Annotated in this window: 60 protein-coding genes and 1 tRNA gene (1 of these 61 running past the window's edge); 40 read left to right on the top strand and 21 right to left on the bottom strand. The window is 36.5% G+C overall.

Annotated elements, in window-relative coordinates:
• The 12 genes from LVD51_RS15235 to LVD51_RS15180 form a co-directional block, all read left to right on the top strand.
• Nucleotides 1-763 carry the 3' portion of a type II toxin-antitoxin system HipA family toxin gene (locus LVD51_RS15235; RefSeq protein ID WP_236972217.1) on the top strand. Its footprint begins 500 nt before the window's first position, so only the last 763 of its 1263 coding nucleotides appear in the window; the start codon falls outside the window, past its left edge; its stop codon occupies nucleotides 761-763.
• 716 nt (nucleotides 764-1479) lie between these two features.
• Nucleotides 1480-2688 (top strand): site-specific integrase, encoded by a 1209-nt coding sequence (locus LVD51_RS15230; protein WP_236972216.1) that lies wholly within the window; start codon nucleotides 1480-1482, stop codon nucleotides 2686-2688.
• Between the two features lie 29 nt (nucleotides 2689-2717).
• Nucleotides 2718-3314: a sigma-70 family RNA polymerase sigma factor gene (locus LVD51_RS15225; protein ID WP_236972215.1), complete on the top strand. Its 597-nt coding sequence runs from the start codon at nucleotides 2718-2720 to the stop codon at nucleotides 3312-3314.
• Between the two features lie 124 nt (nucleotides 3315-3438).
• Nucleotides 3439-3684 (top strand): thioredoxin family protein, encoded by a 246-nt coding sequence (locus tag LVD51_RS15220; RefSeq protein ID WP_225573212.1) that lies wholly within the window; start codon nucleotides 3439-3441, stop codon nucleotides 3682-3684.
• 1 nt (nucleotide 3685) lies between these two features.
• Nucleotides 3686-4660: a permease gene (locus LVD51_RS15215; protein ID WP_236972214.1), complete on the top strand. Its 975-nt coding sequence runs from the start codon at nucleotides 3686-3688 to the stop codon at nucleotides 4658-4660.
• 3 nt (nucleotides 4661-4663) lie between these two features.
• The gene (locus LVD51_RS15210) at nucleotides 4664-4891 is read left to right on the top strand and encodes a hypothetical protein (protein ID WP_236972213.1); all 228 of its coding nucleotides are present in this window, start codon (nucleotides 4664-4666) and stop codon (nucleotides 4889-4891) included.
• A gap of 141 nt (nucleotides 4892-5032) precedes the next feature.
• Nucleotides 5033-5305 carry a hypothetical protein gene (locus LVD51_RS15205; protein ID WP_236972212.1) on the top strand — a complete coding sequence of 91 codons (273 nt, stop codon included), beginning with the start codon at nucleotides 5033-5035 and terminating at the stop codon, nucleotides 5303-5305.
• Between the two features lie 78 nt (nucleotides 5306-5383).
• A complete protein-coding gene (locus LVD51_RS15200; RefSeq protein ID WP_236972211.1) occupies nucleotides 5384-6439 on the top strand; it encodes an ArsO family NAD(P)H-dependent flavin-containing monooxygenase in 1056 nt (351 codons plus the stop codon).
• An 86-nt stretch (nucleotides 6440-6525) separates the two neighbouring features.
• The gene (locus LVD51_RS15195) at nucleotides 6526-7377 is read left to right on the top strand and encodes an RteC domain-containing protein (RefSeq protein WP_225573215.1); all 852 of its coding nucleotides are present in this window, start codon (nucleotides 6526-6528) and stop codon (nucleotides 7375-7377) included.
• A gap of 267 nt (nucleotides 7378-7644) precedes the next feature.
• The gene (locus LVD51_RS15190; RefSeq protein WP_225573216.1) at nucleotides 7645-7929 is read left to right on the top strand and encodes a helix-turn-helix domain-containing protein; all 285 of its coding nucleotides are present in this window, start codon (nucleotides 7645-7647) and stop codon (nucleotides 7927-7929) included.
• 4 nt (nucleotides 7930-7933) lie between these two features.
• Nucleotides 7934-8653, top strand: a complete 720-nt coding sequence (locus tag LVD51_RS15185) for a hypothetical protein (RefSeq protein WP_225573217.1) — start codon at nucleotides 7934-7936, stop codon at nucleotides 8651-8653.
• Entirely contained in the window at nucleotides 8637-9299 is a 663-nt protein-coding gene (locus tag LVD51_RS15180) for a P-loop NTPase family protein (RefSeq protein ID WP_225573218.1), read from the top strand. The genes LVD51_RS15185 and LVD51_RS15180 overlap by 17 nt, the downstream gene beginning before the upstream one ends.
• A 19-nt stretch (nucleotides 9300-9318) precedes the next feature.
• Here the strand turns inward: LVD51_RS15180 and arsB are convergent, their stop codons facing one another.
• The 6 genes from arsB to LVD51_RS15150 form a co-directional block, all read right to left on the bottom strand.
• Entirely contained in the window at nucleotides 9319-10371 is a 1053-nt protein-coding gene (gene arsB / locus LVD51_RS15175) for an ACR3 family arsenite efflux transporter (RefSeq protein ID WP_225573219.1), read from the bottom strand.
• 1 nt (nucleotide 10372) lies between these two features.
• The gene (gcvH, locus tag LVD51_RS15170; protein WP_225573220.1) at nucleotides 10373-10753 is read right to left on the bottom strand and encodes a glycine cleavage system protein GcvH; all 381 of its coding nucleotides are present in this window, start codon (nucleotides 10751-10753) and stop codon (nucleotides 10373-10375) included.
• Between the two features lie 11 nt (nucleotides 10754-10764).
• Nucleotides 10765-11538, bottom strand: a complete 774-nt coding sequence (locus LVD51_RS15165) for a metallophosphoesterase family protein (RefSeq protein WP_225573221.1) — start codon at nucleotides 11536-11538, stop codon at nucleotides 10765-10767.
• Nucleotides 11539-11558: 20 nt separating this feature from the next.
• On the bottom strand, nucleotides 11559-12026 hold the full coding sequence (locus LVD51_RS15160; protein ID WP_225573222.1) for a DUF6428 family protein: 468 nt from the start codon (nucleotides 12024-12026) through the stop codon (nucleotides 11559-11561).
• Nucleotides 12027-12072: 46 nt separating this feature from the next.
• A complete protein-coding gene (locus tag LVD51_RS15155; RefSeq protein ID WP_225573223.1) occupies nucleotides 12073-12402 on the bottom strand; it encodes an ArsR/SmtB family transcription factor in 330 nt (109 codons plus the stop codon).
• Between the two features lie 141 nt (nucleotides 12403-12543).
• A complete protein-coding gene (locus tag LVD51_RS15150) occupies nucleotides 12544-13191 on the bottom strand; it encodes an N-acetylmuramoyl-L-alanine amidase family protein (RefSeq protein ID WP_225573224.1) in 648 nt (215 codons plus the stop codon).
• 189 nt (nucleotides 13192-13380) lie between these two features.
• Between LVD51_RS15150 and LVD51_RS15145 the strand changes: the two genes are divergently transcribed.
• Genes LVD51_RS15145 through LVD51_RS15105 form a run of 9 tightly spaced genes read left to right on the top strand, consistent with a single transcriptional unit; the run spans nucleotide 13381 to nucleotide 20593 of the window.
• Nucleotides 13381-13668: a hypothetical protein gene (locus tag LVD51_RS15145; protein ID WP_225573225.1), complete on the top strand. Its 288-nt coding sequence runs from the start codon at nucleotides 13381-13383 to the stop codon at nucleotides 13666-13668.
• A 36-nt stretch (nucleotides 13669-13704) separates the two neighbouring features.
• The gene (locus LVD51_RS15140; protein ID WP_225573226.1) at nucleotides 13705-13989 is read left to right on the top strand and encodes a hypothetical protein; all 285 of its coding nucleotides are present in this window, start codon (nucleotides 13705-13707) and stop codon (nucleotides 13987-13989) included.
• On the top strand, nucleotides 13976-16378 hold the full coding sequence (locus tag LVD51_RS15135) for a TraG family conjugative transposon ATPase (protein WP_225573227.1): 2403 nt from the start codon (nucleotides 13976-13978) through the stop codon (nucleotides 16376-16378). The genes LVD51_RS15140 and LVD51_RS15135 overlap by 14 nt, the downstream gene beginning before the upstream one ends.
• A 4-nt stretch (nucleotides 16379-16382) precedes the next feature.
• Nucleotides 16383-16958 (top strand): conjugal transfer protein, encoded by a 576-nt coding sequence (locus LVD51_RS15130; RefSeq protein WP_225573228.1) that lies wholly within the window; start codon nucleotides 16383-16385, stop codon nucleotides 16956-16958.
• A gap of 2 nt (nucleotides 16959-16960) precedes the next feature.
• Nucleotides 16961-17803, top strand: a complete 843-nt coding sequence (locus LVD51_RS15125; RefSeq protein ID WP_225573229.1) for a hypothetical protein — start codon at nucleotides 16961-16963, stop codon at nucleotides 17801-17803.
• A gap of 10 nt (nucleotides 17804-17813) precedes the next feature.
• Nucleotides 17814-18437, top strand: a complete 624-nt coding sequence (locus LVD51_RS15120; RefSeq protein ID WP_225574128.1) for a conjugal transfer protein TraK — start codon at nucleotides 17814-17816, stop codon at nucleotides 18435-18437.
• On the top strand, nucleotides 18418-19347 hold the full coding sequence (gene traM, locus LVD51_RS15115; protein ID WP_225573230.1) for a conjugative transposon protein TraM: 930 nt from the start codon (nucleotides 18418-18420) through the stop codon (nucleotides 19345-19347). The genes LVD51_RS15120 and traM overlap by 20 nt, the downstream gene beginning before the upstream one ends.
• A gap of 30 nt (nucleotides 19348-19377) precedes the next feature.
• Nucleotides 19378-20211, top strand: a complete 834-nt coding sequence (locus LVD51_RS15110; protein ID WP_225573231.1) for a DUF4138 domain-containing protein — start codon at nucleotides 19378-19380, stop codon at nucleotides 20209-20211.
• Between the two features lie 7 nt (nucleotides 20212-20218).
• Nucleotides 20219-20593, top strand: coding sequence for a hypothetical protein (locus LVD51_RS15105; protein ID WP_225573232.1), 375 nt, complete (start codon nucleotides 20219-20221; stop codon nucleotides 20591-20593).
• A gap of 73 nt (nucleotides 20594-20666) precedes the next feature.
• Here LVD51_RS15105 and LVD51_RS15100 read toward each other — a convergent pair whose 3' ends face one another.
• The 10 genes from LVD51_RS15100 to LVD51_RS15055 form a co-directional block, all read right to left on the bottom strand.
• Entirely contained in the window at nucleotides 20667-21764 is a 1098-nt protein-coding gene (locus LVD51_RS15100; protein WP_225573233.1) for a hypothetical protein, read from the bottom strand.
• 4 nt (nucleotides 21765-21768) lie between these two features.
• Nucleotides 21769-23049 carry a BREX system ATP-binding domain-containing protein gene (locus LVD51_RS15095; protein WP_225573234.1) on the bottom strand — a complete coding sequence of 427 codons (1281 nt, stop codon included), beginning with the start codon at nucleotides 23047-23049 and terminating at the stop codon, nucleotides 21769-21771.
• Nucleotides 23046-24062, bottom strand: a complete 1017-nt coding sequence (locus tag LVD51_RS15090) for a hypothetical protein (protein WP_225573235.1) — start codon at nucleotides 24060-24062, stop codon at nucleotides 23046-23048. The genes LVD51_RS15095 and LVD51_RS15090 overlap by 4 nt, the downstream gene beginning before the upstream one ends.
• Entirely contained in the window at nucleotides 24055-25314 is a 1260-nt protein-coding gene (locus tag LVD51_RS15085) for a methyltransferase (RefSeq protein WP_225573236.1), read from the bottom strand. Before LVD51_RS15085 ends, LVD51_RS15090 begins: the two co-directional genes overlap by 8 nt.
• Before the next feature lie 154 nt (nucleotides 25315-25468).
• Nucleotides 25469-27052 (bottom strand): type IV secretory system conjugative DNA transfer family protein, encoded by a 1584-nt coding sequence (locus LVD51_RS15080; protein WP_225573237.1) that lies wholly within the window; start codon nucleotides 27050-27052, stop codon nucleotides 25469-25471.
• 15 nt (nucleotides 27053-27067) lie between these two features.
• Entirely contained in the window at nucleotides 27068-28099 is a 1032-nt protein-coding gene (mobB, locus tag LVD51_RS15075; RefSeq protein ID WP_225573238.1) for a MobB family relaxase, read from the bottom strand.
• An 11-nt stretch (nucleotides 28100-28110) separates the two neighbouring features.
• Nucleotides 28111-28491, bottom strand: coding sequence for a BfmA/BtgA family mobilization protein (locus LVD51_RS15070; RefSeq protein WP_225573239.1), 381 nt, complete (start codon nucleotides 28489-28491; stop codon nucleotides 28111-28113).
• Between the two features lie 429 nt (nucleotides 28492-28920).
• Nucleotides 28921-29118, bottom strand: coding sequence for a hypothetical protein (locus tag LVD51_RS15065; RefSeq protein ID WP_225573240.1), 198 nt, complete (start codon nucleotides 29116-29118; stop codon nucleotides 28921-28923).
• Nucleotides 29119-29128: 10 nt separating this feature from the next.
• Nucleotides 29129-29578 (bottom strand): JAB domain-containing protein, encoded by a 450-nt coding sequence (locus tag LVD51_RS15060; protein WP_225573241.1) that lies wholly within the window; start codon nucleotides 29576-29578, stop codon nucleotides 29129-29131.
• 76 nt (nucleotides 29579-29654) lie between these two features.
• Complete coding sequence (locus LVD51_RS15055; RefSeq protein WP_225573242.1) at nucleotides 29655-29999, bottom strand: single-stranded DNA-binding protein; 345 nt, start codon at nucleotides 29997-29999, stop codon at nucleotides 29655-29657.
• A 400-nt stretch (nucleotides 30000-30399) separates the two neighbouring features.
• Here LVD51_RS15055 and LVD51_RS15050 point away from each other — a divergent pair, with 400 nt between their 5' ends.
• Nucleotides 30400-30597: a hypothetical protein gene (locus LVD51_RS15050; RefSeq protein WP_228249455.1), complete on the top strand. Its 198-nt coding sequence runs from the start codon at nucleotides 30400-30402 to the stop codon at nucleotides 30595-30597.
• 62 nt (nucleotides 30598-30659) lie between these two features.
• On the opposite strand, the gene LVD51_RS15045 is transcribed toward LVD51_RS15050, so the two are convergent.
• The 3 genes from LVD51_RS15045 to LVD51_RS15035 form a co-directional block, all read right to left on the bottom strand.
• Complete coding sequence (locus LVD51_RS15045) at nucleotides 30660-31856, bottom strand: hypothetical protein (protein WP_225573243.1); 1197 nt, start codon at nucleotides 31854-31856, stop codon at nucleotides 30660-30662.
• A gap of 61 nt (nucleotides 31857-31917) precedes the next feature.
• Complete coding sequence (locus tag LVD51_RS15040; protein ID WP_225573244.1) at nucleotides 31918-32910, bottom strand: nucleotidyl transferase AbiEii/AbiGii toxin family protein; 993 nt, start codon at nucleotides 32908-32910, stop codon at nucleotides 31918-31920.
• Entirely contained in the window at nucleotides 32903-33583 is a 681-nt protein-coding gene (locus LVD51_RS15035; protein ID WP_225573245.1) for a DUF6088 family protein, read from the bottom strand. The genes LVD51_RS15040 and LVD51_RS15035 overlap by 8 nt, the downstream gene beginning before the upstream one ends.
• Before the next feature lie 91 nt (nucleotides 33584-33674).
• Here LVD51_RS15035 and LVD51_RS15030 point away from each other — a divergent pair, with 91 nt between their 5' ends.
• The 3 genes from LVD51_RS15030 (at nucleotide 33675) to LVD51_RS15020 (ending at nucleotide 35584) form a co-directional block, all read left to right on the top strand.
• Nucleotides 33675-34778 carry a helix-turn-helix domain-containing protein gene (locus tag LVD51_RS15030; protein ID WP_225573246.1) on the top strand — a complete coding sequence of 368 codons (1104 nt, stop codon included), beginning with the start codon at nucleotides 33675-33677 and terminating at the stop codon, nucleotides 34776-34778.
• 90 nt (nucleotides 34779-34868) lie between these two features.
• Nucleotides 34869-35192: a hypothetical protein gene (locus LVD51_RS15025; protein ID WP_143159172.1), complete on the top strand. Its 324-nt coding sequence runs from the start codon at nucleotides 34869-34871 to the stop codon at nucleotides 35190-35192.
• A gap of 215 nt (nucleotides 35193-35407) precedes the next feature.
• Complete coding sequence (locus LVD51_RS15020) at nucleotides 35408-35584, top strand: hypothetical protein (RefSeq protein ID WP_200799133.1); 177 nt, start codon at nucleotides 35408-35410, stop codon at nucleotides 35582-35584.
• Between the two features lie 82 nt (nucleotides 35585-35666).
• On the opposite strand, the gene LVD51_RS15015 is transcribed toward LVD51_RS15020, so the two are convergent.
• Nucleotides 35667-36635 (bottom strand): IS110 family RNA-guided transposase, encoded by a 969-nt coding sequence (locus tag LVD51_RS15015; protein ID WP_236972210.1) that lies wholly within the window; start codon nucleotides 36633-36635, stop codon nucleotides 35667-35669.
• A 423-nt stretch (nucleotides 36636-37058) separates the two neighbouring features.
• Here LVD51_RS15015 and LVD51_RS15010 point away from each other — a divergent pair, with 423 nt between their 5' ends.
• From LVD51_RS15010 to LVD51_RS15000, 3 genes are read left to right on the top strand one after another with little or no spacing between them, the layout of a single operon-like run.
• The gene (locus LVD51_RS15010) at nucleotides 37059-37553 is read left to right on the top strand and encodes a Pycsar system effector family protein (RefSeq protein WP_225573247.1); all 495 of its coding nucleotides are present in this window, start codon (nucleotides 37059-37061) and stop codon (nucleotides 37551-37553) included.
• Nucleotides 37554-38540: a hypothetical protein gene (locus LVD51_RS15005; protein WP_225573248.1), complete on the top strand. Its 987-nt coding sequence runs from the start codon at nucleotides 37554-37556 to the stop codon at nucleotides 38538-38540.
• Nucleotides 38533-39213: a hypothetical protein gene (locus tag LVD51_RS15000; RefSeq protein ID WP_225573249.1), complete on the top strand. Its 681-nt coding sequence runs from the start codon at nucleotides 38533-38535 to the stop codon at nucleotides 39211-39213. Before LVD51_RS15005 ends, LVD51_RS15000 begins: the two co-directional genes overlap by 8 nt.
• Nucleotides 39214-39362: 149 nt before the next feature.
• Here the strand turns inward: LVD51_RS15000 and LVD51_RS14995 are convergent.
• Nucleotides 39363-39435, bottom strand: a tRNA-Met gene (locus LVD51_RS14995).
• A 612-nt stretch (nucleotides 39436-40047) separates the two neighbouring features.
• Between LVD51_RS14995 and LVD51_RS14990 the strand changes: the two genes are divergently transcribed.
• The 12 genes from LVD51_RS14990 (at nucleotide 40048) to LVD51_RS14935 (ending at nucleotide 57211) form a co-directional block, all read left to right on the top strand.
• Entirely contained in the window at nucleotides 40048-40752 is a 705-nt protein-coding gene (locus tag LVD51_RS14990) for a FadR/GntR family transcriptional regulator (protein ID WP_236972209.1), read from the top strand.
• Between the two features lie 169 nt (nucleotides 40753-40921).
• Nucleotides 40922-44053, top strand: coding sequence for a SusC/RagA family TonB-linked outer membrane protein (locus tag LVD51_RS14985; protein WP_236972208.1), 3132 nt, complete (start codon nucleotides 40922-40924; stop codon nucleotides 44051-44053).
• Between the two features lie 18 nt (nucleotides 44054-44071).
• On the top strand, nucleotides 44072-45523 hold the full coding sequence (locus LVD51_RS14980; protein ID WP_236972207.1) for a RagB/SusD family nutrient uptake outer membrane protein: 1452 nt from the start codon (nucleotides 44072-44074) through the stop codon (nucleotides 45521-45523).
• Between the two features lie 18 nt (nucleotides 45524-45541).
• Complete coding sequence (locus LVD51_RS14975; RefSeq protein ID WP_236972206.1) at nucleotides 45542-46474, top strand: PKD domain-containing protein; 933 nt, start codon at nucleotides 45542-45544, stop codon at nucleotides 46472-46474.
• Between the two features lie 17 nt (nucleotides 46475-46491).
• Nucleotides 46492-47400: a polysaccharide lyase family 7 protein gene (locus tag LVD51_RS14970; protein ID WP_236972205.1), complete on the top strand. Its 909-nt coding sequence runs from the start codon at nucleotides 46492-46494 to the stop codon at nucleotides 47398-47400.
• A 31-nt stretch (nucleotides 47401-47431) separates the two neighbouring features.
• Nucleotides 47432-49648 carry a chondroitinase-B domain-containing protein gene (locus tag LVD51_RS14965; protein ID WP_236972204.1) on the top strand — a complete coding sequence of 739 codons (2217 nt, stop codon included), beginning with the start codon at nucleotides 47432-47434 and terminating at the stop codon, nucleotides 49646-49648.
• Entirely contained in the window at nucleotides 49645-51894 is a 2250-nt protein-coding gene (locus LVD51_RS14960; RefSeq protein WP_236972203.1) for a heparinase II/III domain-containing protein, read from the top strand. Before LVD51_RS14965 ends, LVD51_RS14960 begins: the two co-directional genes overlap by 4 nt.
• 5 nt (nucleotides 51895-51899) lie before the next feature.
• Nucleotides 51900-52262: a cupin domain-containing protein gene (locus LVD51_RS14955; RefSeq protein ID WP_236972202.1), complete on the top strand. Its 363-nt coding sequence runs from the start codon at nucleotides 51900-51902 to the stop codon at nucleotides 52260-52262.
• Between the two features lie 2 nt (nucleotides 52263-52264).
• Nucleotides 52265-53563 (top strand): MFS transporter, encoded by a 1299-nt coding sequence (locus tag LVD51_RS14950; protein ID WP_236972201.1) that lies wholly within the window; start codon nucleotides 52265-52267, stop codon nucleotides 53561-53563.
• An 89-nt stretch (nucleotides 53564-53652) separates the two neighbouring features.
• Nucleotides 53653-54411, top strand: coding sequence for an SDR family NAD(P)-dependent oxidoreductase (locus LVD51_RS14945; protein ID WP_236972200.1), 759 nt, complete (start codon nucleotides 53653-53655; stop codon nucleotides 54409-54411).
• 152 nt (nucleotides 54412-54563) lie between these two features.
• The gene (locus LVD51_RS14940; protein ID WP_236972199.1) at nucleotides 54564-55604 is read left to right on the top strand and encodes a sugar kinase; all 1041 of its coding nucleotides are present in this window, start codon (nucleotides 54564-54566) and stop codon (nucleotides 55602-55604) included.
• A 389-nt stretch (nucleotides 55605-55993) separates the two neighbouring features.
• Entirely contained in the window at nucleotides 55994-57211 is a 1218-nt protein-coding gene (locus tag LVD51_RS14935; protein ID WP_236972198.1) for a 6-phosphofructokinase, read from the top strand.
• Nucleotides 57212-57671 lie beyond the last annotated feature (460 nt).

The raw sequence follows: 57671 nt of genomic DNA, 5'->3' as shown, positions 1-57671 counted from the left end.
AGATAAACCGGAATACCTAAAATGGCTCAATATACTAATGGCACCTGGATCTTCCTTAGGAGGCGCAAGACCTAAGGCTAATATACAGGACACTGATGGTAGTCTATGGATTGCTAAATTTCCAAGCAAAAATGACCAGCAGGATATGGGTGCTTGGGAGATGTTGGCATATCGACTAGCCATTCAATCCGGCATTGAGATGGCACCATCAAGGATACAAAAATTCTCACACCATCAGAATACCTTTTTAACTCAACGCTTTGATAGAAAGATTGACGGTACTCGCATCCATTTTGCCTCTGCAATGACTTTATTGGGATATACTGACGGAACGGACTATCAAGATGGGGTAAGTTATTTAGAGCTTGTAGAATTTTTAATGCGAAATGGTGCTGATGTTGATAATGATCTTAAGAAATTATGGGAACGTATTGCATTTAATGTTTGTATTTCCAATACGGATGACCACCTTCGCAATCACGGATTTCTGTTAACGAATTCAGGTTGGATACTTTCGCCGGCTTATGATATCAATCCAACTCCGAACAGTAATGGTTTAAAACTTAACATTTCAGAAAATGACAATGCTCTGGACTTAGACCTGGTACGAGAAGTCGCTCCTTATTTTCGGTTAAAAGAAAATGAAGCCAATGTTATTATCAAAACAATTGAACAGAATGTAAGTCAGTGGCAACAAATTGCGATTGACATAGGTATTCCAAGAAATGAAATCGAATTAATGGAAAATGCGTTTAATCATTAAAATATTTTTCCACTCATCATTTAATAATAACCACGAAAAATCTTTTCCTAATCACTATGCTATTTGTTATTTCCAACCATTGATATTTCAAATTTTGCGTACTCCTTTTATTTAACGAGTACGAGCTGAAAATTATAATAAATGAATCTTATAAGGACTGGGCATAGTTGTAATTTAGAGGCATCAACCGTCCATCAAATGGTCACAATGGACACTTGGCAGTCTTTCAAACTACTTGCCCCTCGTCTCTCTACATAATGAAATCGAAATATAACCGACAATCATGTAGGCATTAATGGTCAATCACGACTCAACCGGCAGGCCTCGATTCCTATAACCGATGAATCGCTCAACATTGACAAATCCACGATTCTTTAGAAAAGATGGAAGACTATCGATCTTCAGAGTGACTGAGTAAAATAAATACTTTGGAAAAATTTAAACTTTACCGAATAAGGGATATAGAGGGCATAAAAAAAGGCTATACATCAATGTACAGCCTTTCTTTCTTAGTAGCGGGGGCAGGACTTGAACCTACGACCTTCGGGTTATGAGTGTTTTACCATACTGCACCAACAACAAAAAAAAATATTGATTTTCAATGTTTTAATTAAATTTAAATATTATTTACAATCAAATAATATCAATTAAATACACAAAATGTTGTACCTATGTTGTACCTGTTTTTATTATCTTTATAGTCTAAAACATTTATTATGGCCACCGTTAAAGCAGTACTCAGAAAAAAAAGAAATCCTGAAGGTCAATATCCAATCGCTGTCAGGATTACCAAAGATAGAAAAAGCTCTTATTTAGGAACTGGTCAATATATCGAAGAAAAGTATTGGGATGAGAAGAATAGATGCGTTAGAAAATCTCACCCTAACGCCAATATCATTAATAACTTTTTACTTACTAAAGTTGCCGAAGCAAATAAAAAAGTCCTAGAAGCTGAAAATAATTCTGATTACCAGACCGTAACAACAATTAAAAAAAATATTAGACAAAAGAAAAAAGTGGATTTTTTTGTAGTAGCAGAAATGCATCTTAAAAATTTAAAGGACAGAGAAAAACATCATCAATATGACACTGAACTTGGTCGCCTTAAAAAATTTAAGAGTTTTCTCAGAAAAAATGAGTTATTCTTTAATGAACTTAATGTTTCACTTCTCAGGAAATTTGAAACATATTTACTCCATCATAAAAAACGCTCACCAAGAACAGTTGTAAATTATCTGATCTTAATAAGAACCATTTACAATTTCGCAATATCTGAATCTTTAGTGGACAGAGGAAGATATCCATTTGGAAAAGGCAAAATTCAGATACGTATTCCCGAATCACAAAAAATTGGACTGAACCGGAAAGAAATTATGAAATTAGAGAGCAGTATAGATTTGACAGAGGCTCAGCAAAAAGCAGTTGATGTATGGCTCATTAGTTTTTATTTTGCTGGTATAAGAGTAGGTGATGTTTTAAAGCTAAAATGGTCCGATTTCTATGATGGTAGATTAAGATACCGGATGAATAAAAACAGTAAGCTGGTAACGTTAAAAACACCTGATAAGGCTATTTCAATTTTTAAAAAATATCGACAAAACAGTCCATTGAATAATGATTTAATTTTCGATTATTTAACAGGTACGGATTTGAATGACACTCAAAAGGTTTCTATACGAACACAAACTGTAACTCGAAACCTGAATAGACATTTGAAAAAAGTTGCTAATAAACTAGGCATTACCAAAAGAATGAGTATGCATATTGCTAGACATAGTTTTGGAAATATTTCAGGTGATAAAATTCCAATTCAGATGCTTCAGAAACTTTATCGCCATTCTTCGGTTACCACTACGATAAATTATCAAGCTAACTTTATTCACAAAGATGCGGATGAGGCACTAGATAGTGTAATTAATTTTTAACTCATCAACTGTATGAAAAAAAGAATTCTATGAAAAACGAATGCTGTAATATAAACGAAATTGTACGAGATTTTTATCTTTATCTAAAGGCATATATACTCAAGAAAACGGCTAATGAAGAAATTGCTGAAGATATTGTTCAAGAGGTGATGCTCAAATTGGTAGAGTCTCATAAAAAATCCATCAAAGTTAATAATATTAAAGCTTGGTTGTTTCAAGTAACTCGCAATACCATTGCGGACTATTATAATGACTATTATAATAAAAACAAAATTGAATTTAATTTTAATGAAGATTGGAAAGAAAATAGTATTTCTAGTGATACAGTTTCTTCCATTTTAGAGTCTGATTTTATCATCCCTATGATTGGTTTGCTACCCGAAAAATATGCGAAGCCATTACTTCTAAGCGATATTGAAAATATTGCTCAAAAAGAGATTGCTATACAACTTAACCTTGGTTTATCCGCAACAAAAATGAGAATCCAGCGAGGTAGAGAAAAATTAAAGACCCTATTTATAGAATGTTGTGATATTCAATATGACAAATCAGGTAATTTTTCGTCGTGCACAATAAAACCTCACTGTACACCATTACAAGAAATAGAAAAAAAAATAACTAATTAACCATTGATACATAGTTGGTTATAAGTAACCTCTCAAAAAAATACTTTTTTTTGTTCCTAAAAATGTGTCTTTTTTAAAAGATTTCAGACTTCGTAATAAAGTTTAATCATTAAAAACATTTATTATGAACACTGAAGTTAAAATTTTACACTCTTCTTGTTGTGCAAAAGGTTCCCCTATTAAGGAACAATTAGAAAAATTAGCACAAGAAAACAATCTGTCAATTACTATTGAGGAACTGTCAGAAATGCAAGACACTATGGTCTATGGTACAATGTCTTTTCCTTCATTAGTAATTAACGGTAAGGTTCACGCTTATAAATCATTTAATTCTGATGCAGAACTTCTTGCAGCACTAAAAGCAGCATAATATGGAGAAGTTGACAGAATTATTATCTAGTTTTTCAGACTATATAGTGTTTGAATTATTAGGTTTAGACCAATCAGGGCTGTTTGCAACAGCCCTTCAATACTTTATTGCCACGTTTATTTTAATAGCTTTTTTGGTTGTGATAGTAACCTACGTTATGGGTATCATCACCAGTTATTTACCAATGGATAAAATACGTGACTATTTAGAACGCAATAAAAAATCAGGTTTAGGAAACATATTAGCCTCTTTGTTGGGAGCTATTACCCCTTTTTGTTCGTGCTCATCAATTCCATTATTTGTAGGAATGATGCAAGCTAGAATTCCATTGGGTATTGCATTATCTTTCTTAATAACCTCACCTTTAGTAAACGAAATAGCTATTGTATTATTTTGGGTGTCTTATGGTTGGAAGGTTACTGTAATTTATATTTTATCTGGTATTGTTTTAGGTGTTATAGGTGGGATTATTCTTGATAAAATGGGAATGTCAGCTCATATTGCAGAATGGTTAAAACAATTGCATTCTAAAACTGAAAAAACTATTGAAGATAAAAGGTCTTTAAAACAGAAGTTTCCAGAAATACATAAAGAAGCCTTAAGTACATTAAAAAAATTAGTGCCATACATCTTTATTGGTATTGGAATAGGTTCTTTTATTCACGGTTATGTGCCTCAATCCTTTTTTGAGACATACATTTCTAAATCCAATCCTTTTGCTGTTCCTATTGCTGTTATTATGGGAATACCACTTTATATTGATGCTGTAGGTGTCTTACCAGTCGTAGAAACCTTGGTTGACAAAGGAGTACCATTAGGTACGGCTATTGCCTTTATGATGGGGTCTATTGGCTTATCACTTCCTGAAGCTTTACTCTTGAAAAAAGTGATGCAAAAAAAACTAATCATTGCTTTCTTTTCAGTCATCGGAATAGGAATGATTATCTCAGGTTATGTTTTTAATTTAATATTTTAATTTATGAAATCAATTTTATCATCCATAAGTGCTGTATTTGTAGCATTAGTCGCTTGCACTTGTTGTGTTGGTCCATTAATGGCTTTTGCAGGAATGTTAGGAGCAATTGTTTCTCAATTGGTATGGCTAGCAACAATAAAACCGTATCTTATAGCATTCAGTTTAATAGCAGTTTCTTACAATTTATATAGAGCAATTTTCCTAAAAAAGAACAAGCTTGCTGCACCATAGAAAGTCAAGAGACAATAAGTAAACTAGATACTAAACAAAAGAAATCATTATCATTTCTACAATCAAAAACGTTTTTATGGTGCGTTGCCATTATAACATTAATCATATTAATTCTACCATATATTTAAAAATTTAATAATTATGAAATCAATAACATCTCTTATATTAACACTAGTATTTGCTACAAATATTTTAGCTTTTACCCATAATAACGATACAAATATTCATCAGAAAATTGAAGGAAACATTGTTATCTCTGATACTGTTAAAAAAACGTATCAATTAGAAAAATTCACCCAATCTTGTTGTACAGGAATTGTAGAATATTCATTAAAGAAAAACGTTAAAGGTTTTATTAAAGCTGTTTCTAACACTAAAAAAGGTCAAATAACCGTTTGGTACGATAGTACATAATCTACCGATAAAGAAGTAAAAGAAGCCATTAACAAAACCCCTTATAAAGTAATTAAAGAAATTAAGTAAGGGCTTATTATGGCAATACCTAATAAAATATTTGATTGTATAATAATAGGTGGCGGGCAGGCAGGCTTGTCCGTTGCTTATTTTTTAAAAAGAAGTAAACTAAATTATTTAATTCTAGATGCAGAAGGTAATTCCGGTGGTTCTTGGTTACATACTTGGGATAGTTTAAAATTATTTTCACCTTCTCAATATAGCTCACTTTCTGGTTGGCAAATGCCTACAACTAAACAAGAATATCCTACAAAGGAAGAATATTTGAGTTATTTGTCCAATTACGAAAAACGATATAATTTCCCAATACAACGAAGTACATTTGTTGAAGAAGTTGTTAAAGAAGGAGAATTATTTAAATTAAAAACCAATCAAGGAGTATTTATTAGTAAAACTGTTGTAAGTGCTACAGGTACAGCTCGTTCACCTTTTATTCCTATATATCCTAAAATTGATGAATTTTTAGGTATGCAAATACACTCTAGTGCTTATAAAAATAGTTCACCTTTCAGAAACAAAAGAGTAGTTGTTGTTGGTGGGGGTAATTCTGGTGCTCAAATTTTAGCAGAAGTTTCTAAAGTAGCTTATACAAAGTGGGTAACATTAGAAGAACCTACTTTTCTTCCAGAAGAAATAGATGGTCGCTATTTATTTCAGCAAGCTAACTCTAGTTACTTTAATGAAAAGAAACAAACTGAAGAAAAGGAGGTTTCATTAAGTGACATTGTTCAAGTGGAAATTGTCAAAAATGGTCTAAAAAGAAATATTTACGATGCATTAAGACCGTTTGACTCTTTTTACAAAGATGGTGTTATTTGGCAAGATGGAGAAAAGGAAACTTTTGATGCTGTAATATGGTGTACAGGTTTTAATGCTAATCTCAAACATTTAAATCCATTAGGCATTATTAAGAACGGACATATCGAAACCAAAAATACCCGCTCGATAAAATATCCGAAGTTATGGTTAGTGGGCTATGGTAATTGGACGGGTTTTGCATCTGCCACAATATATGGTGTTGGAAAGACTGCAAGAAATACGGCTAAGGAAATAAAAGCGCATTTTGATGTTTAAGTTTTTTAAAACACTTAAATAGCATTTCACGTAGTGCATAATTAAAGCTAGTTGGAAAAATACTAACCATAAAATCAATACTCTTTTTGCAAAAATCGATTAAGAATATACTCAAATCATATCAAGAAGATATCAACGAGATCGGAAATTTAGATCTCGATGATTTTAAAAATGTTGAAAAAGGTCTGCAATCCTCCCGATATTTCTTACAAAAATTAAGAATTGTTGTTAGAACTGGAGAATTTAAAAACAAAGAGGAGGAGATAAAGTTCTTCAAAAAACAAAAGCCTTTTATTTATGGAAATTTGAAATTCTTTGTAAAGCTATATAAACACCTTTTGTTAAAACCCAAGGGTTCAAATAAAATAAAGAAGATCTTTATTGAAGAAGAGATTCACAAACTTCAAACCTATTATACTCAAAATATAGATTTTATACGATACTATCGACAAAATTCTAGCAGTTTGGATGAGTATTATTTTTTGAGAGGCAATGATAATATAGGGCTAATTTCAGACACGTCCCATTTCTACACAGATGCCGAATTTTCGACTAGTCACGATAATTCAGTTGCCAAAATTATAGCCTATGATCTACTATTTACGCACTATCTAAATGAATTAAAGAAATTGGAGTGTCAAAAAAGCAATATCAATATTCCAGTTAAAAGGCGCTTTAAGCGATTAGATCTGGGATGGACGGCAAATAAAATTGATCTGGTCGAGCTAATTTACGCTCTTCAAGCATCCGGAGCAATTACAGGAGGGAAAGCCGGAATCAAAGATATGGCAATAGCCTGTGAAGAGATTTTTGACTTGGATTTGGGTAACTACTATAGAAAATTTCTAGAAATAAGAGCTCGAAAAATTGAACCTACCAAGTTTATAGATAGAATGAAATCAAGTCTTTTAAAACGGATGCAGGACGCAGATGAATAGACTAGTGAGTCACACAACTTGTGCTGACGTTTTTATGTTTCATTTTTCATTTTAATTGTATCGAAGTGGTACTCCCTAAAACTTCAATAAAGTCTATTTTCACACAATTTAACTCATTGAAAATTAGTATATAAAAACACACAACTTGGGTGTTTCTTGTGAATAAAATCCAATAAACCTATTCAAATTTGTAGAACGAAAGTCAAATCAGGTTAAGGGCTATCAATTAAAAATTCCCGATAGCCCTTTTCCATAAATCGTTCTATTATGCCAACAAGTATTATTACCACCGACGATCTTCGAGAATTCAAAATGGAATTACTCGATGATATCAAAAACCTTCTAGCCAAACAAGCTTCTGGAAAAATCAAGAAATATCTTAAATCTTCCGAAGTGATGGAATTGCTCCAGGTCAGTCCGGGAACACTTCAAAACCTTCGCGTCAATGGCACGTTGCCGTACACCAAAGTGGGAGGTATCATTTACTACGATGCCGAAGAAATCCAGAACGTGATGACAGAAAACCGTGTTCATCACAAATTTGATTCGTAAGGCAATGAATTATATAAAGCTACTCAATGCGGCTTTTGAAAAATTCTTCTTCGACGACCGCTTGAATCCGACCCATATTAGTCTATATATGGCGCTGTTCCAAGAATGGAACAGCAGCCGCTTCGCCTATGAATTTTATGTGAACCGTAGAGATTTGATGCGCGCAGCCAAGATTGGTTCTAAATCTACTTATCATCGTTGCATAACTGACCTTGACTGGTGGAATTATCTCACCTACTTTCCATCGAATAATCCCTACAAAGGCAGTAAAATCAAGATGTCCATTATCAGGACAAGTGATGAACCGGTTACGGGACACTACGATCCCAAATTAGAACAACTTGCGGAACAGTACCATCCCGTACGTGAACCGGTAGTGAACCAGCACCGTCCCTCCAGTGGACAAGCATTGGTATCTACTATAAACAATAACAAACAAGTAAACAATACTAAACAGCCAAAGGCCAGGCAGGCCGTCTTAGATTTTTTTATTAAAAAAAATTTTAATGCGGATGAAGGAAAAAAATTCTTTGCCCATTATCAAACCAATGATTGGAAAACGAGCGACGGAGAACCGATACGTGACTGGCAAGCATTGGCCGTTAACTGGATGGATCGAGCTGAATTGTTTGATCAGGAAAACAAACCAAGCAAAAAACAAGCGTCCCTTAAAGAGGACAACTTGCGAACCACTAAAACCAAAGACTATGGACAACCCCTCTAAAATAACCGAAGGTGGCGTGGAATATTCGCTAGGTGAATTTGACGGTAAAAACGTAACATACGATTTTCCGAAAATCTTGATTTACCTGGATGCAAAGGGGAAACTAATTTTCGGAAAAAGATTCAGGATTTATGAAGAGGATAAAAAGATAATTTTGAAATTATGCTCTTATTTTATCAAAGACCGTGAGTCTTGCGACAAATTTAATATAGATTTAGAAAAAGGGATTCTCCTTTCCGGTCCGGTAGGATGTGGCAAAACCAGTTTAATGAAACTTCTTCGTCATATAGTTCCTTTTCGACGCCCCTATGAAATGATCCCTTGCCGTAATGTAAGTTTTAGCTTTAATCATTTAGGTTTTAAAACTATTGAAGAATATGGCAATACTAAGTTCTTCTGCTTTGACGATTTGGGGGTAGAACCAGCCGGTAGGTTTTACGGAAAAGATTTAAACGTTATGGGCGAAGTGCTTTTATCGCGTTATGATCTGTACTTGCAAACCAAACATAAAATTAAGACTCACGCTACCACCAACCTAAATGCTGAAGAATTGGAAGAACGCTATGGCAACCGTGTCCGTAGCAGAATGCGGGAACTTTTTAACTTGATTGCTTTTGATGAGCGAGCTGGGGATAAACGGAAGTGAATTATGCTCTGGATTTTTGTCAATTTAGAACTTCGGTTTTGCCATAATATTTTTTTCGCAACCAAAAGGAAACCCTAACCAATAAGATCAATGCAGGAACTTCTACCAAAGGGCCAATTACCCCTGTAAAGGCCTGTCCCGAATTCAACCCAAAAACAGCAATAGCTACCGCAATGGCCAATTCAAAATTGTTTCCAGCTGCCGTAAAGGCTACAGAAGCCGTTTTATCGTATTCAATTCCCATCGCTTTAGAGAAAAAGAAACCTATAATAAACATTACGGTAAAGTATAAAAGTAATGGTAAGGCAATAATCAGTACATCCATTGGGATTTCCACGATTAATTCACCTTTTAACGAGAACATCACCACGATGGTAAACAAAAGTGCAATCAAAGTCATCGGTGAAATCTTAGGTATAAATACGTTCTCATACCAGTCTTTCCCCTTTAGTTCAACTAAAATCAAGCGGCTTAAAATCCCCATTAAAAACGGAATCCCCAAATATATTGCTACACTTTCCGCAATCGTACCTATAGAAATATCTATAATAGCACTTTCAAAACCAAAGTAAGGAGGGAGCACCGTAATAAAAATCCAAGCATAAAAACTATACGCAAAAACCTGAAATATACTGTTCAGAGCTACCAGCCCCGCACCGTATTCGCTACTTCCCTCGGCCAGGTCGTTCCAGACCAATACCATAGCCACACAGCGGGCCAGGCCAATGAGAATGAGGCCAACCATATATTCCGGGTAATCTCGTAAAAAAGTAATTGCAAGGACAAACATCAAAGCGGGACCGATTATCCAGTTTAATAAAAGGGAAATACCCAGAATTCTTGTGTCTTTAAAAACCTTTGGCAACAACGAATAATTTACTTTTGCCAGTGGTGGGTACATCATTAATATCAGGCCGATTGCTATCGGGATATTGGTTGTTCCGCTACTGAACGAATTTATGATATTTGGAAAGGTAGGAATGAAATATCCAGTTCCAACTCCTATTGCCATTGCAATAAATATCCAAAGTGTCAGATTTTTATCAAGAAAACTTAGTTTTTTATTAGTCATCTTATTTTTCGATTTTTTTTTGATATTCGGCTTCGCTCAAAAGGTTTGATAGTTCTTCCAAATCCTTAATTTCTATTTTAACCATCCAACCTTCCACAAAAGGTTTTTCGTTTACAAGTGTGGGGCTGTCAAGCAAATCCTCGTTGATAGCCGTCACTTCCCCCGTCAGGGGCATAAACAAATCGCTAACTGTCTTTAACGCCTCAACGGAGCCAAAGACTTCGTCTTGGTTGAACTCGTCGCCAACGCTGGGCAGGTCAACATAAACTATTTCGCCGAGCTCGCTTTGAGCGAAAGTGGTAATCCCCACAGTTCCTGTTTTATTTTCTATTCTAATCCACGTGTGTTCTTTGGAAAAATAGATATCATTAGTGTTTTTCATTCCTTCTAATTTTAAAATCCATTTCTTAAATTTTCGGCATAGTCGTTTGGTAGGATACTCTCTTCAATTGCCTTGGCAGCTTTTTCAATATCATATTCAAATTTTACAAATTGTACCGAAATACTGTCTTTGTCCAAAACAGAAGCATTTTCGTTGATTTCCAGAATCACGTAACTACCCCGATTATCGTTGTCTTTTGGTTTACCTACTGAACCTATATTGATAGCGTGTCTAAAATATGGTGTGTTTTCATCTGCTGAATTGAAAGTTCTGTGATATGGCTTGTGTGTATGACCAAAACACATAATGTCCGCATCGGCTTGTTCCATAATGCGTATCATACTCTTTTCGGCCCTGTCCTCAAAAAGGTATTCGTTTATTTTCCTTGGGCTGCCGTGAACCAACAACACATTCAATTGATCGTCATTCAGTTTAAATTCAATCTTGATATGTGCAGGAAGGGTTCTCAAATAAACTCTATTGTCATCATTTATCAATTCATTGGTCAACGAAATAGAAACCGCTCCATTGGCTTTTTCTTCGTCTGTTTTGTAGGCACAACCACAATCATCACTACTTCTTCCGATACCAAAATCGTAGTTTCCAGCTATGGTCGGTATTTTTCGTTTCTTGATTTCTTCGATGACCTCGTTTGGCCAAATATTGTAGCCCACTAAATCGCCGAGACAATAGATGGCGTCTGCATCCCTTTCCTCCACATCGTTAAAAAAGGCCTGCAACGCAGGTAAGTTTGAGTGAATATCACTAAACAGGATAATTTTCATAATTAGTATTATTTTTAAGTTTAACAGCAACCGCTTCCCGGTGCGCAAGAAGTTTCGGTTTGAATTTCGGATAATTTCATTTTAGGTTTTTCTGAAGGAATGCCACATTGCTCTTTAGCCAAACAGTCGGTTTGTTTGGATGTCAGCAAGAAATTCTTTCCGTCAAAGTCAAGTCCGAATTTCCCAATCGTATCTGCTTGATATTCCACTTCGATTTCCAAATCGCCTAATTCCAGTACTTTTTCGGAAAGCTCGATGATGCTCAACAGTTTTTCGGGATGCAATCTGTGATCATAATCGTTGGCATTCCAAAGTTGGAAGTTTACTACTTCTTCAGTTCTTTCGGTTCCGCCACAGTCAATAAAATGCTTTGTGATCTTACCGACTTCGGTAACGTGGAAATGGTTGGGAACCAGTTCCCCATTTGGTAGTTGGAAGGCGATTTCTTCCAATTGGTTCAGTTTGTTCTTTACTTCTAGGAGTTTCATATTTATTGTTTTATTGCGATTATACGATTAATATGTTTAAATTTTTTTAACAACAATCTGGTTTTGGAATGTCCTGATCTAAAAAACGAATCATAACTTCTTTCATTTTGACCCAATTTTCAGTGTTGATACAATAGCATACACTTGTCCCTTCCACATTCCCTTTAATTAAGCCTAAATGCTTCAATTCTTTTAGGTGTTGTGAAATGGTCGGCTGGGCAAGTCCAATTTCGTTGACCAAATCACCACAGACACAATGGTCGATTTTAAAAAGGTATTCTAAGATCGCTATCCTTGCCGGATGTCCAAAGACTTTTGCGAACAAAGAAATTTCGTTTTGTTCGTCGGTAAACATTTCTGTTTTGGCTAATCCCATTTTTTTTATTGCTTATTTGTTAATTGCAATATTACGATTAATATATAAACAACCAAAATATTTCATCGTATTAAATTCCAAAACTCTTTAAAGTATATAGTTGTGAGTTGTTGAATGCTATTGATAATTTCGATAAACAGTTCAATCATAACCTAATTTTTTAATTTCTAAACCTTTTAAAATAGTCAGCACAATGGCGAGGACATTTTTTTCTTTCATCAGATATCGTGCTTCATCCCAATTACTCAAAAATCCCAATTCAACCAGTACCGAAGGAAAATCATTAATCGTTTCCCGCAATACCTGAAAATCTGCAAACTTCACGCCCCTACTTTCAAAACCAAGTTTCTTGTTAAGGTCTGCCTGTAGTTGAAAAGCTAACCAAATGGCTTCTTCGGAAAACCCAGAACTTTGATTAGCCACGTAAGCTTCCACTCCTCTTGCGTTGGGATTATCGGAATGATTACAATGCAATGACAAAAACAAATCCGCCTTTATGGCTTTTGCCAACGTGATCCTATCGCATAATGAAATAAGCGTATCAGTATATCGAGTTAAGTAGATATCCAGAGGTTCATCCAACTTCTTATTCAGTTTTAAAATAACTTCAGCAATGTCCAATACCACATCCTTTTCCTGGATGCCATTTATTCCGATAGCACCTGATTCTTTTCCACCGTGCCCAGGGTCAATTACAATTACCTTTTTTGCATCCAAATCCTGACTCAAAAACAAGCAACTTTTGAGTAGAAAAATCATAAAACTGACGTTTTTGAGCACTTTTTTCATTTTCAATTTTCGAGTTATTAACAACCTCTCTTCCAAATTCCATAGAATTTGATATTAAATAACAGCATCGAAATCCAAATCAATCCGAATAATATTTTATTCACAATTATTTGATTTACAGGTATTTAAATAAGTAAATTATTACTTTTCTCATAACGAAAACGAATCAAAAATTTAAACCGTTCCGTTATGAAAAAATCATATTATTTGGCCAGCGTTCTTTCGCTGCTATCCACTTCTCTTTTCGCACAAATTGGTGGTATTGAAGATTCCGTTGATGATGTATCCAATACCATTAGAACAATTTTCCCCATCATCCTGGGGGTCATTTTCTTAATCGGCTTTCTTTTTAATGCCGGCCATTTCTTCGGGGAAAATGCCGACCTTAAAAAAGGGATTACCCGTGTGCTGGTCTTTGTCCTTATTGCCGGCGCCGTAGTAGGCATTTTCACCTACCTCATTGGAATCGTAGTCTAAGTCGCCAAGCGACATTTGGAAGTTAATAAATCTGTTATGAAGAAGTTCGAGGTCTATAAAAACATCAGAAAAAGGGCAGTCATTTTTGGATTGCCCCTTTCCCTCTTTGCGGTGATGATGATATCCATCATAGCTTCTTTGCTCATTATTATTTTCTCGTTCAGTTTTGGAGTGATCATCAGCGTAATGGTTTTTAATGCAGTCCTATATGTCGCTCTGATACGAATCATCAACAATCCTCAGATTTTTCAGCTGACAAGAATCTTCCCCAAAAGCATCAGTAACAAACGAAATTCCGGTCTTGATTATGAACACGATTAATCTTTCTACTTATCAGCCCATTGCGGATATCCGTAACAACATACTATTTGCCAATAATGGCAATGTAGTAGTATGCTATAAAGGAAACCTACCTGAAATTTATTCCTTATCGGAAAAGGACTTTGAGGATATGCACGGGGCCTGGTTTCAGGCATTGAAATCATTGCCTGTTGGTACTGTAGTCCACAAGCAAGATGTCTACCTCAAAAAGCATTATACTGCTGACGAGCTTCCCAATACCACATTTTTGGAAAAAGCTACTAGCGATCATTTTAAAGGTCGCGAATTTATGGATCACAACTGCTATCTCTTTTTTACACTAACCAAAAATAAAGCGCTGAACAACACTAAATATGTCAATCCTTTCCGCAAGGTTTCAAAAACGATAATACAGGAATTGGATGACAATGTTCAACATTTTATAAATGCCGTAAATGATTCCGTCTCCTTTATCAATAACAGTCGGAAAATTGAATTTATTCCACTTGATGCTAAGGAGATTGAGATCATAACTAAACAGTATTTCAATGGCTTCAATGAGGGTTTTGACACCGATATCATACTGGACAAGAAAAACGTCAACATCGGCGAAAACTATTTTGATGCCCTGGCCATCAACAGCGAACTGTGCTTTGGCGAAAGTGTACAGACTAGCAAAACCAATGATAAATTCACTTCTGACGATTTTGTATTTCATCAAGGGTTTATTGATGGTTTAGGGCTTACGCTAAACGAAAACCATATCGTTAACCAAATCCTATACCTGGACGACAAGCACAAGTGGCGCAAGTTGCTTGATAAGAAAGTGGAAGAGCTTAACAAAAGCTCCAATTTCGGTTCGCAAAACAAAGTGATACTGGGTAAAATCCAGCACATCCTGGATCAGATCAATGCCGATGATAATGCCCGGATTATACGCGGACACTTAAACATCATTTTCTGGGACCGGGAAGCCCGGAACCTGGATAGAATTGCTTCCAAAATAAAAACGGAATTTAAAGAGCTTGATATTATTCCCTACTATCCACGGGGCGAAGAGCGGAAAAATTATATCCTGAACAGCTACTGCGGTTTTTCTTCTAATTTCTCCAATAATGATTTGTATGTAACGGATCTGAAACACGCACTTTGCCTGCTTATCAATAACAGCAATTACAAATCAGATTCTACTGGAATCATCTTCAATGACCGGGAACATAATATACCTGTGCTCAAAGATGTCTGGGACGAGGAAAAAAAACGCATCAAAGCACGAAACTTTGCCATTTTTGCACCAACCGGTGAAGGGAAATCCTTTTTGGCCAATAACATTCTGCGCCAGTATTTTGAAAGCGGAGTTCGCCTGGTCATTATTGATTTGGGTGGTTCCTATACCAAATTTGCTAAGCTTTATCCTGAGAAGTACACCTTACTCCGTTATGAAAGTGGAAAAAACTTGGGCATCAATCCATTTTACATCAGCGACACCAATGACCTAAGCCCGGAACGCCTGGAGGATTTATCTGTATTTCTCTTTGAACTATTTGCTTCTGATTTAAAGGTAACCAAGGCACAATCGGTTTCCGTAAAAAAGATATTACGCCATTATTACCATAGTGTTTCTGAAAATCACTCACTGAATGGCTTTTACAATTTTATTGAGAGCAATCAAAAAGATCTCTTAAGGCAACTTAAAATCCATCCCGACTACTTCAACGTTACCAGCTTTTTACACGTAATGTCTGAATACGTCGGCGATGGTCTATATAGCTTCCTTTTTGAAGTCAGCGAAGACCAGACTTATAAAATCGAAGATAAGCGTCTTATTGTATTTGAACTGGACGAAGTAAAGGACAATAAAGAAATACTCTCCGTAATGCTCAAGCTGATTAAATCGGCCATTCAACGAACCATTTGGAAAAACCGTGCTGAAAAAGGCATCATCCTTTTTGATGAGTTCGCCAAGCAACTGAAGTTTGAAAACGTACTCGAAAGTGTGGAATTTTACTACCAAGCTATCCGAAAACAAAATGGTGCAATCGGCATCATTCTGCAATCCATTAATCAACTTCCCAACAATTCCACTTCAGCCAGTATTCTCGAAAACACTCAGGTCATTTATAGCCTGAACAATGAAAAAGGCTATGAAGAACTAGTCAAAAGGCTCAACCTCTCTAGCCACGATCTGAACCAGTTAAAATCTATAAAAAACAATCTTACCGGCCAAAGAAAGTATACCGAAATGTTTATCAAAATTGGAAAGGAAAGCAACATTTTCCGCTTGGAAGTTCCGAAAGAAGTATATGCCGCTTACCTCACCGATGGACAAGAAAATGAGACCATAATGTCCCTTTATAAAAAGACCCAGGATATGGAAAAAGCTATCAAGGAATTCATCGCTAAAACATAATACTATGAAGACAAAAATTTTAATCGTTGCAATAGCCCTGATTTTTATAGTGCACAGCCGTGCTACGGCCCAGGGAATGCCCGTTTATGACAATACCAATTTTGTAAGTCTGGTAAAACAACTTGTAGAATCCGGGAAGCAGACCGCTCAACTTATCAAGTCCGTGAAATTCCTCAAAGAGGCAAAAGAAAGGATTGAAAAAGTTTCTAACGTGGTACGGCAACTTAGGGCTGTACAAGAGATTGGGCAAAACAATCATAGGCTTATTAGCGTAATGCAAAATGATTTACAGGATATCTTAAACTCCCCGTATATCAAGCCGGCAGAAATTTCCCGTGTCACAGCATCTTTTGAAAACATTGTTCAAAATTCTTTGGATACAATGGATTTTATTGATCAAATCTTATCCAGCGATTACCTAAAAATGAGCGACGCTGAACGTGCTACCATATTAAAGCAGAAAGAAATGGAATCGAAGGAAATGGTCTCCGCTATTAGGGTAAAAACCAAACGCTACCGTGATATTATTTCCTTTCGAAAAATGCAGGATAAAATCAATAACAGGGAAACAGAATATTGATTATGAATGCAGTAATTATTTTAAGTTTTGGTCTTGAATATGTAGATACTGTTTTTCAGACCATTCAAGACAGTGATTTCTCCCAGTATACCATTGGCGGAATGAAAACCCTTGCAGTGCTTTTCTTCCTGATTAATATTCTAAAAAAATATAATGAGGGAGTGGCTGACAAAGACGGTTACACTTGGGGTTTAAGCCCGGGGGAACTCGTCAAGAATTTTGCGGTAGTTATCCTCGTTATATTCTCCACACAGGTATTGGGCTTTTTTGACAGTATTCTTGTTTCCATTGAAAGCCAATATCGGGACACCGCTCCTGCTTTGCTCCCCTTGCAGATGCAGGATATTCCTATCGAAGAAGAGGTCAACCTTATAGATGCTGCTAAAAATGCAATGACATTGCTTTATGAAGCTTTGGTTACCCCGCTTTACGGATTCAAGATACTTGCCTTTATTGGAGGGGTCATTTTGTGGATTCTAGATTTATTTATCTATCCGTTGTTCTTAGCGGAACGTTTTTTCCTTCTCGGTATAATGCAAGCGTTTTTTCCGCTGGTGATTAGCCTGTCCGTATTTGAAAAGTTCCGTTCCCTGGCCTATACCTTTTTCAAACTATATGCTGCCGTTTATATGTTGGTGCCGGCGTTCTTCTTGGTCAATGTTTTTGTTAATGCACTCTATACAGAGATCAATACCAACTTTTGGACAAATCTATTCGGTACCGATACGGGAAGCGGATTTTTTGCCCCGGTGGTACAGCTTGGAACCATAGGGTTTATTGTTTTTCTGAAGTTCAAACTGTACCGACGTGCCACCTCTTTCACTTTACGATTATTTACCGCCTAAAACAGCTATGATGAAAACACCTTACAAGAATATTTACGCCATCCTTAAAACAAATAGGTTCATTGTTTTAGCCGTTGTGATCTGCTGCTTACTCTCCAGCTTTTTTGCCATTTGGATGGTATTCAACATCAACAAAAAAGCCCTGAACAATGCTTTTGCCATTAATACCGATGGTAGTATCATTCCCTTAAAGCTCGTTAGCCAGAAAGAAAATTTTAAAGTGGAGACTTTGGCGCATTTAGAGCTTTTCCACAATTATTTCTACAATATTGATGCAAGTAATTATGAAAAGAATTTAGAAAAGGCACTGTGGCTGGGCAATAGCACAGTGGATGATTTATATCGTCAAAAAAAGGCAGATGGTGTTTACAATCGGCTATTACAATATTCCTTAGTTCAAAAAGTATTGAGTATCGATTCTCAAGTCGAAGAACAAAATGGAACTTATTCCTTCAAAACGATTACTGTTTTTGAGATCAACAGGGGTTCGATCATCGACACCTATCAATTAATTTCTACCGGAAACCTGATGACCGTCGACCGAAACTTTCCCAACAATCCGCACGGATTACTCATCACCGATTATTTCGAAAAATCTCTTAAAAAATTGAATAATGAAGATAGAAAAAAATAAAATAGTCTTTGCGTCAGTATTCGCTGTCGTGATCATTTTCCTGATTTCCTATTCTATTATGGTAATGGGTAATGATGAAAGTGAACCTACAAACCTTAAGGAAACTTCGGTTCCCGCACTGGAAGAAGACCAAAAAGAATATGATTCCAAACTGGATGCCATTAACGATCTAAAAGAAGTCCGAGAAACTAATGCGCCCAGCATCTATGACGAAAAACTGATCGATTCGCTTGGCTTTTATGATGAAAATCTACCCGAACGGGAAAAAGAACGTATCGTGGACAGTATCTACGCCACAGGTAGAATTAAATATTCCCAAAGAAATTATCAGCATATGAGTGCTAGCGAAGCTGAAACCAAAGTGGAAAGGGTAATTGATTCTCACGAAATAAAAATGGAACAAAAAATTGCGGCTAAAGAAATGGGGCTGGAACATCAATTGTTCTTTGCCTCAGATCCGAAAGAAAATGAAATTTCAGTTTCTGGTACTACCGATGACTTCATTTATGCCGTGGTGGATGGCGACCAAGTGGTCAAAGCCAATTCCCGTTTACGGATGCGCCTGTCCAAAGCCGCTACCATTAACAGGAAACACCTTCCAAAAAATACGCCTATTTACGGTTTTATCAGTTTTCAGCCCAACCGGGTATTGATCGAAATCGAAAATATTAAGCATCATCCAACGAATTTAAAAGCCTTTGACCTTCAGGATGGCAGTGAGGGTATCTATGTGGAAAACAACTTCCGTGCCCAGGTTTCCACCGAGGTCATTGGGGATATGGTGGATGATATCAATATCGCCGGTATACCACAGGTCAGTGGTTTCAAAAAGATATTTCAGCGTAATAACCGCAATATTAAGGTCACCGTGCTCAACAATTACAGGCTCATCCTGAAGCCTAAGTTATAGACTCAAAAACAAAACTTAAAACTTATTTTTATGAAGCATTTAATTTTTATCTCACTATCCCTGCTTGTTACTGTTATGATGACAGCACAAACATCTTTTCACCTTGATACCATTTATGCGAACGATCAAAAAAATGTAGCACTATTCTTCCCAGAACCGATCCGTCAGGGAATAACAGGCTCTGAAAATTTTGTCTTTACCTATAATCGTGAGAAAGGGCAATATTTCGGATTGCTTCAGGCAAAGCCCGGAAAAGAAAGCAATCTTTTGGTAGTCAACAAAAACGGTGCTGTTTTTTCGTATATTGTAAAGTATAGGAAAAAGCTGGATCGGCTGAATTACTTTATACCGTCATCTAAAAGCATCGGTAATGAAAAGCCTATTGTTGCTGATTCAACTACTATTGTCAAACGTGAAGACACAATAGATAACAAAACCTATTATTACAATAAATTTTGTTCTTATCTAATTGATCGAAAACAACGCATTGGCCGACTCAAAAAAAGGAATGAGGGTATCGTATTGCGTGTAGAGAATATTGTTTTTGACAAGAAGGAGCTGTATTTCGTGATTCAGATTGAAAATAAATCTTCGTTGGATTATGACCTCAATTTTCTGAAATTATCGGTAGAAACAAGAAAAAAGGGCAAAAAGAAATCTTTACAACGGCTTTATCAAGAACCGGTTTTTAAATATGATTTACCTTCAAAAGTAAAAGAAAACGAAACTGTGAGATTGATTTATGTACTGCCAAAATTTTCGATAAGCAATGACCGAAGAACGGTTTTTGAGCTCAATGAAAAGAACGGGGAACGAAACTTAAAATTAAAGATATCGCATAGATTCATCAATAACCCAGATTAACATCATTATGAAAAAAATAGCCGTTTTTTCGTTAGTAGTATTATTTCTCTCTTGTACCAGAAAACAAGATTTATTTCCTTCAGAAACCGCTAAAATCGTCGCTAAAAGTTTTTATCACGGTGATAAGACAACTTTAAAGGAATATACTACAGAATCCGGGTATGCAAATCTTTCCAGTATACAAGAAATGTTTACCGAGGATAAAAATTCCGAACCTCATTTTAAGGTCGTGGATGAACAAAAAGAAGGTACGGTAACCTGGATTAAATATTCAACATCCTACGACCCCAAACCCGGTATTTTTAAATTAGTCAAGGAAGATGGCGTATGGAAGGTTACACATAATGGGCCGAAAGATACAGGACCGTTTTTGAGAAAGTAGTCCTATGATAGGCTATCGCTAAAACTTGCAAAATTTTCACTATTACAATATAGTATCCTAACAAGCAGTATTATCAAATGTTATCTGGATGTATGAAGACTAAATTGTCTTTTTTAGTTATTTCATCCATTAAACTTTCTTTCAAATCACTTCCCTCTTCATTTGATAGTTTTAATGTTATTTGTTTAGATTTCGGGTCTTCTGTTGCCTTATATGGGAAGTCGTTAATCTTATCTCCTTGATGAAAATTAGTTAAAGCTGTATGATGAATATAAATATTTATAGCAGAATCGGTTCTATATAATATTACCGAATATATTTCTTCTGGAAGTTCAACATCATCAGCTAAATCAAAGCATAATAATTTTTTCTTAAGTACTTCACTACATTCACAACGTATCGTAGTACCTAGCAGTAATTTTTTATTCTTTTTTGCTATTTCATTAAAAATAAAATCTTGGGCAAAATCATCGATAACATCGTCTTCAATATCTCCTGTTAGATTATGTGTAGTAGCTCCACTTGGGCTTTTGATTTTTTTAATATTTGAAGTTTCTGGGAGTGTTAAATCATTATCTTGAAAGACATCATCAATTGAGGACATTCTATAATTTCCACCTCCACAAAAAGCTTTATAAAATTGGTCATCGTTAGTCAGAAAAATAGTATGTTCCTCTTTTAAAAATTCTTGTGGATAAACACTGGACAGTAGAACTAAGCTATCTTCTTTAGAAAGACGTGATGACAACACTAAATCTTGATGTGGAAGCCAAAGTGCTTGATGTAAAATGTTTTCATCATAAATAATCTCGAAATCATCATTGAGCTTTTTCAATTCTTCCTCAATAGTATTTTTGATATCAGAGTAGCATTCCGAATAGTCTAGTTCTGGAGCCTTAAATTCATTGCGATATTTAAGAGCAGAACTAAAATTCATATTCCCTTTTGTGGATTTATAGAGTGTTCTCAGATAGTGTTCTAACTTCCTAATTCCAATATATTCATAAGTGACAAATCTTGAACACACAATATCTACAAAAGGAGAGTTAGTAAGGTTTTTAAAAAATCTCGTAAAACTCGGATAACTATCATCTATTAGGTATGCTAATAATTGAGTATCTACCGCAATTTTAATTTTGAAAACTGGATCTACATAAGGTTGGTTTGACATAATATTACTGAAGATTAGCTTCTACAAATTTCACATCTATCTCGTTAATAGATTCAGAGTCAGCTGCTCTTTCTAATAAAAAGTAAAGTTTTCGAAGAGCTAATCTTGGCAATTCTCCTGTAATCTTATTCACCATTTGAATTGCTTCTTCAGTAAAAGGAGTGAGCGAATCACTATTTTCTCTACTTAAGTTAAGATAGTTTAATACTAAAATTTTCATTTGTGCAGTAGATAATCTTTCTATATTAATCTCCCGATCAGTAAGACGATCAGCAAGAGGAGGTGAAATTTTTTGGATATCCTCTAAGGCTGTACGGGTCAAAGCGATTAAAAGACACCACCTTCTTTCCTTATCAATTAAAGCTCTTAGATTGTATGCATAAGTATCACTCTCTTTTTTTGTTAAACGCCCTGAGGTAATATCTTCAAATTCATCAACTAATAAATAAAATCTTTCAAAACCCTGCTCCTGTACAATATCAATGATTGCATTAAGTAATTTAACTACTTTGTTGTTTAGGTATTTACCACTCCCTGATGTTATCGTTTCCCAAGTTTTACTTATACCGAAATCTTCAGAGATTAAATTATAGAAGTAATCGGCTATAACCGCATCTTGATTCCTTTCTTCTAGTATACTTAGAATTATATGTTTTAATGTATTATTCAATTCAGCCCTCTTCGACCTGCTATTTATTTGCTTGATAAATGCATCCAAAAAAGCTTTATGGTTAGCTTCATTTTCAATAGAAAATGGATCATTAGATTTTCCGAACATATCACCTTGAGGACTTGCGAGGAACTTTTCAAGATCAGCTTTATATGTATTCTTTGGTTTTTTAATTTCATCAAGAACCTGAGTCCAAAGATATTTTTTAAATTGCTCCTGCCCGATTTTTTCAATTATAGATCCTATAAGTTGCGGTAAATTTGTTCCAGGATTATTAATGTAAATAGCAAAAGCTTTTTTACTTTCGTTCTGAATTATTGATTTTGCATATAATAATAATTGAGTTTTCCCTGTACCATAATCTCCCGTTATCGTTCCAATTAATTTTTGATCTTTTTTAGAACTTGCATATAGCGAATCAGCAATATAATTAACAATTTCTTTATGTACTTTTTCATCTATTGGAGCAAGTGCGACTGTTTGATCAGATGATTCGTTGATATTTGCAGTTCCAGATTTAGGAAAGGGATTGGATTTAAGTCCGAACTTAGAATAACGGTCTTTTTGAGACTGTTGAGCTCTATCTTTCAAAATTTTATTTACGTCTATACTCATTTTCTTACTATAATATGTGACACATAACTATTATCTATTAATGGATATAGATATGTAGCCGATTTTATTTGTTCACTTTTATTCTTGCCTTTAACGATAAATACCGCTGACGTTCTTTCATAAGTAAATTTATCATTGAATTGAATTTCATTAATTAGAAAAGATTTTATCTCATCTACTGCATAGTGAAAATTTTGACATATACTAAAAATTAGTTCTGGTAAAGAAATTTGTCTTTGATACTGGAAATGCTTTTGAATAAACTTCATTAAATCGAAATTCTTGAAAGGCCTTATAAAGTAAGTACAAGTGATTTCTCTATTTTCAAAAGTTTTAATATTTACTGAATTTAGATTAAATTTTTCAATGAAGTTAAGTGTTGTACCCCATTTATAAAAAACTTCAATAAACCGCATTAGATGAGAGTCTTTTGGAGGAATCACATATACTTTCGACACATCCTCTAGAGAGAATAAGAATTTATTAAAAAATTTATCTTCCTTTATAGCATACATAAGACGGGACTTTTCTATTAAGTCCGGAATAGTTACCTCATTAATATCTAATTGTTTTTTAGAATCGGAAATTAGATACCAAGTGGCTATCTCTTTAAACCTAAAAAACTCAAAAAATATGTCTTTGAAATCTTGCAAATCTTCATCGGATAATTCATTTCCTAAAGCAGAATTAATGAAAATATTTTTCTGGACTTTATAATTTCCATCAATGAGTCCAAAATTTTTTATTGCATTGACATATTCTAATATTTTTCTTTCAGACCATTCTTTGCTTAGATCTTTAGTTATTTTAAGATATTCATACCTTATAAACTTATTATTTAAATCTTCAGTTTTATTTTTTTTTATTATAAGATAAATATCCCTTATGGGTTTTAAATAGTAGATATTTGAAAATGACCATCCTTTATTATAATACTGATATACTTCTTTATCAGTAAGAAATGGTAAAACTTCCTCGGGAAATAAGCTAATATTAGGTAATCTTTTAATCAAGTATCAATATGTTTTCTGACAATTTAATATTATGTCTATAAGTAAGTGACTGCCACTTAGTGCCTCTTTCTCTAATTTTAATTATTTCATAACCTTTAAAACCGCAATTCTTAGCAATTTCTCCCAAAATTTTAGTTGTATCTATAAAAATACCGTATGGTGCCGAATCTCCTAAAACCAAATATGCCTTACTACCTTCTTTCAAAACTCGTCGCATTTCTAAAAATACTTTGTACATATCTTGAAAGTAATACAAGGCAAGGATATGAAAACTTTTCCTTCCCTTTCTAGTTTTACTAATTTCTTCAATTTTTTTAATATCGGGTAATAGTTTATCAATGATACTTTTATTTTTAATATAAAAATCACTACTTTTCCACTGTTCCAAATCGAATTCGGATTCTTTGTAATGTGTTGTAGCGCCTGTCACCAATTCCTTTCTAACCTTTTCAGTAATTTCATTCCAGTCATTGGTATAACCGAAAAAATGAGAACAAACCTTAGAAACCTCTCCATAATCTAAATTATTTAAATACGGCGGAGAAGTAATTGATATTGAACAGCTATCAGTTTCAATTTTTTCATTTCTCTTGCGAGAGTCGTGTCTATAAATATTCGTACAATTACTCATCCCATCTACTGTTGCTAAATCCTCTATCATTTTAAAAACAGTATTTTTGAAAGTATCATAAGCAGTAAGATTACCACTTAACATTTTACTTCTTGATATATAAGGGATTGCAATAGGATGAATACTTACTTTATGTAATGTTTGGGTTAATGCTAAGTTTAAAAAAACTTTACAATTATTTTCCAGTTTACTATCAGTAATGAAATCTCTAATATAATATAATTGAAATAAGTTGCTATCTGTGTAAAGCGTTTTAAGCAGTTGGTGGTAAGGCTTTTCGTAGGTTCCATTTTCTATAGACAACTCTATTTTCAACATAAACTGCTTCAAGGAATTTATGTTTACAGACCAATCCAATTTTGCTTTTATTACATTGTATAATAATTCTTGACCTTCATTACCTACAGCAGGAATACCATTTTTCTGAGCAGAAACTAATGTTGTCCCACACCCTGCAAAACATTCATATATACAGTCTTTATCTCCTAGTTCTTCCAATTCTATTATTTTCTGAACTAATTTATATGAAAATCCTGCCGTAAATCTATACCAATCGTGTATTGGATTATTCCTATTATCCTTTGCAGTTCCAATATTTTTATGTAATTCTTTAAGATCCATCTAGTTAAATTAGTTTTCAAAGATAAAATCGCATATACAAATTTTATTTGAATTCACAAATATATTTAACTAATTCCACACTTTTTGCTTATTATCAGTTTATTTAATCAATTTTCAGATAGGTAAAGGTTTAATAATTTGGATTCTAGTAATATTAACAGTTGAAAATCGATCTTGCCTCCTCATAAATCCGCTCAAAATTAGTCTCCAGATCAGTTTGAGAAAACTGCTTTAAATTCTCTGGTAAACCCCTTTGAATCTTTGCTAATTTAAACTGCACTTTTTTGTCAGTCCCATCTGCATAAGTAATAAACTCCCCCTGCTTTAAACGAAAGAAAACATCCGCCCTGATTTTTGGAATTTCCTTTTCCCCTGTGGTTATACGGGTATCAAAATCGAGGTTATGGCCACGGCTTATACTTTTAGTCGGGTCTTTAATGATTTCAAAAAAACGTTCATAATATTTTGCGGTGTCCGGGTCGTTGACCTTTCCAAAAAACTGATAGGAAAGATTGCTCAATATCGCCTTGCTTGCCTTATCTCCATACATCATATCGTTCTGGATCTTATCCTGCATCACATAGACCGTAGAAATATTATAGCTCCGCAATGTTGCCGGAATACGATGCATATTCAATAATCGAATAGTCGGCGCTTCTTCCATTAACAGGAATGAAGGGTTGGAATTCCGTACGCTCATTTGTTTGGTAATGGTATGGACAATGGTAGCAATCACCGGAGAATACGAGCTTTCAAACTTGGGATTATTGACGATTGAAATTACCGCAGGATTTTCTTTACTATTGATATTAAGCGGCACTTCATCTGCCGACAACGCCATAAAGATCCGTTGCGTACTGATACGCTTGAGTGCATTGGCCAAGGTACTTTTTACCCCAGCGGTCTGCCGTTCCGAATCCTTACCACTAATAAATGCATCTGCCATAGCCCGTGAGGTGGTATTTGTTTCCAAAAACTGTATCAGGCTGTCGGTGTCCAGATATTGATAAATAGAAATTAAATGTGGAAGGGTACAGAATTGGGGATAGGTCGTTTTCAGTTTCCAAATGAGTCCACCAATTAATCCTTCCGCAGCATCATTGAAAAATTTAGTAGTTCCGGTGGTGCCAGCTTCCCTTTGCTCCAATAGGTTCTCGATAAGTACCCGTGAAACCTCATTCACACTTTCCTCATTCTCTAAATAGCGTGGAGCAATGGGATTAACCCGATGGATTATTTTATCAAAGGAAATCACCTTAAACGGAATATCCCCATCCTTAAAAAGTGGATACGCCATTTCCGTCAGTTCAAAATCCTTATAATCGTGAATAATTCCACAAAAACCTTCTTTTTGGAAATGTTTTAGGAATCCATAGACCACACTTTCGGTTTTTCCGCTTCCCGCAGAACCGATGATGGATGCCCCACGTTTAATATTGTCCAGTTTGAAATTTCCGTTGCTCGTGGCAAAATCCACTTGATACCTATGGTCACTATTTTTTGAGTTTTTCCTTTTATGTAAGAAAACGTACAATGCCGTATTGATTAGCAAAAGCGGACAGACAATTTTCAACAATACTAAAATCAAATTATTGGATGTTTGTAAAAAATAAGCCAATACAAACAATAACAGGTTGTTTATTAGGAATGCATAGTTGGAAAGTTGATACCCACCATAAAACAAAGCACTGGTTAGACCAATGATGGAAAGAACGGTAAAGAGATGATCTACATACATACTATTAGAATTAAATTAAATACCAATGGAACTTGATTTGATGGCTACTTCCACGCCCCGGTGTAGACGGTTAAAAACTTTCATTGCCAATTGCGCCTGAGAAACCGGAATGCTGGGCTGCATTGGAGCACCACTTTCTCTCATCATTTTAAAGGCAATCGCTTTTTCATTGGTTGGCAGTTTCATCAGCGATGCAAAATAGACTTTCGGGTTCTTGACGAAATCCTTTCTTGCTTTATAGGTCTCGGTAAAGTTTCGTTGGTAACCAAAAATCCTATCAAAGGTCTTTTCCGCACGCTCAAAAAATTGGTCACGGTCAAAGCCTCGTTTTACAGTCTTCCCGTGCATCTCGACTTCCGATGCCTTATGCTTGCTCCCCGGGGAAAGGCTAAAGGTATTGGAGGCATCCTTTCGGCTTACAATGATATGGATATGGCTTTGGTTTCCGGATTTTGGCATTCCCTGAACGATACGCTTTCCATCCTGCTGATGGGGCGCTTCCCTTTCCAATTTGGAGATCTTTCGTTGTAGGGATTTAATTTCCCCCTCCCTACCCTGTGTTTTCAAGTGCCGGATCTCATTTTTAAGCTGAAGGATTTGAGTGGCATAGGGCTGGTTTTCTTTAATCTGCCAATCTGTGCCTTTGAAGGTACGCTGGTGTTCTATTTTTGCGTAATACTTAATATCTTCAATACGAATAGGTAGTCCATTGATTTCACGGTTAAAGGAGGCTACATAATCCTTCATCAGCTCACGGGTGTATCTTTTTAAATCTTCGCTGCTGTTCTGTAACCGTTTTAATTCATATTTAGAAGGGCTGACCGTAATGGAATAAAATTTGGGTTCGGTCTTTTTGAGTTTCGCACCGTTACCATCGATATCCTTTAACACTTCTTCCGCGGAAATTTGATCATCATATTGATTAAAAAAATCTTCCATTTCAGAAGGCTCTAAGCCTTCGTTTTCTTTTTCCAGGTAACCCACAAAATCACCTGAACTTTGTGAATAATTCCCTCCCAGTTTTTGAGGTGTGATCGTGATGTACATAGCTCAAAAATTTAGTGTTCGTTATGATGATTTTGCTTTTCCTGAAACCTTACTTTAGGTTGTTCTTTGGCATATTTCTTTTCCACAATCAAGGGTTTCTTTTTGGGTTCTTCTATTTCAAACAGCGATTGAATCATTGCTACAGTGGGTTTGGTTTGTGTCTTTTCCACATCTCGCATTATGGCGATAACAGCATTAATCCTTTTTAAAAGTTTCGCTTCTATGGTTCTTCCGGTAGGCCCTAGTTTTTCTTTTGGGGAGATCTCGTTGTAGAAGAAAAAGTCGAGCATTGTCTCCAATGCTTCGGTGTGTGATTTGAAGTGTGTTCTTGAAAATTCCTGAAAACGTTTTGCCGTTTCTTTTTTAAACCTGATACCGATAAATGAGTCCATAATTCGCCGATTTGTCGCAAATTATTCCCTAAAAATAGGCGTTTGCAGGGCATTTGTCGCAAATTGTAGGAAGCAAGGAATTTTCCAATTTTTCAAAATACTGATTACCAATATCTTAAAAGCAAAAAGAAGTACTAAACATCGCATCGCGTGTTACCCTCTTGCTACTCCTTTTCGTTCGCCTGGGGCGAACAAAATTCCGTACAATTTGGATCAAAATCCAATTGCCATTTTGAGGAAAATAATTTCCTGTTATGTAATTTTTCGATGGGCAGGATTATCGGCGAAAGTCAAAAAAAGGATAACCCTACGTAAAATTGAATGCTGAATTTCAGCAAACTAAAGATAATAATTTTTATGGAACTAGAACTAATCCAACAAAAAAACACCGCTACAATATAGCGGTGTTTTATTCGTAATTTTTAAAATTCAAATGTTGAATACAAACGTATAAGAATATAAATTCCGTATGGCTTCTTCTTCAATCATCGTTTCAAAACTGGTATAATTTTCCTTTACGTATTTGCGGATGTCCTCCCCAAATTTTTGTTCTACATCTTTTTTAGAATTTTCCAAAAGTCGGTTTTGAGTCTCCTCGCTCAAGTCGGTGAAATTTAGATAAATCATAAGCGTGATTTTAAAGGATTCCGTTATCTGCAAAACTGTAATAGTCGCCATCGGGAGAAATTATCAAATGGTCTAGAACTTTAATATCAAGTAACTCTCCTGCTTTTTTAATTTTTTGGGTCAGGCGTTTATCCGCTTCACTTGGTTTTAAGGTTCCACTCGGATGGTTATGTAATAAAATTACTGCGGTAGTGAGACTCTTTAAGAGTACGGCAAATAAGATGCGCACATCTACTAAAGTGCCGGTAATCCCCCCGTTGGAAACCTCATAAATCCCTTTTACCTTATTGGCATTATTGAGCAATAGTATTTTAAAGGTTTCGTGTAGTTCGATTGTTTCTTTGTTCCAATGGCTATAGGCTAAATCTGCCGCACTTTGGGAACAGGTGATCTTGGGAAGTAAATTTGCTTTGGTGCTTCCGCTGTAACTTATGGCTATTTCATTAACTTTGCTTTTCATTATTAGCTTATTTAAAGGGTTAATAATTAAAAGAGGGCGAAACTTTCCAAGGGAACGTCCTCTTTGCTTTTTAGGATTATTTATCGCTTTTGCTTCCTAGTAATAGGATTTCATTGGCTTCCACCTCGGTTACATAGCGCTGGTTTCCGTCTTCGGTGGTATAGCTTCGGGTTCGTAGTTTTCCCGTTAGGGCTATTTCCTTTCCCTTACATACATAATTTTCGATAATCTCGGCAGTCTTGCCCCAAGCTACAACCGTGTGCCAGTCGGTGGACTGTACCTTTTCGCCTTTGCTGTTTTTGTAGTGTTCGTTGGTGGCGATTGATAAACGGGCTACTTTTTTTCCGCTTTCAAGGTTGGTAATGGTTGGTTCCTGTCCAACGTTTCCGATTAACTGTACGTGATTTTTTAAAGTACTCATAATAAAATATTTAAAGATTAATAATGCTATCTGAACCATTCAGACAGTTTGCGTTTCTATTTTTTTGAAGTGATTTACTTATTATATCTTGAGCGTTTTCCTTTTTTGTTTTTTTTGGTGCCGCTTCCTTTTTGATGTTTTGTATGATTTCATAAGATTCATTTTAGATTTACTTCCCATAGCGCCCTCGCTGTTACCTTTTTTTGTTGCTGATACAGTTTCAATATTTGGAATTGATAAGGATTTATAAAAAGGAGGCACGACTGGCTTATGCATTCCGTTCAACTTCCAAATGTTGGTATTTTGCTATCAAAAAAAGGGAGGGACAGTGAGGGTGCGGGAGTAGACCTAAAGGCTTTTGTGAAGTACCAATACATAGGAAGTGGCACCAAATGATTAAATGGAATTCCGATGGGGCGGACTTCGTTCACGATTTCGGATGGGAATGCAGTGTTCCTTCCCAGAGCATCGGGAAGGGTCAACGGAATGGAAAGGAGAAATTGTGGATGGTGTCCAAGACTTTTTAGGGAAGCTTTTTTGCCGAAATGTAGCTTTTCGCGGAATGGAGGGGCAATGTGCTGAACGGTATTTTAAATAATGGAAGTGTTTTTAGTTAAAACACAGTACACTAATACAGATTAGCTAAATCTAAACCTGAAACTATTGTTTATTAATTCCAAATCCATCAAAATCTTTCAATGAATAATCAGAATTACTAGATTGTAAAGAATTTTTGAAATATCCAAGTTCTTTTTGAATCTCTTTAGCGTGCTTAACAAAATCATCAGAAACCTCAGGAATGTAGTGGTAACAAATATCATAGACGCTCTCATCCTTTCCGTTGGATCCAAAAGCTAGTCCAATAACTGTAATTACAGATGGGTTTAAGTATCGAGCGACAATGCATCTCAACTCTAATTCTCTCTCTTTCCCTTCCCAATTTTTTTGTGTTAGAGGCATAAATACATACATATGATTGGCACCTGGCTGTGGGAGAAGCATTCTACCAATTGACTTTTTTTTAATAGCATCATCAAGAGCTAAACCTAATTCAGTTCTATTTATCCTGTCCTCTAGATTTATTATTCGGATTGCATTTTCTAAATCTTGAATTTGCTGATCATTTGTTTCATCTTTTATGTGATAAGCGTGTAATTGGTTTATCATATAATCCCAAATAAAACTAGGTGCAATTCTTTTTCTCCAATCACTATAATCTTCTGACTTAATGTAACTTTCCCAAAGCCCACCAGAACCAGCAATTGAATCTACTGGATAATCGAACTCAAGTCCTGTCTGAATATAAAGAGCAAAGAAATCCGTTTCCTCTGGAAGTAACATATGATTTGAACTAAGAAATTTTTCTTTTGCTGTTAGATATCTTGTAAAATCTGTTATTGTGTCAAGTTCACTGATAATAGTAGCTGTTGATTGTTCATCAAATATGTGTACAAAACCCCTATTATTCATTCCCATAGGCAATGGAAAATCATAATCACTTCCAAAAGCAATAGCGATTCTATAAATGGTTCGTTCATTTTTATCTGGTAGAGCAACCTTCGTGGTCCGATTCTTTAATGTTACGTCATCAACATTTTTCAAGAATCTTTCTGCTCCATAAAGCTGTTGAATTGAATCGTCCACAGCCTTTTTAACCCATCTTGAGTATTGGATGCTTTTATCTTTGTGGCTAGATACTTGTATATCTTTAACAGAAATCAAAAGGATTGTGCTACCGCATACAACGAGCACATCGCATAATTCTTTGTCCTTCTTGCCTAAAGGGTTGGGAAAACTCCAAAATGGTAAAAAAGATTTTTCACATAAATCTGCTACATATTTTTCTGATGGTGTCATTATATTTTAATTAATTGGAAAGAATTATTTGATGTAAAGACTGGTTGCCGAACAATTTAAATCACCATTTTAACTCTCGGATTTGTTTCTGGAGTTTATTAAGCCTTTCCGTCAATTCTTTCCAAGAAAGGGTATTACCCGAGAACATACTTTCTTTCATCTCATTATAATCGTCTTCGTAATGTTTAATAACATTGTCAGGTGGTAAAATGCAAATAGCCTTTGGCTGATGATCTTCATAATCTACTCCTTTCACAGCTGAGAATTTACTTCTGTGGTCAATGATGTGAAAATACAAATCCTTATCATTCAAAGCTTTTTTGCCAAACTTAGTATCCATTAAGCGTTCTAAGTCATATAAGTGTCTGCTAAGACGATCAACTCTAATTACTTCCTTTTGCCATTCCTCGTGAAGCAAAAAAACTTTTTCTAAAAATGTTCGTTGGGGTTGTACTGTTCTTACTGGAAATGTTGGGTTGGTAAATGTCGTATCTGGATATTCCTGATCCACTAAAGAATTAATGGGCACTTCTTCAAAAGGCTCTATCAATGATCTACAGCTTATCTCAAGTAAAATTCTCGGAGTAACATATTTGTTCTTTTCCGTCAGAGGTTCATACGTAATATAAATTCTTAACGGGTCAGTGTCAGATGCTTCATATGGCTCCACCCCAATAGAGGTAATTGGAAGTTCTTTCTTTGCGATTTCTTCTGTTAAGTGCTCAATCAATTCTGTACTAATAAATTTAGAGTTCTTCTTTCGTAATTTCTTAATTTGGGTTCTTGATAATTCACCAGGCATATCAAAAAATGTACGATCAATCGCTAAATCAATGTCTTCGGAAAAACGTCTTATCAAATTATACCCCTTACTTAAAGAAGTACCTCCCTTAAACACAAAAGCTTCAGCATAGGGAAGTGAGAAAACTATCCTCATAATTTCCGTAACCCACCAATCTTTTTCTACCGCATAGGATGGAAGACCTGTTCTAACAGCAGTCTGACTAAAAATTAATGCCTTTCTATCATTATCAAATTGTAAAAAATCACTCATAATAATACATCAGTAAATCACCAAAAATGTTTGCAATCCAAGATGGAGCAAGCTTCATATCGTGATATAACAATTCCGGTTCTTCCTTTTTAAGTTGTTCTTTAATTTTGGCAATTTCTTCTTTGGTTACTTTTTCTTTTCCAATCTCTTTTAATGCCTGTATTGCAAGACCGCTCAACCTACCCTTGGCAGCTAAATTTTTTGGGCTGGCTTTTTTGAATTTTATTTTTCTCTTACCAATTTTAATGGTGCGAGGCGAACCATCGGTTAAAAAAACCACATTCAATGGAACTTGTGTTGAAAGACCTAGTAAATTCAAAGCTTGTAGTCCAGTCGGAATAATGCGAGCGTTATCACGCAGTGCAATTTCTTCTGCGATAGTTTCGATATCCGGATACAGTACACCCAATAACTCATCTCTTTCAGGGTATAGATAAATACCACGTGCTAAACGTTCTAAAAACCCTTCATTGGTAAGGCGCAATAAGGATTTTTTCGTGTTTTCTACCCCATACTTTATTTCAAAGTCTGATGGCAACACTATCTTACCTTTATTTCCAAGTTGGATATCGCTCTTTATTTTTTCTTTTACAGACTTCACTGTTTTAATTTGTCCCAAAAATATACTTTTTTTGGGACATTTTAAAATGAAAAAACCAACAAAATTCTTCAAAAAACACACAATTAAATAAAATTTTACATTTTTGTGTGTGTAATAAATTTTTCGTATTTTTGTAAAAATGTTGAACTAACACGTTTAAAAAATGGAACTTGGAAAAAGAATAAAACAGTTAAGGCAAGATGCAGGGCTATCCCAGCAAGAATTTGCTGATTACACAGGATTTTCAGTTTCATATATCCAAAAGTTTGAAGAAGGAAAACGAGAAATGAAAACCAATCATTTAATACGCTTTTCTAAAGTTTTAAATTTGAAACCATTCGATATAATAAATACTGAAAGCACAAACTTAGAATACAATCCGACCAACAAGTCTGCATTCTCGATGACTAATATTGAATATAGGGAAAAGCAAGACTCACACAAAATTTTTGAAAATGAAATCATAGAAACCATTTCAAATGATTTCTTCAACATCATTGAGCTTGAAAACATAATGGACGATAAAATCAAGTTCAAAAATCCAGTTGAAGATATTGTGATAACCAATGGTGATGATATTGAAGATGCAGTCAAGGTTATTCGCAAAAAATGGAAACTTGGAAAAAACCCTATATACGATGTTATCCACCTATTGGAAAACAAGGGTATCAAAATATTTGAGGTAGAAAAACCTAATAGCTTTGTTGCTTTTTCTGGTTGGGCTGGAGAAGTACCAATTATCGTACTCAACGCTGTAAATCCAGACATTGCACGAAGGCGCTTTACAACTTTGCACGAGTTGGCCCACCTGATACTTGACTTTGACATTGACGACCACAATAAGATTGAACGTTTTTGCAATCACTTTGCAGGTGCAATGTTGCTTTTTGAAGATGTCCTGTTTGACCACTTCAATAATCAAAGAAACGGTATCACACTAGAAGAACTAAAGAGCATTAAATCTGCCTATGGCATATCCATTTGGGCTATTATAATGCGCGCCCTAACTCTCGGCATTATCAATTGGGACACTTATCACTCTTGGAAAGAGAACTATGACCAATGGCGAGAAAATGAAACCTCTTTTGGCGAGTATCGCGGTGTAGAAAAACCAAAACGATTTTTCAGCCTATTGGCAAAAGGATTGAATATCGATAATAGGGAAGGTAAATCTTTACTTTCCCATACAAGGGCGGCGGAACTATCAAATATGACAGTAAAAGATATTAAAGCTAGGTTTGGTGGTAAAAACTTTATGAGAAACTAGATGTATATATTCAGTGACATAGAATTATTGCTTCTCTTGGATAGTCTAAGGATATTGGACAATTCAACAGATTGTTTTTATGTAACTGAAATGGCACTTGAATCACCTTGTTATGATTATGTAGAACAAAATCGTCTGAAACGCTTGGTAGAAGAAGGTAAAATAAAAACATACTCGCTGGAAGGCGATTTTTTTAAGTTCTCTTGTAAGGAAAGTATAAAGTTCAACGGGTTGCACATTATGGATTTTGCAGCTATTTATTATTGCAAAACAATAAATGGATGCCTTGTGGAAAGAAACGATGTGATAAAGGAATGCGCCTCAACTAATGGAGTCAATGCCTTATCAGTCGATGAAATATTGAGTAGTATTGTTAAAGAAAAAAAGTATATGGAATTTATAAAAGCACTATAAAAAAAGCTGACATCTAGATATCAGCTCTATTATTTACTTTAAGATAAGATTGGAATATTATCTGTAAAGACTTTGTTTTTGGCGAAACAAATATACCGTTTATTTCGGTATTTACAAGTCCCTCACACATAATCTTCCCTTTTCAATTAGAGTAATAATCCGCTACCATAATGGTGGCAAGAAATATTTGTTTAATTACTCAAAATAAACCTGTTATGGCAAAGAACAAACCGTATGGTGACAATGCTAGAAAAGGGGCAGTTAAAAACCGTTCCCAAGTATTTAATCCCAAAACTGGGCTTTACGTTAAAAGAGATTCCGACTCAGGAAAATTTATGGATGTAAAAACCAGCGGCGGAAAATTTAAGGGTGTTACCGATAAAAGTAAGTAACGCTTCAGCGAAACCCAAATGCTGTGAACTTGGGCAAATTTAAATTTTGACTATGAATTATTCATTTCAAAATGATCTGTGTTTAAAAGCAAGTCTTTTTATTAAAATTTTCATCATAATAGGTTTTATTCTTTGCTATTGAAAATGCTTGTTTTAGCAGCTTATTTGCTAGAGCTATTTTAATGACTCTTTCTGGTTTTCCTTTTTCAAGAAGTCGCTCGTACATGTCCACACAATCTTTGTTGCATCTTTTTGCCGACCAGCTGCATAGGTACATTAGTTTACGTATTTGTGATTTTCCCATTTTACAAATATGACCTTTGCCTTTGACACTTGTTCCTGACTGGTATATCCTTGGACTAAAACCAACATAAGCAATTAGCTGTTTATGGGTCTCGAAATTTTCAAAGTTCCCTGTAATAACCGTTAACATAATTGCTGTTTTGGTTCCTATACCGGGAATACTCTTTAAACGATCCAGCGTTGACTTATAAACACTTTGAGCTATCTCCTCTATTTGTTTTTCCACTTTATTCCGCTTGCAGGTCAGGTAGCTAACGATACCTTGCAAAATAGATTTTAAATCTTTATCCATAACCCCTGTGGCTGTCAAAGCCTCTAACTGTCGCTCGCTTTGGTGCACTTCCTTATTTAGCAGTTCCAAGACGGTATATAGTTGTTTTATCTTTGATATATTTGTAGGCTCCGGCTTCCATTGCTTTAGGCGGTACTGTGCTCCATATTCGGCAATAGTTTGTGCATCTTTTTTATCAGTCTTAGCTCTTATCAAACGTGTCTGACTATACCTTTTTATAATCAGTGGATTTAAAACACAAACATTATAGCCTTTACCATACAAGAAAGTTGCTAGTTTTAGATAGTAAGGACCAGAAGCTTCCATAACAATCCAATCATTGTTACTTAACTCCTTCAATAAGCGTTTAAAACCTTTTTCATTGTTATCTAAAACCAAGTGATGCCAATTAGAACCATCATTAAATCCAACATCAAAAGTTTGTTTACTAATGTCTATTCCTATAATTTTACACATAACATTTATTTTTATAAGAAAAGTTTTCTACTTGATACTTATCAATCCTAAATGCAGGCTCCAGGCCTAATGATCTGTTCAAGTTTTAAATAGAAAGGGTAAAGGGACTAACATTTCGAACGGTCTTATTGACAAATGACAGACCACAGTCTTATTCTTTACCCTTTTACTTTTCTTTGGTTAACCCTTAAAATTAATCCTTAATTTTAAAACTCTGACAAAGCCAATACAAACATAGGATGACAGGTTGAGTCTTTGTGAAAAAGACACCTGTTTACATTTAAAAGGAAATAACGCTAAAGTTATTTCTACAATTCTTACTGTGGTAACTTTTGTTGCGGCTGTTTCAGCCATTGCAAAGACTATTAAGTAATCAACTAGGCTGGTTCTTAGGATTCAGCCTAGTTAATAATTTAACTCTCTATGGAAAAAGAAAGATTGGAATATACCGTGAGTCGCCTAGATCATTATTACGATAGCGTTAACAACAAAACAGCAGTTTATATTGCCATAAATACCTTTATCACAGGTGGTGCAATTACGCTATTAACCCAAATTCAGGAATTCTTTGATAAAGAAATATGGCTCTTAATATTTTTAGCAGCGATTATTCTATTTGGCGTTGGCAGCCTCATACTGCTGGCATTAGCAAGTATGCCTTATTTCTCACCTAAGTCAGATGTGGAATCGCTATACTATTTCGCCAGTATCGCTCAGAAAGACAAAAAAGAATTTTTCGAGCTTTCAAAAAAGCAAGATAAAAAAGAGAATGTAAAAGATTTGAGAAATCAAGTTTTTGTTCTTTCACAAGGCTTGAAATCAAAATTCAAAAAACTAAAGTGGGCTTGTCGCCTATTAATCGTACAATTTATGCTATTGACACCCTTAACCTGCATATTAATTAAAATAACCTCTTAAATGAACTTATTTGAAGACTACAAAAACGTAATTAAAAAAGCGGTCGAGAACGACCCTACAAAATCAAACAAAATCTACGGATTAAGCGAACCTTTGTTGGAAAGCAACCGTGAATACCTTAAATCGTTGAGAAACGAACTTCCAGGTCGAGAGCTATCCCACGAAATGAAATTATTTGCGAAAGGGATGGGTGTGCCCGAGACTTTTGATTATCAGCCGTTGGGAAGTCATCCAGACTTTGCGCACTTAAAGGGTACAGACCTAGTTGAAGAACATTGGATAATTTCCGGCTTCATAGATGTTAAGAAAAGCACTAAACTCTTCAACAATTTCACAAAAGCAACTGTAAGGTTGATTACAGAAAGTATCATCCGAGCATCAATATTTGCAGTAAACCTATGCGGTGGCTACGTGCATCGCATACAGGGCGATGGTTTAATGGTATATTTCGGCGGAAAAAAGAAAGAAAAGCTAAAAGCCGTAGAAGATGCCTTAAAGTCCTTCTCTATGATATCCTATTTCGTGAAAAATGATCTTAAAGAGTTTTTTGAAGATAATGGTATTCAAGACATACATACAAGAGCAGGATTGGATTTGGGTCATTCCAAACAAGTGGATTGGTTCTATTCCGGCATTGGTGAATCAGGCGAAGTTACTACTTGCAGTCTTCATACGAGTCTTGCACCTAAAATGCAAAGTAACGCAAAAAACAGTGGCATAGTTGTAGGTCACAATGTGACAACACAACTTAGAAAGGACAAGTATTTTGAGCAACGAAGCAAAGAAATACACGATTATGAGGATGGAAGAAAATATTACCAATACAACTTTGATTGGGAACGCTATTTGGTAGATAACAACCTAGCTGTTCAAAATGATATGGGTGTCTTGGTATTGACAATTAACACCTTTCCTGATCCCAACAGGAATAGCCGTGATTTGTATCCAATCGCTTCTAAAAGTAAACCTTACTTCAACTATGGGTAAAAAAGGCCTCAGTACTGATATTGAAAATTTTCTGGACAAATATTTTGCCTTTGAGAAAGTTGAAAGCCCTAAAACCGGATATTTAGCTCTGGAAGGCAAAATAAGTGTCTTAGACAAAAGTGATAAGCTCTGGGGGCACTTTAAAATCCTAATTCTTATAAACGAAGCTGAATACCCATATACCGTTCCTATGGTAATCGAGAAAACTCAAATTATCAATAGAGATTGGGACTTTCATATTTCCAAGAAAGGGGAATGTTGTTTGGACATTCCGCATAAGCTAATGAAAAGAAAAGGGAGAGGTATCGTTTTTGAAGAGTTTTACAGAGAAGTTATATATCCTTTTTTTGCCAATTATCATTATAAAGAATCCACAGGGGGTTATGCGAATGGGGAATACAAGCACCACTTTGATGGTATCGCACAATTTTACCAAGAAGAATTTGGACTATCTGATTTAAAAAATATTGTTTCCTTATTGGAAACGGCCATTAATGGCATCAAATATCACCCCAATAAAGAATGTCCATTATGTGGCGGGCCTAAATACAAGAAATGTTGCCGGAAGAAAATCTATGATTTGAAAGGGTATGGCTTGCAACAATTAAAATTTGATTTGGCACTTTTTAGGAAATACAAACCTCAACTCAATATAGAACAAGTTTCGAACTGAAACTATAACCAAAATAAGATATAAGTACAATTGACATCAATTCTCTTCAAATTAAAATTCTTGAAGAAAAAATTTAAAATGTTGTACCTATGTTGTACCCAGTCTATAAAAAAAGGCTTCACATTTCTGTGAAGCCCTGTCTTTGCTAGTAGCGGGAACTGGACTCGAACCAGTGACCTTCGGGTTATGAGCCCGACGAGCTACCAACTGCTCCACCCCGCGATATTATTGGATTGCAAATATAAGACAATTTTTGCAGATAATCAAAGACAGTTTAATTATTTCGCCACATAGAGCTAATATTTCACAATATCCACCTAGAAATCAGCCCTTTGCCACACTTTATTTTATTTTAAATTAATTGAGATAAGCCATTACATTGACCTAATATTTGATTTTTATGTCAACACAACCATTATTCCACCAAATAACCTCAACTCATACAATACCCCATAACTCAATCAAAGGCTACAAAAAACATACTCAAACCACAGAATTACCCTATACACAACAACTACTCCAATATATTAAAGATCCATTCCAAAATCATATTGGAATCGGGAGGTAGAGAATGTTCAATCAAACCTTAACATTTTTATTAATAACAAAAATTAAAATTGTTATTTCCAAACATCGACCACTAAAACAACACAATATTTTATTTACCTTATAGAAACAAAACTTTAATAACTCCAACAATGCAAAAACACTATTAAAAAATGACATTTGCCGCTAATTTGAAATAAAATTCAAAAAAAATTCAAAAAAATTTGGTCAACCAATTTAATCCCGTATATTTGGTCAACCAATTATTGGTCAACCAATTTAATAGAGATGCTAGAGAATTTACAAAAGATAAGATTAGAGAAGCCTGTAGACAAGATCATAGAGCAAATTAGATCATTGATTCAAAACGGAGATATTGAACCTGGGCAGAAATTACCCCCAGAACGAAAATTAGCTGAACGCTTTGGAGTCGGAAGATCACAAGTAAGAGATGCCATTAGAAAACTGGAACTCTATGGAATTCTTAAAACCCACCCTCAAAGTGGTACCGTAGTAGCTGGAATAGGCCTAGTGGCTCTCGAAGGCTTAATCACCGACGTACTTGAACTAGATCACCACGATTTCAATTCACTGGTCAAAACAAGGGTCCTACTAGAAAAAGAGTCGGCGAAAGAAGCTGCCAATAGAAGAACAGAAGAAGATATTACACAGATTAAAAAAGCGCTTAAAGCCTATGAAGCGAAAATCGTTCAGGGCTTGCCCGCTGTCGAAGAAGACTTGCTTTTTCATATCAAAATTGCTGAGGCAAGTAAGAACAATGTGCTGAAATCATTAATGATGATTATTACCCCAGAAATTGTGACGAATTACAACAGATTGAAAGTATGCGGTACTGGAGAAGGCATAAAAGCCTTAAATGAGCACAAAGAAATCCTGAAGCAAATAGTAAATCAAGAACCTGAATTGGCTTCCCAATCCATGGAAAAACACTTGCAAAATGTACTGGAATTTAGCTTAAAAATGAATCATTAAAAATTTATAAAACCCTGATTATGAAAAACTATACCTAACTCGATAAAAAAAGAGCTAGCGGTGGGCGCTAACTCTTATTTTTCCTTAAAAAATCTAAACATTCGAGACCGGCAAGTCAAGCAAATGTTATTTACCAACCTTTTAAAAGCCTTAAAATAAGGCAAAAAATATGAGAAATAAAAATCACAAGACCTATAAAAAGGCTGAAACTCCCCAAAGGTATTTCTTCAAGTTCTGCTTTTTAATTTTCACCCTTACCTTATTGCAAACTAATTCTGTTTTCGGGCAGGCGACACAAACCATTTCCGGTACAGTTAATGATGAAGCTGGATTGGCATTAATTGGTGTAAATGTACTGGTAAAAGGAAGTGGATCTGGAACAGTCACCGACTTTGATGGAAATTTTAGTGTTCAAGCTAGTCCATCTGATGTGTTAGTATTTAGCTATATAGGCTTCCTAGAACAAGAAATTGAAGTAGGAAACGAAACCAACTTATCCATTACTCTTTCAGAAAATGCTACGGCCATAGAAGAAGTAGTCGTTGTGGGATATGGAACTCAGAAAAAATCTCACCTAACAGGAGCTGTATCAAAAGTGGAAAATAAAAACTTAGATCAAATCTCAGTAGCCAGGGTGGATGATGCTCTAGTGGGACAAGTATCTGGAGTTAATATCCAGGCGACTTCAGCCGAAGCAGGGGCTGCACCTACCATTACCATTAGAGGCTTTGGTTCGGTCAATGCCGAATCCGGCCCCGCTGTCGTAATCGATGGAATCGTAGTCGATGCAAGCTTCCTAGGAAACCTCGACATGAACAATGTAGCCTCCTTTGAAGTACTGAAAGATGCCGCTTCCGCTGCTATCTACGGAAGTGAAGGATCCAATGGAGTTATCTTAATTACCACAAAAAGTGGTCAAGCTGGGAAAACCAAATTTAGTTATGAAACCTATGTCGGCAGCAAGAGTGCTTTCGGTAGTGAGGATTACAAAAAGAGTGTCGCCAGCTGGAATGCCAAAGAATTGGCCGAAACTGGCCTACTTTCAAACAATGCCCTTTACGCCCAGAAATTGGTGGAAACCACTGGAATAGACAGAGACTGGCAAGATGTATTCTTCGATGGTGGCAACATTATAAGTCACTCTCTATCTGCCCGAGGGGGAAGTGAAAAAACTACATTTAGCACATCTTTGAAATACTTACACGATGAAGGAGTAGTCATTACTGACGACTTTAAATTATATACCGTCAATTTAAAATTGACCACCAATTTATCTGATAAATTAAAATACGGTTTGAGCATTACTCCCTCCTATTCCAAAAGAAGAGCTCTGCCAACATCCATTCACAATCCATTGCGACAATCTCCATGGTTGCCTATATACCATACAGAAGAAACTTTACAGTTTCTCGATACCGATGCCTATCCCAACATTGGTGTAGGAGACTATTTCATGGAAGATCATTTAATCAACTTGGATATTAATGGCGACGGCAGCAGAAGTAGACCGCGAACTACGGGAGATGCCAATCCCTATGCTCAATATGTAGAAAGAGAACACTATGAATACAATACCAAATTACTGGGTTCTACTTATTTGAGCTATAAATTAGCCAAAGGTCTTACTGCCAAAACCTCGCTAGGAGTTACTACAGAAAGCCGAAAAAGAACTCGATATGACGGTACCCTACACCACGCATTGGCTAGTAGAGCTGCCTATTCATTAGAGAACAGATTTCAAACGAGAATAATATCTGACAACACTTTGTCGTACAACAAAGAAATAGGTAGACATGAATTCAGTGTATTGGCAGGTGCCTCATTCCAAAAAAGAAAAACTGAAATAAGCTCTGTCGAAGCCACAGGATTTTCTAACGATTTGCTTAAAAATCTTCAAGGAGCTACTTCAATATCTGAATTTGAAGAACTAAACATAGAGAAAAATAAGATTGGATATTTCGGTAGAATCAATTACGTTTTCGCCAACAAATACCTAGTTAATGCCTCGTTTAGAAGAGATGGTAGTTCCGTTTTCGGAATAAATTCAAAATGGGGTAACTTCCCAGCCGTTTCATTGGGTTGGAATGCCCACTTGGAGGATTTCTTAAGCGGAAATGATTTTCTAAGTAGATTGAAGTTTAGAGTCAGTTACGGTTTGACCGGTAATGAAAACTTTAATGTAGGAGACGACATCATTAATGCCTACCCGTATCTGGCATTATTGAATACCAAAAATGCCATTACCGAAGGGGGAATTACTCCTGGTATTGCGGCCAGAAATATTGCCAACACCTTGTTGCAATGGGAAGCTTCAAAGGAATTCAATCCAGGTGTTGATTTCGGATTCTTTAGCAACAGGATTTCCGGTTCCGTTGACTACTATGTGAGAACCAGTGATCAGTTGCTATTGGAAAACCCGGTTTCTTATGTAACTGGATTTAATGCGGGAATAGTAAATTTAGGAGAAGTTGAAAATAGCGGTTGGGAATTAGAAGTAAAAACGAGAAATATTGCCAACAAAAAATTTGAATGGAATTCCTCCCTCATTGTTTCAACCAACAAAAATGAATTAATCAGTTTTGGTGAGTCCAACGGAGCTTTATTGGAAGATGGCTTCGGGAGAAATTCACAATGGATTAATTTAATTGGCAACCCGATATCCTCTTTTTACGGCTTTGTAGTTGATGAGGAATTGGCCACTCAGTATTATGACTCTCCCTATATTCCCATCAACGGAGTATCCGAAGATATCATAGTCAAAGATTTAAATGGCGATGGCCTTATTACCGATGCAGACAAGACCATCCTCGGAGATCCCTATCCAGACATCGTTTGGAGTTTCACCAATGAAGTTATCATCGGAAACTTTGACTTTTCCGTTATGATTCAAGGAAGCCAGGGTGCAGAAGTAAAAAATATAGGAGATCAATATTTTGGTACACATTGGCAAGGGGCGACCTCAGATGTTGCTCAAGTGGTTGAAGATGGTGTAATCTCTCATCCATCCTTCTTACAGCAAAGAGTATTGACCAATGATGTGGTACAAAGCGCAGGATACTTTTCATTGAGAAATGTGAATATTGGGTATAACTTTTCTGGTAATCTATTGTCAAAAGTAGGTTTAGAAAGACTGAGACTATATGCAGCCGGTCAGAACCTCATATACAAAACTTCTGACGACTACCATGGATTCAATCCCGAATTCGTGGACACCAATAACAACCCTAGAGCGTATGGAGCTCAAAGAGCAGGTACCCCATTATTTAGAACCATATCGGTTGGTCTAAATGTAAATTTCTAATTTAAAAAAATACAAATAATGAAATATCTATTATATATAAGTATTGTATTATCATCTATTACTCTCCTCTCTTGCGATGATGACTTTTTAAATCCACTTCCGGATTCCTCCATTGTTGTCGATGCATTTTATCAAAGTGATGCCGATGTATTAGCTGGAGTTATAGGCATCTACGACGCTGTTCAGGGTGTAAATGAAAATACAACCACAAGTCTTGTTTCTTCCAATAGAGGTATTCAGTTTGAATATATGCTATCGGAAATGCGCAGCGACAACACGCGAACCAAAACACTTGAAGGTACAAAAGCCGACTTTCACAGATACGAAGTAGACGCCAACAATGTTCAATCAGAAGATTATTACGAATCTATGTACGATGTGATCTTTAGAGCCAATAGCATCTTAAATTTTATTGATGTTGCCGATGAAAGCAATCAAAATCGATATAGCGCAGAAGCGAGATTCCTAAGAGCATTTGCCTATTTCAAATTAGTTCGATTATTTGGTTCAGTTCCTTTGGTCAATACCGTTGTGGGCCCATTAGAAAATGAATTACTGTTCTCCCGAGTGGCTGAATCAGAAATATATGCACTAATCGAATCAGATTTACAATTTGCCATTGACAATCTAGATAACAGCTATAAATCTAGAGCGTCGAAAGCAGCTGCCCAAGGTCTTTTGGCCAAAGCTTACTTAACCCAAGAGAATAGAAATTACTCCGGTGCAGAACAATTGTGTCAAGACATAATCAACAGTGGAGATTTCGCTCTCGAACCTGACTTTTACGATGTATTCTACGATGAATTAAACGACGAAATACTATTTGCCGTACAATATGAATTAGGCAACTCACTAGAAAGTCAAAGTTATTCCTCTGAATTTACTGCCGCTTTTAGCCAAGGTAGAGAGGATGGACACAACTTAGTCAATGACAATTTAATAGCCGATTTCAACCTTTATGGCGGAAACAGAACGGCAAAATCCTATATTTCATTTGGAGACTCACATGAAGTTATCAAATTTTTACCTGAAGGTACCGACCTCACAGGAAGTACACCTACCTATGGTGCCAGTCCGCGAGATGCTGGCAACGATTGGATCGTACTGCGATATGCAGATGTTCTATTAATGCATGCAGAAGCCATCTTAGCCGGAGGAACTGAAACCACCAATGGAGCTGCTATTGACTCCTATATGGAAGTACGAGTTAGAGCTGGATTTGACCCCATAGCTGATCGACCTTCTATATTGACCAAAGAGGCATTACTCGTGGAGCGTCGGGTGGAATTGGCTTTTGAGAATCAGCGTTTCTATGATCTGTTAAGATTTGGTGTGGCTGATGCTGTTATGAGTGCTCATGCCAGTGAGATGGGATACACGAGTTACAACTCTAGGTTATTACTCCTCCCTATCCCCTCAAGAGAAATTAATCTAAGCGCTGGTCTATTATCTCAAAACCCAGGTTATTAATATCCAAATTTAAAAAAAATGAAAAATACAATAAATACAATCTCCAGAATAACCCTTTGGTCTTCATGCATCGCATTAATCGGTTTCTACTCCAGTTGTGAGAGTTTTTACGAATTCGAACTACCAGAAGCCAATTCTATTCCCGATACTGAACTGCCTGTAGCTGATTTTTCCTATATACCTGATGGAAGCAACTTTACGACGATCATCTTTAGTGATTTATCCTTTGAAGCAACGACTTATCTCTGGGATTTTGGGGGTGGAAACACATCAAGTGAGCAAGATCCTACCTATACTTTTGTAGATGGAGAAGGAAGTTATCCCGTCACCCTAACGGTTAGCGATGCCAATGGAGCCTCAGACGCAGTAACCTACGATGTAATCGTTGAAAACAAATTTGTAGCCATAACTCCAGAGATAATCAATGGTGATTTCTCGGATGGAACATCAGGTTGGAAATTCTCAAGCTTTTCAGGTGGAAATACCAATCCATTTAATACGAGTAGCGATGGATCTTGGTTGAATTATGACGGATCGGACAATGGATCAAAAACTACAGGGGCTAAGTGGACAAAAAGTACCTCGGCTGGTGTATATCTCAGTTCCAATACTAGATATGCTTATCAACCCATAGTAGTCTCCCCCAATACCGATTATATTTTAGAATATGAATACGCCATTAAAGACGATGGAACTATCGCCGAAGGAGGAAATAGAATTATCGGAGGGATCATTGACGGTCACTTTGATGATGGTGCCGATGCTGTAGCAAGCTACAATGAACAGCCGCTGGTCCATCATGTCGGTGGCAATGATTTAGGAAAAACGACATTTACTACGGTGGAAGCTGCATTTACATCCAATGAAAGTGGAGAAGTTGCTATACTGATTTATGGAGTTACCGATGTAGATGCCTATGTCGATAATGTCAAGGTATATCCGGCCAATTAACCTAAAACCTGGAAAACATGAAAAAAATAAGATTGTCCTGTAAATCTTGGTTTACAGCCGGGGTGGTTATTTGTCTAGCTTCTTGTACTTCTACTAAAGAACCCATAGCTACTACTAACCCAGAACCGCCAATAGTGGAAGAAAAAACTCAAAAGGTAGAAGGAGTGGATTATTTCTTACCAAAAATTGATTTAAACCACTGGAAAGTGACTTTACCCATAGGAGATCCTACTGAAGTCTCCCCTCCCGAAATACTAGATTATGGAGACAGTGAATTGCTTCAACCATATATGTATAACGATTCAATTGAAGGAGCTCTGGTATTTTATGCATATCCAGGATCAACTACCAACAATACATCGTATTCCAGATGTGAACTTAGAGAACAAATGGTTTCTGGTAGCAATTCCACCAATTGGACTTTTGAGCAAGGAGGCAAGATGAAGGGAACACTAAGAATGTCTGAAATTTCAAAAGATGAAAATGATGACTTTCACAGGACCATCATTATGCAGATTCATGGCCGACTATCGAATGAACAAAGAGATCTAATCGGCGAAGATGACAACAACGCACCGCCGATTTTAAAAATATATTGGAATAAAGGGAAAGTGAGAGTATTGCGAAAAATATTGAAAGATGTAGCCGTCAATGATGTCGACATTCTCAAAACAGATGCCTGGACCGATGAGGGTCATTGGTTTGATGAAGTAGTGGGTTTCGATAAATTCCAATTGGAGATTATCGCTCAAAAAGACAGACTCGAAATTATATTAAACGATACCGAGACCATGGTTTTTGATGATATCCACGTAGAAAAATGGGGAGTTTTTGAAAACTACTTTAAGGCTGGAAACTATCTGACGACAACAGAAGAAGGAAGTTTTGCGAAAGTAAAATATTATTCACTAGAAGTAACACATTAAGATGAAATACACTTTCATAATATTTATAAGTATGACAATTCTCACGAGTTGTCTGACCCAATCCGATGGAATTTTAGTGAAGGATATGGCAGCGTTTAAAGCAGCCACCGAAAATCTATCTCCAGGCGACAAAGTGATATTGGCCAATGGCATATGGGAGAACGCAGAGTTGGTATTTAAAGGAATAGGGACTGAAGACAACCCCATTGTACTCACCGTTGAAGACAAAGGAAAAGTTTTTTTAGAAGGAGAATCGAATCTTCAAATAAGCGGAGAATATATTCATGTCGAAGGCTTGGTTTTTAGAAATGGACATACCCCTACTGGGGCAGTAGTTGAATATAGGACATCGAGCAAGGATTTTTGTAACAATTGTAGGATGACAGAAATAGTCATTGATGATTACAATCCGAGTGAACGCTTTGAGTCCGATTATTGGGTTGCCCTATACGGAAAAAACAATAGATTCGACCACAGTTATCTCGTAGGCAAAAGAAACAACGGGGTTACTCTGGCGGTGAGATTAACCACTCCTGAAAGTCGGGAAAACTTCCATAGAATTGATCACAATTATTTTGGATACCATCCAATATTGGGTTCCAATGGAGGAGAAACCTTGCGGATAGGAACCAGTCACCATTCTCTCACCAATTCCAACACCTTGGTGGAAGACAATTATTTCGAAAGATGTAATGGAGAACATGAAATCATATCGAACAAGAGTTGTCAGAACACTTTTAGGAACAATACTTTTTTCGAATGCCAAGGGACATTAACCATGCGTCATGGCAATGAGACTTTAGTGGACAACAACTATTTTTTCGGCAACAGAAAAGCCAATACCGGGGGGATACGAATCATCAATGAAAAACAAACGGTAATCAATAACTATTGCGAAGGACTGACAGGATATCGATTTAGAGGGGCTTTGGTCATTATGAATGGAGTACCGAATTCACCCATCAACAGATATTTTCAAGTTAAAGATTCCAAGGCGGCTAACAACATCTTTGTCGACTGCGACTATATACAGTTTTGTGCTGGCAGCGATGAAGAAAGAAGTGCAACACCAGAAAATACAACATTTACCAATAATCTAATTTACAATGAAAACAAGGATGATGTATTTACGGTATATGACGATATCAGCGGCATTGATTTTGACGGAAATATCTTGAGTCCCAATATTCAAGAACCCCAAAACAACGGCCAACTTATTAAGGACGGCTTTACCAAAGAAACTATCTCGTTTTCAACAAAAAATGGACTTCAGTTACCGGCAAGTACTACTTCTATTGGTCCAGCCATGGAAAGTGAAAGACCTTCTAGCGATAACACCGGCGTATCCTGGTATCCCAAAAAAGATTATACCATTAACTTTAACTACGGTGAAAAAATAGATGTAGAGCCTGGAAAAAATTCACTCTACAATGCGATTAAAAATTCAAAGTCTGGAGATATCATCGTGTTGGAAAATGGCGAAGAATACCACATGACAAAATCCATTGACATCAACCATCCCATAACAGTAACTTCATCATTAGAGGGTGATAAACCAACGATAACATTCGAAAAATCATCGCTATTCAATATCGAAAATGGAGGTGCACTCAGCTTAAAGGGCCTTTTGATTTCGGGAATTAAATCCGATGACTATTCTGGCAACAATGTGGTGAGAACCAGCAGGTATAGCATGATAAACAATTACAAATTTTTCGCTGAAGACTGCGATTTCATTGATCTTGATGTCAACCATAGTTTCAATGTACTCCGGGTATTTAAGAACACCTTCGCTGATTCTATCAAATTGGTCAATTGCAATTTTAAAAACATTTCTGGCCATGTTTTGAATATGGACAAAGAAACAGATGACATCGGCATCTACAATGTAGAGAATGTCTTTGTAAAGGATTGCCATTTTGAAAATGTAGGTGGCGCAGCTATTCATTTGTACCGAGGAGGTCGGGACGAAAGCACATTCGGTCCTATCCTCGACCTCAACAACTCTAGTTTCAAAAACGTAGGCCATGATATTAGAAACAAAGTTGACGCTGCTGTATCCATTCACGGTGTCCAACTGGCAGAGATGAATGGGCTTTCTTTTGAAGACAGCAAAAAGCTCAATCTCCATTTAGTCGTAGGGGATCCTGTAATAGCGGTTAAGAATACTTCTTTTAAAAATTCTGAAGGAATAAGTTCTAACGACCCGGCATATACGGCAGAAAATATAAAAACAGTGGAGAAATGATAGGTAGTCGATTATTATATATGGTAACCTTAGTATTGGGTCTGAATTCATTTCTCATAGGTCAGGAACATCCCAATTTGTTACTTACTGCGGAAGGGGTAAGTCGTATAAAGGATGAATGTTGTCCCCGCTTATATCAAGAAGTCTTGGATAAAGCCATATTGGAATTTGCCTCTGTCTTGGAAGCTCCTATGGAAGTACCTATTCCCAAAGATATGGCCGGCGGATATTCACATGAAACCCATAAGCGCAATTACGGGCTAATGAGGACGGCCGGCATGCTTTTCCAAATCACAGGAGAGGAAAAATACGGTAATTACGTCAAGGATATGTTGTTTAAATATGTTGAACTATATCCTCGTATTGACAAACATCCGAGTAGAAAATCATATTCACCTGGGAAATTGTTTTGGCAATGCTTAAACGATGCCAACTGGCTTATGTATACAGCTCAAGCCTATGATGCTATCTACCATTTTCTATCTCTTGCTGAGAGAAGGACCATAGAGGAAGAACTTCTGATTCCATATGCAGATTTTATTTCCATTGAGAATCCCAAGTTTTTTAATCGAATTCACAATCATTCCACTTGGGGGAACGCAGCAGTAGGCATGATTGGATTGGCATTGAACAACAAAGAACTGATTCAAAGAGCCTTATATGGTTTAGAAATTAAGAAGGATATAAGTTTGGAAAAGGACAACGATGGGGGATTAATATATGATGGAGATAGAGCAATAGCTGGATTTTTTGCTCAAATCGATTATGCTTTTTCACCCGACGGCTATTATGAAGAAGGCCCCTATTATCATCGATACGCCATGCTGCCTTTTATGGTTTTTGCACAGGGACTAAATCACCATATGCCAGAACTAAAAATATTTGAATATCGCGGGGGATTGCTTATAAAAGCTGTAAAAACTATGTTGGCCCAAACCGACTCGAAAGGAGAATTTTTCCCCATCAACGATGCTCAGAAAGGGATGTCGATAGCGGCCGGATCTGTGGTAACAGCTGTGAATATAGCCTATGCAAATAGCCGAGACAAAGAGTTTTTACTCGCTGCCCAGTTGCAAAACAAAGTATTACTGGATCAGAGTGGATTTGAAATATCTAAAGCATTAGAAAATATTTCCATAGCTGGACTTCAAAGGTCATCCACGGAAATGAAGGATGGCAAAGATGGGAATAAAGGAGGTTTAGGTGTTTTGAGATGGGGAGGTGGATCTGAAGAATTCAATGTAGTATATAAATATACGTCCCAAGGATTGGGACATGGACACTTCGACAAGCTGTCCTATTCTATTTACGACGGTCCTACTGAAGTGTTACAGGATTACGGAGCAGCTCGCTGGGTGAACATTGACCAAAAAGCAGGTGGAAGATACTTAGACGAAAACCAAACTTGGGCCAAACAAACCGTTGCTCACAACGCATTAGTGATGGATCAAAAATCTCATTTCGATGGCATCTATGACGTTGCAAAGTCTGGATATTCAATCCCTATTTATTTCAATGCTGCCAATAGAGATTTACAGATTATTAGTGCTAAGGACACTATGGCTTATAAAAACCATGATTTGGAGCGATTGGTGGTCTTGTGGAAGGATGATGAATTTGACAAACCCATTGTCATCGACATTGTGAGAGCTTTTGGTGAGGAAGCACATGATTTTGATCTTCCCCTACACTTTGCGGGTCAATTTTTGAAAGCGGATTTCAAATACCAGTCCAATGATCCAGAAATATTGGGCGACAGTCATGGATACCAACATATCTACCAAGAGGCTGTGGCAAAAATTGAAAATCCATCGATTAGCATGACTTGGTTAAAAGACCAAAAAATGTATACCCTGACTACCAAATCCGAAATAAACGACGAAGTAATTTTAGCCAGAATTGGTGCGAATGACCATGAATTCAATTTGAGAAGAGACGCCTTTATGATTCATCGAAAATCTAAGGCGATTAATCCCAGTTTCATCTCTGTGATTGAAAGCCATGGTAGCTATAATCCAGTTACTGAGATTCCTCATCAGCCCTATGGCAAGATAAAATCCATTGAAAGTATTCTAGAGAGTGTGGAATACAGTGTTTTTGACTTAATCGATGTGGACAACAACAAATGGAGAGTATGTATAAACCATTACAATGGCGAATCCAATGCCATTCATAAAATAGAAATACCAGACGGCCATAAAATATCATGGACTGGTCCGATAACAATTAACAAACTTAAAAATTGAGAAAAATGGAAATTAAACAAACAAAAGAATTCTTTCACGGAGATCAAACGGAATGGGAAGAAGTAGGTCCAGGATTGAAAAGACAAATAATGGGGTACGATGGCAAAATCATGCTGGTTAAGGTAGACTTTCAGAAAGGAGCCATTGGACAAATGCACAAACATTATCATTCACAGGTAACCTATGTAGTGAGTGGTGAATTTGAAATGACCATAGGAGAAGAAATTAAGACTTTAAAAGGTGGCGACTCTTTCTACATTCCACCACACATCATGCATGGCTGTGTCTGCTCACAACCAGGGGTATTAATCGATGTGTTTAGTCCAGCACGCGAGGATTTTCTCGGATATGAAATGCAAGAACAATAAATATGAAAATTAAAGGACTTAGATGGTGGGTAATAACCTTAATCGCTATTGCCACAATTATTAACTACATAGATCGCCAGTCTATAGGTGTGCTTTGGCCAGATATAGCTGAAGATTTATTTCCAGAGAAGACCAATGATGAGCGCAAAGAGATATTTGCATTAATATCAGTGATATTTATGTTTTCATATGCCTTTGGACAAGCTATATTTGGTAAGATACTCGACTGGGTAGGTACGAGAATAGGATTTGCCATATCTATTGGTGTATGGTCCATAGCCACAGCGCTACACGCTTTAGCTCAAGGCGTCTTAAGCTTTGGAATATTCCGTTCTATCTTGGGGATTGCTGAAGCCGGGAACTGGCCAGGAGCTGCTAAAGCAAATGCGGAATGGTTTCCAACCAAGGAACGCGCCTTTGCCCAAGGTCTATTTAATTCAGGAGCGGCCATAGGAGGAATCATTGCCATACCTGTTATTGCCTTTTTAACCGTTTATTTTAGCTGGCAAACCATCTTTATTTTGGTTGGTTTAATTGGATTATTGTGGTTGATTCCGTGGATGTATTTAGTAAAATCACCACCGAAATCACACCCTTGGATATCTGAAGAAGAACGGCATTACATCTTGACTGGGCAGCAAAATCAAGACATAGATGAAGATGGCAGTCCAGATGAAGGATACAATCCGAGTACGGGAAAACTATTAACTCATAAACAGAGTTGGGGAGTTATTATTTCTTCTGCGACCATTGACCCCATTTGGTGGTTATTCGTTGTATGGATACCCATTTATCTTAATGAGGTTTACGGCATGGATGTGAAAACAATAGGCCTGTACGGATGGGTTCCTTATGTAGGAGCTATGTTAGGAGCATGGTTTGGAGGTTTATTTGCACAAAATAGATTAAAGGCAGGATGGTCAGTGGACAAGACTAGAAAGATTATTATAACCATAGGTTGTCTAATTATGTTGCCCAGTTTATTGGCCATGGCCAATCCAGGTGGACCGACATCGGCGGTATTAATAATGGCAGTTATTTTGTTTGGATTTCAGACTGCGATTGGAAATGTACAAACCCTACCCAGTGATTTTTTTGGGGGCAAAACCGTAGGGACATTGTCTGGAATTGCAGGTATGGCGGCAAAGCTGACGGCTGCAGGTCTTATCTATCTCGTACCCTGGCTTACCTCTGGGGGCAATTACTCACCAGCTTTTGTCATCGGTGCTTCTATGGCCGTGATCGCATTGGCCAGTGTGTGGATATTATGTCCTAAAATAGCACCTTTGAAACCGCAATAAAATCCAAAAAAGTATACATTTACAAATAATTAAAAATATTTTTTCAAAATTCGATAATCACAAAGAAATTATCAATAATAATAATCAAAATGAATAAAAATAAAGTAGCTATAATAACCGGAGCCACAGGTGGTATAGGTTTTGCAGTATCAAGAAGATTGGGTCAAGACGGTTATACTGTTGTTTTGAATGGAATCCGCGACGAAGAAGGAAGTAAAAGAGTGGCAGAACTGGAAGCAGAAGGCATAGATGCTGACTATTTTGGATTTGATGTTACTCAGGAGGAAGCCGTCACCTCCAACATCAAGAAAATCGGTGAAAAATACGGTAGAATAGATGTACTGGTAAACAATGCCGGTGGATTAGGTGGGCGATCTAGATTTGAAGAAATGACGACTGAATTCTACAGACATGTAATGGCATTAAATCTAGATTCAGTGTTTTTTGCTTCAAGAGCTGCCATCCCATATCTCAAAAAAGGGGATCACCCCACCATCATTAATTATACTTCAAATGCAGCCTGGAATGCAGGTGGACCAGGAGCTGGAATATACGGAACATCCAAGGCTGGAGTTCACACCATTACCAGAGCCCTAGCAAAAGATTTGGCAGAATACGGTATTCGAGTAAATGCAGTATCTCCGGGTACAATAGACACCCCATTTCACCAGCAAATAAAATCAACCAAACCCGAGGTTTTCGCCTCTTGGTCCAAGAATATTATGCTGGGACGACTGGGTCAACCCGAAGACGTGGCTAGTGTTGTTTCCTTCTTGGCTGGTAAAGATGCCTCATTTATCACGGCTGAAACCATACAAGTTGGAGGAGGTCAATCTTTAGGAATTTAAAGAAGTCCAACACTTATATATAAGAGTCATTTTATATGTAATAAATAGTGATGTTGTGCTCAACCCAACCACAAAGTTCGGTTGAGCCTGACCTCACAACCCCAAACTATTAACTAATTGATAAACAATATCAAAACAAAACTCTAGCTTTAATGAAAAAAGTAGTAACATTTGGCGAGATCATGCTTCGCTTAGCGCCTCCAGGATTTTTAAGATTTTCACAGACCAATAGTTTCGATGTGGTATATGGCGGTGGAGAATCTAATGTCGCTGTATCATTAGCCAATTACGGTGTACCGGTAGATTTTGTAACCCGATTGCCCAAGAACGATATTGGAGAATGTGCTTTAATGGAATTGCGAAAAAGAGGAGTCAATACCCAAAATATCATTTTCGGAGGAGATCGATTAGGCATCTACTTCCTAGAAACAGGAGCGGTTAGTAGAGGGAGCAAGGTAGTATACGACAGAGCCCATTCTGCAATCTCGGAGATTAAACCCGGAACCATTAACTGGGAAAAAGTTTTCGAAGGCGCTGGATGGTTTCATTGGACGGGAATTACCCCTGCCATATCCCAGAGTGCTGCAGATGTATGTCTGGAAGCCTTAAAAGTAGCCGACAAAATGGGTGTCACTATTTCTACTGATCTTAATTACCGAGCCAAACTTTGGAAATACGGTGGCGATCGAGAAAAAATAATGACAGAACTCACTTCCTATTGCGATGTTATCCTCGGAAATGAAGAAGATGCTGAAAAACATTTTGGCATTCATCCCGAAGGACTCGATGTACACAAAGATGGACATAATGTCAAAGCGGAAGCCTTTTTATCGGTTTGCAAGCAAATGATGAAGAAATTTCCCAAAGCCAAAAAAGTTATCACTACACTTAGAGGATCTATTTCCGCTTCTCATAACACATGGGCTGGAGTATTGTGGGACGGATCAAAAATGTTCGAAACCCGTCAATATCAAATAACCCACATTGTAGATCGCGTGGGAGGTGGTGATTCGTTTATGGGAGGTTTGATTTACGGATTATTGCAGTATCCTGATGACGATCAAAATGCATTGGATTTTGCGGTGGCAGCCTCTTGTCTCAAACATACAATTAAAGGCGATGCCAATTTGGTAACCGTGGATGAAGTTGAAAAACTCATGGGCGGAGATGCATCTGGAAGAGTATCCCGATAGTTGAATGGTTTCCCCTAATTATTTACGACATCCTTGAGAAGACCATTTTTTCTGTATCTCAATGAGATATCACTAATACCATAGACCATCTGTGTAAATTGAGGAGACTTGGAAAATAGTCATTGTGGTTTAAATATTGCTATTTAATGATTTATTTCAAGACTTGCAAAGAGTATATCGATATAGTCAATGGTCAAAGATAATTGTGAAATTATCCTAAGCTCGAGATTGTCAATCGACAAAATCACTTACCCAAAAAATCAATGACTGGCGTCTCCCAATACATTTAGTGAAGACCCAGGATGTTGACTATAAAACGAGAGGTCTCTACTGTCTAGTAGAAGATAAAATATACTTTATGATTATAAATAAATTTAATTTATAACATTATGAAAAAGAAATCCATACTTCTTCTTTGCGGGGGTGGTCCCGCACCGGGTATTAATGCAGTAGTAAGTACTGTTGCTAAAATATTTTTAAATGATGGCTATCGTGTGCTCGGTCTACATGAAGGCTTTAAAGGTATTTTTAACGAAAATCCATCCATCAAAGAATTTGATTTTTTTCATGCCGATCGAATATTTAGCAGGGGTGGATCGACATTAATCATGAGTAGATTTAAGCCCAATAAGGAAAACCTAAACACTGCTCTGTTTACAGACAACAATGTAAAACTATTGGTGAGCATTGGAGGTGATGATACAGCTTCTACTGCCAATAGGATAACGGGATATTTGCAAAACGAAAATATTTCTATATCCAATATTCACGTCCCCAAAACCATAGACAACGACCTCCCCCTACCCGATCGCAACCCCACTTTTGGATTTCACTCGGCCAAAGATGAAGGTGTACGCATAGGCAATACTACCTATGAAGATGCGAGAACCAGCCAAAACTGGTTTGTAATGTCTACAATGGGGCGTTCTGCTGGGCATTTGGCCTTTGGGATTGCCGCAAGTTGCCATTTTCCAATGATGGTTATCCCAGAAATGTTCAACAAAACCGAGGTAACTTTTGACAAAGTGGTGAATTTGATCATCTCTTCCATTGTAAAACGAAAGATTAAAAACATCCATTATGGCGTAGCATTAATCAGCGAAGGAGTGTTTCATAATATGTCAAATACTGAATTAAAAAAATGTGGCATCAATTTTACCTATGACGACCATGGACATCCTGAGTTAGGCAATGTTAGCAAGGCTCATATTTTTAATTTATTGTTGCAAGAACGGTTAAAGGCCCTCGAATTAGACATTAAAACTCGACCTATAGAATTGGGATACGAACTGCGCTGTTGTCGCCCTATCGGATTTGACCTTACCCTATGTACCTTATTGGGTTTGGGAGTAAAGAAGTTGTTTGATCAAGGTTTGAGTGGATGCATGGTAACAGCCAATTCGAGAGGTGAAATTACTCCTCTTTTCCTATCCGATATTCAGGGTAAAGATGGGAAAATACCTCCCCGATTGGTGGATATTAACTCTGAACTCGTCCAACTCTATTTTCAAAACCTCCATTATATTGACCGGCATGACTACCCTGCAGCCAAACAATATTTAGATGTGCCGGAAGATTACGATTTTGAAAAAATACTCGCTATATAGAATTATACGAATTACCCAATCCATATTTAATGGATTGGGTAATTCGTATTTCGTTAGTTTTTTAGCCACTGTGCTCCAGCGTGGTCTTTTAATTCATTTTGAGGACATGACCGAATGAAGCTCACGACCGAATGTAGTTCGAAGAACCGTAGACCTTAAATAGGCCTACGATGAGGGAGCCACGACCACTGTGTCGTGGGTGTGACCGAGCAAAATCTGAAGGATCAAAGGTCGTAAATCGACCTTTGGCGAGGGAACCGGAGCCACTGTGCTCCGGGTGGGGAAGCCAGGGCGAGAGAAGTCGCAGCCACTGTGCTGCGACGAGATAGCATTTAAATTTTGTACTTAATCCAGCACAAAACGATCCGTAATATCCACTATGGTGGTAGTGTTCAGAAAAGTGTGTATTTATAGTTCTAGTGAATTCATGGTGCTAAAATAAAAATTTTTTAAAGTAACG

Origin of the sequence: Membranihabitans marinus (genome assembly GCF_021729155.1) — a bacterium.
Taxonomy (GTDB): Bacteria; Bacteroidota; Bacteroidia; order Chitinophagales; family Saprospiraceae; genus Membranihabitans; species Membranihabitans marinus.
Note: the sequence above shows the minus strand (reverse complement) of the source record. Positions and strands in the feature narration are given on the sequence as shown.

What these genes read in the sequence shown, in the direction of transcription:
- LVD51_RS14980 (WP_236972207.1), top strand. Translation starts at nt 44,072, where the DNA reads ATGAAATATCTATTATATATAAGTATTGTATTATCATCTATTACTCTC.
- LVD51_RS15120 (WP_225574128.1), top strand. Translation starts at nt 17,814, where the DNA reads ATGAAAACACCTTACAAGAATATTTACGCCATCCTTAAAACAAATAGG.
- LVD51_RS15000 (WP_225573249.1), top strand. Translation starts at nt 38,533, where the DNA reads ATGGGTAAAAAAGGCCTCAGTACTGATATTGAAAATTTTCTGGACAAA.
- LVD51_RS15110 (WP_225573231.1), top strand. Translation starts at nt 19,378, where the DNA reads ATGAAGCATTTAATTTTTATCTCACTATCCCTGCTTGTTACTGTTATG.
- LVD51_RS14970 (WP_236972205.1), top strand. Translation starts at nt 46,492, where the DNA reads ATGAAAAAAATAAGATTGTCCTGTAAATCTTGGTTTACAGCCGGGGTG.
- LVD51_RS15050 (WP_228249455.1), top strand. Translation starts at nt 30,400, where the DNA reads ATGGAATTCCGATGGGGCGGACTTCGTTCACGATTTCGGATGGGAATG.
- LVD51_RS15065 (WP_225573240.1), bottom strand. Translation starts at nt 29,118, where the DNA reads ATGATTTATCTAAATTTCACCGACTTGAGCGAGGAGACTCAAAACCGA.
- traM (WP_225573230.1), top strand. Translation starts at nt 18,418, where the DNA reads ATGAAGATAGAAAAAAATAAAATAGTCTTTGCGTCAGTATTCGCTGTC.
- LVD51_RS15070 (WP_225573239.1), bottom strand. Translation starts at nt 28,491, where the DNA reads ATGGACTCATTTATCGGTATCAGGTTTAAAAAAGAAACGGCAAAACGT.
- LVD51_RS15025 (WP_143159172.1), top strand. Translation starts at nt 34,869, where the DNA reads ATGGCACTTGAATCACCTTGTTATGATTATGTAGAACAAAATCGTCTG.
- LVD51_RS15045 (WP_225573243.1), bottom strand. Translation starts at nt 31,856, where the DNA reads ATGACACCATCAGAAAAATATGTAGCAGATTTATGTGAAAAATCTTTT.
- LVD51_RS15225 (WP_236972215.1), top strand. Translation starts at nt 2,718, where the DNA reads ATGAAAAACGAATGCTGTAATATAAACGAAATTGTACGAGATTTTTAT.
- LVD51_RS15200 (WP_236972211.1), top strand. Translation starts at nt 5,384, where the DNA reads ATGGCAATACCTAATAAAATATTTGATTGTATAATAATAGGTGGCGGG.
- LVD51_RS15085 (WP_225573236.1), bottom strand. Translation starts at nt 25,314, where the DNA reads ATGGATCTTAAAGAATTACATAAAAATATTGGAACTGCAAAGGATAAT.
- LVD51_RS15150 (WP_225573224.1), bottom strand. Translation starts at nt 13,191, where the DNA reads ATGAAAAAAGTGCTCAAAAACGTCAGTTTTATGATTTTTCTACTCAAA.
- LVD51_RS14965 (WP_236972204.1), top strand. Translation starts at nt 47,432, where the DNA reads ATGACAATTCTCACGAGTTGTCTGACCCAATCCGATGGAATTTTAGTG.
- LVD51_RS14955 (WP_236972202.1), top strand. Translation starts at nt 51,900, where the DNA reads ATGGAAATTAAACAAACAAAAGAATTCTTTCACGGAGATCAAACGGAA.
- arsB (WP_225573219.1), bottom strand. Translation starts at nt 10,371, where the DNA reads ATGACTAATAAAAAACTAAGTTTTCTTGATAAAAATCTGACACTTTGG.
- LVD51_RS15215 (WP_236972214.1), top strand. Translation starts at nt 3,686, where the DNA reads ATGGAGAAGTTGACAGAATTATTATCTAGTTTTTCAGACTATATAGTG.
- LVD51_RS15145 (WP_225573225.1), top strand. Translation starts at nt 13,381, where the DNA reads ATGAAAAAATCATATTATTTGGCCAGCGTTCTTTCGCTGCTATCCACT.
- LVD51_RS15160 (WP_225573222.1), bottom strand. Translation starts at nt 12,026, where the DNA reads ATGAAACTCCTAGAAGTAAAGAACAAACTGAACCAATTGGAAGAAATC.
- LVD51_RS15015 (WP_236972210.1), bottom strand. Translation starts at nt 36,635, where the DNA reads ATGTGTAAAATTATAGGAATAGACATTAGTAAACAAACTTTTGATGTT.
- LVD51_RS15140 (WP_225573226.1), top strand. Translation starts at nt 13,705, where the DNA reads ATGAAGAAGTTCGAGGTCTATAAAAACATCAGAAAAAGGGCAGTCATT.
- LVD51_RS15095 (WP_225573234.1), bottom strand. Translation starts at nt 23,049, where the DNA reads ATGAGTATAGACGTAAATAAAATTTTGAAAGATAGAGCTCAACAGTCT.
- LVD51_RS15055 (WP_225573242.1), bottom strand. Translation starts at nt 29,999, where the DNA reads ATGAGTACTTTAAAAAATCACGTACAGTTAATCGGAAACGTTGGACAG.
- LVD51_RS14990 (WP_236972209.1), top strand. Translation starts at nt 40,048, where the DNA reads ATGCTAGAGAATTTACAAAAGATAAGATTAGAGAAGCCTGTAGACAAG.
- LVD51_RS15005 (WP_225573248.1), top strand. Translation starts at nt 37,554, where the DNA reads ATGAACTTATTTGAAGACTACAAAAACGTAATTAAAAAAGCGGTCGAG.
- LVD51_RS15135 (WP_225573227.1), top strand. Translation starts at nt 13,976, where the DNA reads ATGAACACGATTAATCTTTCTACTTATCAGCCCATTGCGGATATCCGT.
- LVD51_RS15220 (WP_225573212.1), top strand. Translation starts at nt 3,439, where the DNA reads ATGAACACTGAAGTTAAAATTTTACACTCTTCTTGTTGTGCAAAAGGT.
- LVD51_RS15010 (WP_225573247.1), top strand. Translation starts at nt 37,059, where the DNA reads ATGGAAAAAGAAAGATTGGAATATACCGTGAGTCGCCTAGATCATTAT.
- LVD51_RS15165 (WP_225573221.1), bottom strand. Translation starts at nt 11,538, where the DNA reads ATGAAAATTATCCTGTTTAGTGATATTCACTCAAACTTACCTGCGTTG.
- LVD51_RS14975 (WP_236972206.1), top strand. Translation starts at nt 45,542, where the DNA reads ATGAAAAATACAATAAATACAATCTCCAGAATAACCCTTTGGTCTTCA.
- LVD51_RS15230 (WP_236972216.1), top strand. Translation starts at nt 1,480, where the DNA reads ATGGCCACCGTTAAAGCAGTACTCAGAAAAAAAAGAAATCCTGAAGGT.
- mobB (WP_225573238.1), bottom strand. Translation starts at nt 28,099, where the DNA reads ATGTACATCACGATCACACCTCAAAAACTGGGAGGGAATTATTCACAA.
- LVD51_RS14985 (WP_236972208.1), top strand. Translation starts at nt 40,922, where the DNA reads ATGAGAAATAAAAATCACAAGACCTATAAAAAGGCTGAAACTCCCCAA.
- LVD51_RS15190 (WP_225573216.1), top strand. Translation starts at nt 7,645, where the DNA reads ATGCCAACAAGTATTATTACCACCGACGATCTTCGAGAATTCAAAATG.
- LVD51_RS15125 (WP_225573229.1), top strand. Translation starts at nt 16,961, where the DNA reads ATGAATGCAGTAATTATTTTAAGTTTTGGTCTTGAATATGTAGATACT.
- LVD51_RS15180 (WP_225573218.1), top strand. Translation starts at nt 8,637, where the DNA reads ATGGACAACCCCTCTAAAATAACCGAAGGTGGCGTGGAATATTCGCTA.
- LVD51_RS15155 (WP_225573223.1), bottom strand. Translation starts at nt 12,402, where the DNA reads ATGGGATTAGCCAAAACAGAAATGTTTACCGACGAACAAAACGAAATT.
- LVD51_RS15060 (WP_225573241.1), bottom strand. Translation starts at nt 29,578, where the DNA reads ATGAAAAGCAAAGTTAATGAAATAGCCATAAGTTACAGCGGAAGCACC.
- LVD51_RS15100 (WP_225573233.1), bottom strand. Translation starts at nt 21,764, where the DNA reads ATGTCAAACCAACCTTATGTAGATCCAGTTTTCAAAATTAAAATTGCG.
- LVD51_RS15205 (WP_236972212.1), top strand. Translation starts at nt 5,033, where the DNA reads ATGAAATCAATAACATCTCTTATATTAACACTAGTATTTGCTACAAAT.
- LVD51_RS15130 (WP_225573228.1), top strand. Translation starts at nt 16,383, where the DNA reads ATGAAGACAAAAATTTTAATCGTTGCAATAGCCCTGATTTTTATAGTG.
- LVD51_RS15030 (WP_225573246.1), top strand. Translation starts at nt 33,675, where the DNA reads ATGGAACTTGGAAAAAGAATAAAACAGTTAAGGCAAGATGCAGGGCTA.
- LVD51_RS15210 (WP_236972213.1), top strand. Translation starts at nt 4,664, where the DNA reads ATGAAATCAATTTTATCATCCATAAGTGCTGTATTTGTAGCATTAGTC.
- LVD51_RS15080 (WP_225573237.1), bottom strand. Translation starts at nt 27,052, where the DNA reads ATGTATGTAGATCATCTCTTTACCGTTCTTTCCATCATTGGTCTAACC.
- gcvH (WP_225573220.1), bottom strand. Translation starts at nt 10,753, where the DNA reads ATGAAAAACACTAATGATATCTATTTTTCCAAAGAACACACGTGGATT.
- LVD51_RS15105 (WP_225573232.1), top strand. Translation starts at nt 20,219, where the DNA reads ATGAAAAAAATAGCCGTTTTTTCGTTAGTAGTATTATTTCTCTCTTGT.
- LVD51_RS14940 (WP_236972199.1), top strand. Translation starts at nt 54,564, where the DNA reads ATGAAAAAAGTAGTAACATTTGGCGAGATCATGCTTCGCTTAGCGCCT.
- LVD51_RS15185 (WP_225573217.1), top strand. Translation starts at nt 7,934, where the DNA reads ATGAATTATATAAAGCTACTCAATGCGGCTTTTGAAAAATTCTTCTTC.
- LVD51_RS14950 (WP_236972201.1), top strand. Translation starts at nt 52,265, where the DNA reads ATGAAAATTAAAGGACTTAGATGGTGGGTAATAACCTTAATCGCTATT.
- LVD51_RS14960 (WP_236972203.1), top strand. Translation starts at nt 49,645, where the DNA reads ATGATAGGTAGTCGATTATTATATATGGTAACCTTAGTATTGGGTCTG.
- LVD51_RS15040 (WP_225573244.1), bottom strand. Translation starts at nt 32,910, where the DNA reads ATGAGTGATTTTTTACAATTTGATAATGATAGAAAGGCATTAATTTTT.
- LVD51_RS15020 (WP_200799133.1), top strand. Translation starts at nt 35,408, where the DNA reads ATGGCAAAGAACAAACCGTATGGTGACAATGCTAGAAAAGGGGCAGTT.
- LVD51_RS14935 (WP_236972198.1), top strand. Translation starts at nt 55,994, where the DNA reads ATGAAAAAGAAATCCATACTTCTTCTTTGCGGGGGTGGTCCCGCACCG.
- LVD51_RS14945 (WP_236972200.1), top strand. Translation starts at nt 53,653, where the DNA reads ATGAATAAAAATAAAGTAGCTATAATAACCGGAGCCACAGGTGGTATA.